Source organism: Acinetobacter towneri, assembly GCF_017498585.1.
Lineage (GTDB): Bacteria > Pseudomonadota > Gammaproteobacteria > Pseudomonadales > Moraxellaceae > Acinetobacter > Acinetobacter towneri.
Map to the genome: position 1 here is coordinate 57672 of NZ_CP071767.1, position 56594 is coordinate 114265.

The 56594-nt window shown below is 45.1% G+C and carries 52 protein-coding genes, 14 pseudogenes and 1 other annotated feature (2 of these 67 cut by a window edge); of the genes and pseudogenes, 36 read left to right on the forward strand and 30 right to left on the reverse strand.

Annotated elements, in window-relative coordinates:
- A protein-coding gene (locus J4G44_RS12760) for an IS3 family transposase (protein ID WP_119285041.1) occupies window positions 1–436 on the reverse strand; the annotation gives its coding sequence in 2 pieces (ribosomal slippage) (window positions 1–178 and window positions 178–436; 1167 coding nt in all); it reaches 730 nt to the left of the window's first position.
- 192 nt (window positions 437–628) lie between these two features.
- Between J4G44_RS12760 and J4G44_RS12765 the strand changes: the two are divergent.
- The 3 genes and pseudogenes from J4G44_RS12765 to J4G44_RS12775 all read left to right on the forward strand — a co-directional run.
- Window positions 629–982, forward strand: a pseudogene (locus J4G44_RS12765) (transposase zinc-binding domain-containing protein); the annotation flags it as partial.
- 61 nt (window positions 983–1043) lie between these two features.
- Window positions 1044–1748, forward strand: coding sequence for an IS6-like element IS26 family transposase (locus J4G44_RS12770; RefSeq protein WP_001067855.1), 705 nt, complete (start codon window positions 1044–1046; stop codon window positions 1746–1748).
- A gap of 93 nt (window positions 1749–1841) precedes the next feature.
- Window positions 1842–2189, forward strand: coding sequence for a LysR substrate-binding domain-containing protein (locus J4G44_RS12775; RefSeq protein ID WP_001016278.1), 348 nt, complete (start codon window positions 1842–1844; stop codon window positions 2187–2189).
- A gap of 136 nt (window positions 2190–2325) precedes the next feature.
- Here the strand turns inward: J4G44_RS12775 and aph(3')-Ia are convergent, their stop codons facing one another.
- Entirely contained in the window at window positions 2326–3141 is an 816-nt protein-coding gene (gene aph(3')-Ia / locus J4G44_RS12780; protein WP_000018323.1) for an aminoglycoside O-phosphotransferase APH(3')-Ia, read from the reverse strand.
- A 129-nt stretch (window positions 3142–3270) separates the two neighbouring features.
- On the opposite strand from aph(3')-Ia, the gene J4G44_RS12785 reads away from it, so the two are divergent.
- From J4G44_RS12785 to J4G44_RS12810, 6 genes and pseudogenes are all read left to right on the forward strand, one after another.
- Window positions 3271–3975 (forward strand): IS6-like element IS26 family transposase, encoded by a 705-nt coding sequence (locus J4G44_RS12785; protein WP_001067855.1) that lies wholly within the window; start codon window positions 3271–3273, stop codon window positions 3973–3975.
- Between the two features lie 72 nt (window positions 3976–4047).
- Complete coding sequence (locus J4G44_RS12790; protein WP_205779272.1) at window positions 4048–4641, forward strand: tyrosine-type recombinase/integrase; 594 nt, start codon at window positions 4048–4050, stop codon at window positions 4639–4641.
- 189 nt (window positions 4642–4830) lie between these two features.
- Window positions 4831–5997 carry a tetracycline-inactivating monooxygenase Tet(X3) gene (locus J4G44_RS12795; RefSeq protein ID WP_024160783.1) on the forward strand — a complete coding sequence of 389 codons (1167 nt, stop codon included), beginning with the start codon at window positions 4831–4833 and terminating at the stop codon, window positions 5995–5997.
- 148 nt (window positions 5998–6145) lie between these two features.
- Entirely contained in the window at window positions 6146–6883 is a 738-nt protein-coding gene (locus J4G44_RS12800; RefSeq protein WP_001366550.1) for a recombinase family protein, read from the forward strand.
- Window positions 6880–7104, forward strand: a complete 225-nt coding sequence (locus J4G44_RS12805) for a hypothetical protein (protein ID WP_179989180.1) — start codon at window positions 6880–6882, stop codon at window positions 7102–7104. Before J4G44_RS12800 ends, J4G44_RS12805 begins: the two co-directional genes overlap by 4 nt.
- A 210-nt stretch (window positions 7105–7314) precedes the next feature.
- Window positions 7315–8806: pseudogene (locus J4G44_RS12810) on the forward strand (IS91-like element ISCR2 family transposase).
- A gap of 235 nt (window positions 8807–9041) precedes the next feature.
- Here J4G44_RS12810 and glmM (J4G44_RS12815) read toward each other — a convergent pair.
- Together glmM (J4G44_RS12815) and sul2 (J4G44_RS12820) are read right to left on the reverse strand one after the other, a co-directional pair.
- Window positions 9042–9284 (reverse strand): annotated as a pseudogene (gene glmM, locus J4G44_RS12815) (phosphoglucosamine mutase); the annotation flags it as partial.
- Between the two features lie 86 nt (window positions 9285–9370).
- A complete protein-coding gene (gene sul2, locus J4G44_RS12820) occupies window positions 9371–10186 on the reverse strand; it encodes a sulfonamide-resistant dihydropteroate synthase Sul2 (RefSeq protein ID WP_001043260.1) in 816 nt (271 codons plus the stop codon).
- 418 nt (window positions 10187–10604) lie between these two features.
- Between sul2 (J4G44_RS12820) and J4G44_RS12825 the strand changes: the two genes are divergently transcribed.
- Complete coding sequence (locus J4G44_RS12825; protein ID WP_138773302.1) at window positions 10605–12107, forward strand: transposase; 1503 nt, start codon at window positions 10605–10607, stop codon at window positions 12105–12107.
- Window positions 12108–12277: 170 nt separating this feature from the next.
- Here the strand turns inward: J4G44_RS12825 and J4G44_RS12830 are convergent, their stop codons facing one another.
- The 3 genes from J4G44_RS12830 to J4G44_RS12840 all read right to left on the reverse strand — a co-directional run bounded on the left by J4G44_RS12830 (window position 12278) and on the right by J4G44_RS12840 (window position 15005).
- Window positions 12278–12598, reverse strand: coding sequence for a hypothetical protein (locus tag J4G44_RS12830; RefSeq protein ID WP_179990683.1), 321 nt, complete (start codon window positions 12596–12598; stop codon window positions 12278–12280).
- A gap of 16 nt (window positions 12599–12614) precedes the next feature.
- Window positions 12615–13484: a 23S ribosomal RNA methyltransferase Erm gene (erm, locus tag J4G44_RS12835; RefSeq protein WP_107318659.1), complete on the reverse strand. Its 870-nt coding sequence runs from the start codon at window positions 13482–13484 to the stop codon at window positions 12615–12617.
- Between the two features lie 276 nt (window positions 13485–13760).
- Window positions 13761–15005 carry a hypothetical protein gene (locus J4G44_RS12840; RefSeq protein ID WP_179990686.1) on the reverse strand — a complete coding sequence of 415 codons (1245 nt, stop codon included), beginning with the start codon at window positions 15003–15005 and terminating at the stop codon, window positions 13761–13763.
- A gap of 122 nt (window positions 15006–15127) precedes the next feature.
- On the opposite strand from J4G44_RS12840, the pseudogene J4G44_RS12845 reads away from it, so the two are divergent.
- From J4G44_RS12845 to J4G44_RS12850, 3 genes and pseudogenes are all read left to right on the forward strand, one after another.
- A pseudogene (locus J4G44_RS12845) lies at window positions 15128–15667 on the forward strand (class I SAM-dependent methyltransferase); the annotation flags it as partial.
- A gap of 30 nt (window positions 15668–15697) precedes the next feature.
- Window positions 15698–16177 carry a BCCT family transporter gene (locus J4G44_RS13660; RefSeq protein ID WP_338242671.1) on the forward strand — a complete coding sequence of 160 codons (480 nt, stop codon included), beginning with the start codon at window positions 15698–15700 and terminating at the stop codon, window positions 16175–16177.
- Window positions 16080–17495: a transposase gene (locus tag J4G44_RS12850; RefSeq protein ID WP_420830725.1), complete on the forward strand. Its 1416-nt coding sequence runs from the start codon at window positions 16080–16082 to the stop codon at window positions 17493–17495. The genes J4G44_RS13660 and J4G44_RS12850 overlap by 98 nt, the downstream gene beginning before the upstream one ends.
- A gap of 231 nt (window positions 17496–17726) precedes the next feature.
- On the opposite strand, the pseudogene J4G44_RS12855 reads toward J4G44_RS12850, so the two are convergent.
- From J4G44_RS12855 to J4G44_RS12865, 3 genes and pseudogenes are all read right to left on the reverse strand, one after another.
- A pseudogene (locus J4G44_RS12855) lies at window positions 17727–18164 on the reverse strand (toprim domain-containing protein); the annotation flags it as partial.
- 3 nt (window positions 18165–18167) lie between these two features.
- On the reverse strand, window positions 18168–18677 hold the full coding sequence (gene dfrA20, locus J4G44_RS12860; protein ID WP_179990692.1) for a trimethoprim-resistant dihydrofolate reductase DfrA20: 510 nt from the start codon (window positions 18675–18677) through the stop codon (window positions 18168–18170).
- 27 nt (window positions 18678–18704) lie between these two features.
- Window positions 18705–19382 (reverse strand): annotated as a pseudogene (locus J4G44_RS12865) (thymidylate synthase); the annotation flags it as partial.
- Between J4G44_RS12865 and J4G44_RS12870 the strand changes: the two are divergent.
- Window positions 19379–19720 (forward strand): annotated as a pseudogene (locus tag J4G44_RS12870) (GNAT family N-acetyltransferase); the annotation flags it as partial. The pseudogenes J4G44_RS12865 and J4G44_RS12870 overlap by 4 nt on opposite strands.
- On the opposite strand, the gene J4G44_RS12875 reads toward J4G44_RS12870, so the two are convergent.
- The 3 genes and pseudogenes from J4G44_RS12875 to J4G44_RS13590 all read right to left on the reverse strand — a co-directional run.
- Entirely contained in the window at window positions 19689–20681 is a 993-nt protein-coding gene (locus J4G44_RS12875; RefSeq protein ID WP_179990694.1) for a TniB family NTP-binding protein, read from the reverse strand. The pseudogene J4G44_RS12870 and the gene J4G44_RS12875 sit on opposite strands and share 32 nt — an antisense overlap.
- Before the next feature lie 2 nt (window positions 20682–20683).
- The gene (locus J4G44_RS12880; protein ID WP_000179844.1) at window positions 20684–22363 is read right to left on the reverse strand and encodes a Mu transposase C-terminal domain-containing protein; all 1680 of its coding nucleotides are present in this window, start codon (window positions 22361–22363) and stop codon (window positions 20684–20686) included.
- A gap of 74 nt (window positions 22364–22437) precedes the next feature.
- Window positions 22438–22503, reverse strand: a pseudogene (locus J4G44_RS13590) (hypothetical protein); the annotation flags it as partial.
- Here J4G44_RS13590 and J4G44_RS12885 point away from each other — a divergent pair.
- The 4 genes from J4G44_RS12885 (at window position 22499) to mph (ending at window position 26152) form a co-directional block, all read left to right on the forward strand.
- Window positions 22499–22666: a hypothetical protein gene (locus tag J4G44_RS12885; RefSeq protein ID WP_436231637.1), complete on the forward strand. Its 168-nt coding sequence runs from the start codon at window positions 22499–22501 to the stop codon at window positions 22664–22666. The pseudogene J4G44_RS13590 and the gene J4G44_RS12885 sit on opposite strands and share 5 nt — an antisense overlap.
- Window positions 22663–22887 (forward strand): hypothetical protein, encoded by a 225-nt coding sequence (locus J4G44_RS12890; RefSeq protein WP_000743213.1) that lies wholly within the window; start codon window positions 22663–22665, stop codon window positions 22885–22887. The genes J4G44_RS12885 and J4G44_RS12890 overlap by 4 nt, the downstream gene beginning before the upstream one ends.
- Window positions 22888–23097: 210 nt before the next feature.
- Window positions 23098–24591 (forward strand): IS91-like element ISCR2 family transposase, encoded by a 1494-nt coding sequence (locus J4G44_RS12895; protein WP_001120888.1) that lies wholly within the window; start codon window positions 23098–23100, stop codon window positions 24589–24591.
- Window positions 24592–25264: 673 nt separating this feature from the next.
- On the forward strand, window positions 25265–26152 hold the full coding sequence (gene mph, locus J4G44_RS12900) for an Mph(E)/Mph(G) family macrolide 2'-phosphotransferase (protein ID WP_071830579.1): 888 nt from the start codon (window positions 25265–25267) through the stop codon (window positions 26150–26152).
- Between the two features lie 73 nt (window positions 26153–26225).
- Here the strand turns inward: mph and J4G44_RS12905 are convergent, their stop codons facing one another.
- The 3 genes and pseudogenes from J4G44_RS12905 to sul2 (J4G44_RS12915) form a co-directional block, all read right to left on the reverse strand.
- Window positions 26226–26690 carry an ATP-binding protein gene (locus tag J4G44_RS12905; RefSeq protein WP_071830580.1) on the reverse strand — a complete coding sequence of 155 codons (465 nt, stop codon included), beginning with the start codon at window positions 26688–26690 and terminating at the stop codon, window positions 26226–26228.
- Between the two features lie 67 nt (window positions 26691–26757).
- Window positions 26758–27000: pseudogene (glmM, locus tag J4G44_RS12910) on the reverse strand (phosphoglucosamine mutase); the annotation flags it as partial.
- 86 nt (window positions 27001–27086) lie between these two features.
- Window positions 27087–27902, reverse strand: coding sequence for a sulfonamide-resistant dihydropteroate synthase Sul2 (sul2, locus tag J4G44_RS12915; RefSeq protein ID WP_001043260.1), 816 nt, complete (start codon window positions 27900–27902; stop codon window positions 27087–27089).
- 89 nt (window positions 27903–27991) lie between these two features.
- On the opposite strand from sul2 (J4G44_RS12915), the pseudogene J4G44_RS12920 reads away from it, so the two are divergent.
- Window positions 27992–28219 (forward strand): annotated as a pseudogene (locus J4G44_RS12920) (IS4-like element ISAba33 family transposase); the annotation flags it as partial.
- 197 nt (window positions 28220–28416) lie between these two features.
- Here J4G44_RS12920 and J4G44_RS12925 read toward each other — a convergent pair.
- The 5 genes and pseudogenes from J4G44_RS12925 to J4G44_RS12945 form a co-directional block, all read right to left on the reverse strand.
- On the reverse strand, window positions 28417–29373 hold the full coding sequence (locus tag J4G44_RS12925) for a LysR family transcriptional regulator (protein ID WP_023434863.1): 957 nt from the start codon (window positions 29371–29373) through the stop codon (window positions 28417–28419).
- A 54-nt stretch (window positions 29374–29427) separates the two neighbouring features.
- Window positions 29428–30642, reverse strand: coding sequence for a chloramphenicol/florfenicol efflux MFS transporter FloR (gene floR, locus J4G44_RS12930; RefSeq protein ID WP_000214122.1), 1215 nt, complete (start codon window positions 30640–30642; stop codon window positions 29428–29430).
- Between the two features lie 151 nt (window positions 30643–30793).
- Window positions 30794–31766 (reverse strand): annotated as a pseudogene (locus J4G44_RS12935) (IS3 family transposase).
- Window positions 31361–31477, reverse strand: a sequence feature (AL1L pseudoknot). (Overlaps the previous pseudogene by 117 nt.)
- A 182-nt stretch (window positions 31767–31948) precedes the next feature.
- Window positions 31949–32515 (reverse strand): recombinase family protein, encoded by a 567-nt coding sequence (locus J4G44_RS12940; RefSeq protein WP_006581699.1) that lies wholly within the window; start codon window positions 32513–32515, stop codon window positions 31949–31951.
- Between the two features lie 466 nt (window positions 32516–32981).
- Window positions 32982–34307 carry an ISNCY family transposase gene (locus J4G44_RS12945; RefSeq protein ID WP_179989167.1) on the reverse strand — a complete coding sequence of 442 codons (1326 nt, stop codon included), beginning with the start codon at window positions 34305–34307 and terminating at the stop codon, window positions 32982–32984.
- A gap of 168 nt (window positions 34308–34475) precedes the next feature.
- On the opposite strand from J4G44_RS12945, the gene J4G44_RS12950 reads away from it, so the two are divergent.
- The gene (locus J4G44_RS12950; protein WP_004969299.1) at window positions 34476–35558 is read left to right on the forward strand and encodes a hypothetical protein; all 1083 of its coding nucleotides are present in this window, start codon (window positions 34476–34478) and stop codon (window positions 35556–35558) included.
- Between the two features lie 93 nt (window positions 35559–35651).
- Here the strand turns inward: J4G44_RS12950 and J4G44_RS13620 are convergent, their stop codons facing one another.
- Complete coding sequence (locus J4G44_RS13620; protein WP_004969301.1) at window positions 35652–35777, reverse strand: hypothetical protein; 126 nt, start codon at window positions 35775–35777, stop codon at window positions 35652–35654.
- Window positions 35778–35993: 216 nt separating this feature from the next.
- On the opposite strand from J4G44_RS13620, the gene J4G44_RS12955 reads away from it, so the two are divergent.
- Together J4G44_RS12955 and J4G44_RS12960 are read left to right on the forward strand one after the other, a co-directional pair.
- Complete coding sequence (locus tag J4G44_RS12955) at window positions 35994–36290, forward strand: type II toxin-antitoxin system RelE/ParE family toxin (RefSeq protein ID WP_004647749.1); 297 nt, start codon at window positions 35994–35996, stop codon at window positions 36288–36290.
- Between the two features lies 1 nt (window position 36291).
- The gene (locus J4G44_RS12960) at window positions 36292–36582 is read left to right on the forward strand and encodes an addiction module antidote protein (RefSeq protein ID WP_004969304.1); all 291 of its coding nucleotides are present in this window, start codon (window positions 36292–36294) and stop codon (window positions 36580–36582) included.
- Window positions 36583–36692: 110 nt separating this feature from the next.
- Here the strand turns inward: J4G44_RS12960 and J4G44_RS12965 are convergent, their stop codons facing one another.
- Together J4G44_RS12965 and J4G44_RS12970 are read right to left on the reverse strand one after the other, a co-directional pair.
- Complete coding sequence (locus tag J4G44_RS12965) at window positions 36693–38147, reverse strand: SulP family inorganic anion transporter (RefSeq protein ID WP_026438532.1); 1455 nt, start codon at window positions 38145–38147, stop codon at window positions 36693–36695.
- Window positions 38148–38396: 249 nt separating this feature from the next.
- On the reverse strand, window positions 38397–38606 hold the full coding sequence (locus tag J4G44_RS12970; RefSeq protein ID WP_004976362.1) for a hypothetical protein: 210 nt from the start codon (window positions 38604–38606) through the stop codon (window positions 38397–38399).
- A 249-nt stretch (window positions 38607–38855) separates the two neighbouring features.
- On the opposite strand from J4G44_RS12970, the gene J4G44_RS12975 reads away from it, so the two are divergent.
- The 3 genes from J4G44_RS12975 (at window position 38856) to J4G44_RS12985 (ending at window position 40389) form a co-directional block, all read left to right on the forward strand.
- Window positions 38856–39158, forward strand: coding sequence for a type II toxin-antitoxin system RelE/ParE family toxin (locus tag J4G44_RS12975; RefSeq protein WP_154320144.1), 303 nt, complete (start codon window positions 38856–38858; stop codon window positions 39156–39158).
- Window positions 39159–39440 (forward strand): addiction module antidote protein, encoded by a 282-nt coding sequence (locus J4G44_RS12980; RefSeq protein ID WP_000985610.1) that lies wholly within the window; start codon window positions 39159–39161, stop codon window positions 39438–39440.
- 130 nt (window positions 39441–39570) lie between these two features.
- Complete coding sequence (locus tag J4G44_RS12985; protein WP_179989168.1) at window positions 39571–40389, forward strand: AraC family transcriptional regulator; 819 nt, start codon at window positions 39571–39573, stop codon at window positions 40387–40389.
- A gap of 27 nt (window positions 40390–40416) precedes the next feature.
- Here the strand turns inward: J4G44_RS12985 and J4G44_RS12990 are convergent, their stop codons facing one another.
- Window positions 40417–41013 carry a LysE family translocator gene (locus J4G44_RS12990; RefSeq protein ID WP_074163998.1) on the reverse strand — a complete coding sequence of 199 codons (597 nt, stop codon included), beginning with the start codon at window positions 41011–41013 and terminating at the stop codon, window positions 40417–40419.
- A 426-nt stretch (window positions 41014–41439) separates the two neighbouring features.
- Here J4G44_RS12990 and J4G44_RS12995 point away from each other — a divergent pair, with 426 nt between their 5' ends.
- The 3 genes from J4G44_RS12995 (at window position 41440) to aadT (ending at window position 47332) form a co-directional block, all read left to right on the forward strand.
- Window positions 41440–42603: an efflux RND transporter periplasmic adaptor subunit gene (locus J4G44_RS12995; RefSeq protein ID WP_032073150.1), complete on the forward strand. Its 1164-nt coding sequence runs from the start codon at window positions 41440–41442 to the stop codon at window positions 42601–42603.
- Window positions 42603–45704, forward strand: coding sequence for a multidrug efflux RND transporter permease subunit (locus J4G44_RS13000; RefSeq protein ID WP_032073149.1), 3102 nt, complete (start codon window positions 42603–42605; stop codon window positions 45702–45704). Before J4G44_RS12995 ends, J4G44_RS13000 begins: the two co-directional genes overlap by 1 nt.
- Window positions 45705–45817: 113 nt before the next feature.
- On the forward strand, window positions 45818–47332 hold the full coding sequence (gene aadT / locus J4G44_RS13005; protein ID WP_032073148.1) for a multidrug efflux MFS transporter AadT: 1515 nt from the start codon (window positions 45818–45820) through the stop codon (window positions 47330–47332).
- Between the two features lie 103 nt (window positions 47333–47435).
- On the opposite strand, the gene adeS is transcribed toward aadT, so the two are convergent.
- Window positions 47436–48542 carry a two-component sensor histidine kinase AdeS gene (gene adeS, locus J4G44_RS13010; protein WP_032073131.1) on the reverse strand — a complete coding sequence of 369 codons (1107 nt, stop codon included), beginning with the start codon at window positions 48540–48542 and terminating at the stop codon, window positions 47436–47438.
- On the reverse strand, window positions 48532–49260 hold the full coding sequence (gene adeR / locus J4G44_RS13015) for an efflux system response regulator transcription factor AdeR (protein ID WP_032073130.1): 729 nt from the start codon (window positions 49258–49260) through the stop codon (window positions 48532–48534). Before adeR ends, adeS begins: the two co-directional genes overlap by 11 nt.
- Before the next feature lie 297 nt (window positions 49261–49557).
- Between adeR and J4G44_RS13020 the strand changes: the two genes are divergently transcribed.
- The gene (locus J4G44_RS13020; RefSeq protein WP_096902756.1) at window positions 49558–50883 is read left to right on the forward strand and encodes an ISNCY family transposase; all 1326 of its coding nucleotides are present in this window, start codon (window positions 49558–49560) and stop codon (window positions 50881–50883) included.
- A gap of 134 nt (window positions 50884–51017) precedes the next feature.
- Here the strand turns inward: J4G44_RS13020 and J4G44_RS13025 are convergent.
- A pseudogene (locus J4G44_RS13025) lies at window positions 51018–51386 on the reverse strand (IS1-like element ISAba3 family transposase); the annotation flags it as partial.
- An 80-nt stretch (window positions 51387–51466) separates the two neighbouring features.
- Here J4G44_RS13025 and J4G44_RS13030 point away from each other — a divergent pair.
- From J4G44_RS13030 to J4G44_RS13045, 5 genes and pseudogenes are all read left to right on the forward strand, one after another.
- Window positions 51467–52309 carry a carbapenem-hydrolyzing class D beta-lactamase OXA-58 gene (locus J4G44_RS13030; protein WP_002002480.1) on the forward strand — a complete coding sequence of 281 codons (843 nt, stop codon included), beginning with the start codon at window positions 51467–51469 and terminating at the stop codon, window positions 52307–52309.
- Window positions 52310–52399: 90 nt separating this feature from the next.
- Window positions 52400–53106: pseudogene (locus J4G44_RS13035) on the forward strand (IS1 family transposase).
- Window positions 53107–53279: 173 nt separating this feature from the next.
- Window positions 53280–53747, forward strand: coding sequence for an AraC family ligand binding domain-containing protein (locus J4G44_RS13040; RefSeq protein ID WP_373683202.1), 468 nt, complete (start codon window positions 53280–53282; stop codon window positions 53745–53747).
- Window positions 53728–53829 (forward strand): annotated as a pseudogene (locus J4G44_RS13665) (BrnT family toxin); the annotation flags it as partial. The gene J4G44_RS13040 and the pseudogene J4G44_RS13665, both read left to right, overlap by 20 nt.
- Entirely contained in the window at window positions 53816–54130 is a 315-nt protein-coding gene (locus J4G44_RS13045) for a BrnA antitoxin family protein (protein ID WP_004728120.1), read from the forward strand. The pseudogene J4G44_RS13665 and the gene J4G44_RS13045, both read left to right, overlap by 14 nt.
- Before the next feature lie 88 nt (window positions 54131–54218).
- Here J4G44_RS13045 and J4G44_RS13050 read toward each other — a convergent pair whose 3' ends face one another.
- Window positions 54219–54749 (reverse strand): hypothetical protein, encoded by a 531-nt coding sequence (locus J4G44_RS13050; RefSeq protein ID WP_000172759.1) that lies wholly within the window; start codon window positions 54747–54749, stop codon window positions 54219–54221.
- Between the two features lie 148 nt (window positions 54750–54897).
- Between J4G44_RS13050 and J4G44_RS13055 the strand changes: the two genes are divergently transcribed.
- Both J4G44_RS13055 and J4G44_RS13060 read left to right on the forward strand, forming a co-directional pair.
- Entirely contained in the window at window positions 54898–55200 is a 303-nt protein-coding gene (locus J4G44_RS13055) for a type II toxin-antitoxin system RelE/ParE family toxin (RefSeq protein WP_000286964.1), read from the forward strand.
- A complete protein-coding gene (locus tag J4G44_RS13060; protein WP_000985609.1) occupies window positions 55201–55482 on the forward strand; it encodes an addiction module antidote protein in 282 nt (93 codons plus the stop codon). It begins immediately after the preceding gene.
- A 90-nt stretch (window positions 55483–55572) separates the two neighbouring features.
- Here J4G44_RS13060 and J4G44_RS13065 read toward each other — a convergent pair whose 3' ends face one another.
- Window positions 55573–56594, reverse strand: partial view of an ISNCY family transposase gene (locus tag J4G44_RS13065; RefSeq protein ID WP_096902756.1) — the 3' portion only. Its footprint extends 304 nt past the window's final position; the window shows 1022 of its 1326 coding nt (coding positions 305–1326); its start codon lies off the right edge, out of view — the gene reads right to left on this strand; it ends in the stop codon at window positions 55573–55575.

Genomic DNA, 56594 nt, shown 5'->3' on the forward strand with positions numbered 1-56594 from the left:
TGCTGATTTCGCTGAATTGATCTTTTACTCATGCCTCGCTTTAGCCAATCATAAAAGCGAGAAACGGATACACGAAGTAATCGAGCCATTAAAATAATCGGAAATAAGTGGCTTTGCGATTTCATATAGGCGTACCTCACTGACTTTCTTTGGCAAAGTACGCTGCTGCCTTTTTTAAAAATTCACGTTCCATTTCAGCTGTTTTGAGCTGTTGTTTAAGCTTCTTATTTTCTTCGAGTAAGGCGTTTAGATCGGGCGAATACTGTTTTGTGCCTGCTAAAGTTCCAGCCTTTGCTTTGTTATTCCAGTTCGAAAGGGTTTGCATTGAAATGCCAAGTTGTCTAGCGGATTCCGATACATTACCTTGGTTCTCTTCAATGGCTTTTATGGCTTCAGCTTTAAATTCTGCGGTGTAAGTCTTCTGTTTCTTGCTCATGGTAAACTCCTAATGAGTATGTATAGTTTACCAAGTTAAACCCTCCTGTTTTTTAAGCACACATCAATAGAGTGGGAGTGACGGGCACTGGCTGGCAATGTCTAGCAACGGCAGGCATTTCGGCTGAGGGTAAAAGAACTTTCCGCTAAGCGATAGACTGTATGTAAACACAGTATTGCAAGGACGCGGAACATGCCTCATGTGGCGGCCAGGACGGCCAGCCGGGATCGGGATACTGGTCGTTACCAGAGCCACCGACCCGAGCAAACCCTTCTCTATCAGATCGTTGACGAGTATTACCCGGCATTCGCTGCGCTTATGGCAGAGCAGGGAAAGGAATTGCCGGGCTATGTGCAACGGGAATTTGAAGAATTTCTCCAATGCGGGCGGCTGGAGCATGGCTTTCTACGGGTTCGCTGCGAGTCTTGCCACGCCGAGCACCTGGTCGCTTTCAGCTGTAAGCGTCGCGGTTTCTGCCCGAGCTGTGGGGCGCGGCGGATGGCCGAAAGTGCCGCCTTGCTGGTTGATGAAGTACTGCCTGAACGGCACTGTTGCAAATAGTCGGTGGTGATAAACTTATCATCCCCTTTTGCTGATGGAGCTGCACATGAACCCATTCAAAGGCCGGCATTTTCAGCGTGACATCATTCTGTGGGCCGTACGCTGGTACTGCAAATACGGCATCAGTTACCGTGAGCTGCAGGAGATGCTGGCTGAACGCGGAGTGAATGTCGATCACTCCACGATTTACCGCTGGGTTCAGCGTTATGCGCCTGAAATGGAAAAACGGCTGCGCTGGTACTGGCGTAACCCTTCCGATCTTTGCCCGTGGCACATGGATGAAACCTACGTGAAGGTCAATGGCCGCTGGGCGTATCTGTACCGGGCCGTCGACAGCCGGGGCCGCACTGTCGATTTTTATCTCTCCTCCCGTCGTAACAGCAAAGCTGCATACCGGTTTCTGGGTAAAATCCTCAACAACGTGAAGAAGTGGCAGATCCCGCGATTCATCAACACGGATAAAGCGCCCGCCTATGGTCGCGCGCTTGCTCTGCTCAAACGCGAAGGCCGGTGCCCGTCTGACGTTGAACACCGACAGATTAAGTACCGGAACAACGTGATTGAATGCGATCATGGCAAACTGAAACGGATAATCGGCGCCACGCTGGGATTTAAATCCATGAAGACGGCTTACGCCACCATCAAAGGTATTGAGGTGATGCGTGCACTACGCAAAGGCCAGGCCTCAGCATTTTATTATGGTGATCCCCTGGGCGAAATGCGCCTGGTAAGCAGAGTTTTTGAAATGTAAGGCCTTTGAATAAGACAAAAGGCTGCCTCATCGCTAACTTTGCAACAGTGCCATTTTAAGCGTTATGCTAAGCCCAGGAAGCCGCAGGATCTTTTGAACCACAACTGCATTAACGTCCGCTATTCTGATACGAGTGGATTGTACGCCTGGGAATTCGAGAAAGATGCTCAGAAATTCAGTCTGAAAGTCAAAGGGCAATATATTGCGAACAGCACGATTCATCAGCTCGATGCAGCATTAGACGGGCTGGGGATTGCCTATATTCCCGAGTATGTTGCAGATGGATATATCAAAAGCGGCAAGCTGATTGCTGTTCTGACCGAGTGGTGTCCATATTTTGACGGCTACCATATTTATTATCCTCACCGCCGACAGGATTCTCCTGCGTTTATGGCTTTTCTGCAAGTTTTGCGTGACAGGTACAATAATGGAATAAGATAAATTTATGAGTAAAGGATTATGTCCACGATAAGCACCTGGGTCGATTCCTGGGAGGCGGCCATGAGGGTAGGGAAGCGCCGTCCCGTCAAGTCAGCGTAATGCTCTGCCAGTGTTACAACCAATTAACCAATTCTGATTAGAAAAACTCATCGAGCATCAAATGAAACTGCAATTTATTCATATCAGGATTATCAATACCATATTTTTGAAAAAGCCGTTTCTGTAATGAAGGAGAAAACTCACCGAGGCAGTTCCATAGGATGGCAAGATCCTGGTATCGGTCTGCGATTCCGACTCGTCCAACATCAATACAACCTATTAATTTCCCCTCGTCAAAAATAAGGTTATCAAGTGAGAAATCACCATGAGTGACGACTGAATCCGGTGAGAATGGCAAAAGCTTATGCATTTCTTTCCAGACTTGTTCAACAGGCCAGCCATTACGCTCGTCATCAAAATCACTCGCATCAACCAAACCGTTATTCATTCGTGATTGCGCCTGAGCGAGACGAAATGCGCGATCGCTGTTAAAAGGACAATTACAAACAGGAATCGAATGCAACCGGCGCAGGAACGCTGCCAGCGCATCAACAATATTTTCACCTGAATCAGGATATTCTTCTAATACCTGGAATGCTGTTTTCCCGGGGATCGCAGTGGTGAGTAACCATGCATCATCAGGAGTACGGATAAAATGCTTGATGGTCGGAAGAGGCATAAATGCCGTCAGCCAGTTTAGTCTGACCATCTCATCTGTAACATCATTGGCAACGCTACCTTTGCCATGTTTCAGAAACAACTCTGGCGCATCGGGCTTCCCATACAATCGATAGATTGTCGCACCTGATTGCCCGACATTATCGCGAGCCCATCTATACCCATATAAATCAGCATCCAGGTTGGAATTTAATCGCGGCCTCGAGCAAGACGTTTCCCGTTGAATATGGCTCATAACACCCCTTGTATTACTGTTTATGTAAGCAGACAGTTTTATTGTTCATGATGATATATTTTTATCGGCACTGTTGCAAATAGTCGGTGGTGATAAACTTATCATCCCCTTTTGCTGATGGAGCTGCACATGAACCCATTCAAAGGCCGGCATTTTCAGCGTGACATCATTCTGTGGGCCGTACGCTGGTACTGCAAATACGGCATCAGTTACCGTGAGCTGCAGGAGATGCTGGCTGAACGCGGAGTGAATGTCGATCACTCCACGATTTACCGCTGGGTTCAGCGTTATGCGCCTGAAATGGAAAAACGGCTGCGCTGGTACTGGCGTAACCCTTCCGATCTTTGCCCGTGGCACATGGATGAAACCTACGTGAAGGTCAATGGCCGCTGGGCGTATCTGTACCGGGCCGTCGACAGCCGGGGCCGCACTGTCGATTTTTATCTCTCCTCCCGTCGTAACAGCAAAGCTGCATACCGGTTTCTGGGTAAAATCCTCAACAACGTGAAGAAGTGGCAGATCCCGCGATTCATCAACACGGATAAAGCGCCCGCCTATGGTCGCGCGCTTGCTCTGCTCAAACGCGAAGGCCGGTGCCCGTCTGACGTTGAACACCGACAGATTAAGTACCGGAACAACGTGATTGAATGCGATCATGGCAAACTGAAACGGATAATCGGCGCCACGCTGGGATTTAAATCCATGAAGACGGCTTACGCCACCATCAAAGGTATTGAGGTGATGCGTGCACTACGCAAAGGCCAGGCCTCAGCATTTTATTATGGTGATCCCCTGGGCGAAATGCGCCTGGTAAGCAGAGTTTTTGAAATGTAAGGCCTTTGAATAAGACAAAAGGCTGCCTCATCGCTAACTTTGCAACAGTGCCAGTTTTATTACGAACGTGTTTTGGGTGGACAACGGAAAACATATTTCATCGAAAGACCAAAAAAAGAAAAAACACTTCCTGTTGTGATGAGTGAAGAAGAAACCATTCGGGTACTACGCGCTATTGAAAACGTGAAACACAAGGCTATTCTGATGACTATTTATTCGGCAGGTTTGCGCATTTCTGAATGTATAAACCTGAAAATAAAAGACATTGACTCCAAGCGCATGCAAATTCGTATAGAACAGTCAAAAGGAAAAAGAGATCGTTATACCATTTTATCTGAGAAAACATTAATTATTTTAAGAACATACTTTATGGAATATAAACCAAAAGATTATTTATTTGAAGGTCAAAAAGGTGGCGCATACTCAAGCCGAAGTATTCAAAACATTTTTAAAGCAGCTGTTTTAAAAGCAAAGATTCAAAAGGAAGTTACTGTACATACCTTACGACATAGCTTTGCAACGCATTTGCTTGAGAATGGTACGAGTTTACGTTATATTCAATCGTTGTTAGGTCATTCAAGCAGTAAAACAACTGAGGTTTATACACATATTACCACCAAGGGAATGGAACAATTAAAAAGTCCGATGGATTTGTTAGATATATAGAAAGGATTTGTATATTTGAGCAAAACTTAACAAAAAGCACTATGAATATAAATCCTTTTGAGAGAGTAGAAACGAACGGTAAACGGTTGAAAACGGATTTGTCACTGATAATGAAAGGTTTAGCAAAATAAGATATAGTGGATATATACGCCATTTGGCGTATAGCCACTTGTTATGTGCCATTTTTGAATGACAATGCGAATAGATACGGACAAACAAATGAATTTACTTAGTGATAAGAACGTTGCAATAATTGGTGGTGGACCCGTTGGACTGACTATGGCAAAATTATTACAGCAAAACGGCATAGACGTTTCAGTTTACGAAAGAGACAACGACCGAGAGGCAAGAATTTTTGGTGGAACCCTTGACCTACACAAAGGTTCAGGTCAGGAAGCAATGAAAAAAGCGGGATTGTTACAAACTTATTATGACTTAGCCTTACCAATGGGTGTAAATATTGCTGATGAAAAAGGCAATATTTTATCCACAAAAAATGTAAAGCCCGAAAATCGATTTGACAATCCTGAAATAAACAGAAATGACTTAAGGGCTATCTTGTTGAATAGTTTAGAAAACGACACGGTTATTTGGGATAGAAAACTTGTTATGCTTGAACCTGGTAAGAAGAAGTGGACACTAACTTTTGAGAATAAACCGAGTGAAACAGCAGATTTGGTTATTCTTGCCAATGGTGGAATGTCGAAAATAAGGAGCTTTGTTACCGACACGCAAGTTGAAGAAACCGGTACTTTCAACATCCAAGCTGATATTCTTCAACCGGAAATAAACTGTCCCGGATTTTTTCAGCTATGCAACGGCAACCGATTAATGGCGGGACATCAGGGCATTTTATTGTTTGCCAATCCCAATAATAATGGTGCATTGTATTTAGGAATTAGTTTTAAAACGCCCGATGAATGGAAAAATAAAATTCCCTTAGATTTTCAGGACAGAAACAGCGTTGCCGATTTTTTATTGAAAAGATTTTCCAAATGGAGTGAAGTTTACAAACAATTAATACGTTCGGTATCAACATTTCAATGCTTGCCCACAAGGAAATTTCCTTTGAACAATGATTGGAAAAGTAACCGTCCATTACCCATAACAATGATTGGCGATGCTGCTCATTTGATGTCGCCTTTTGCAGGACAGGGTGTAAATACGGGATTATTGGATGCTTTGATATTGTCTGAAAACCTTACAAACGGAGAATTTACAAGTATTGAAAATGCCATCGAAAACTACGAACAACAAATGTTTGTTTATGCAAAAGATACGCAGGACGAATCGACAGAAAACGAAACCGAAATGTTTAGTCCCAATTTTTCGTTTCAAAAATTATTGAATCTATAAACAGTAAGAAAAAACGGCTACTAACAAGCAGTTTTGCAATAGTGGGGCAGAAGTGCAAAATTGAACTTGTGTGCTTCTATCAACTTTTGTACATTAGCTGCCAGTTTAAGATGGGTGCATTTGAGTATGCCCAAAGGAGCCCGCAAGTATGCGCAGGACGAAGCCAGTAGCCGCGCCGATGGTGGCGCGGGTCTATCTGCGCGTCAGCACCGACGCGCAGGACTTGGAACGCCAAGAGGCGATCACTACGGCCGCGAAGGCCGCCGGCTACTACGTCGCCGGCATCTACCGTGAGAAGGCATCCGGCGCACGCGCCGACCGGCCTGAGCTGCTGCGCATGATCGGCGACCTACAGCCCGGCGAGGTGGTCATTGCCGAGAAGATCGACCGCATCAGCCGCCTACCTTTGCCCGAGGCCGAGCGCCTGGTGGCCTCGATACAGGCCAAAGGCGCACGCCTGGCCGTCCCTGGCGTGGTCGATCTATCCGACCTGGCGGCCGAGGCCCAGGGCGTCGCCAAGATCGTGCTGGAAGCCGTGCAGATCATGCTTTTTCGCCTGGCCTTGCAGATGGCCCGCGACGACTACGAGGACAGGCGCGAACGCCAGCGCCAAGGCATTGAGTTGGCCCGCCAGGCCGGGCGGTACAAGGGCCGCCGTGCTGATCCGAAGCGCCGCGCCCAAGTTGTCGCGCTGCGCAAGTCCGGCTACAGCATCAACAAGACCGCCGAGCTGGCCGGGTACAGTGCGGCCCAGGTGAAACGGATATGGGCCGAGGTCAGCCAGGCCGAAGCGAAGCAGCACGGCGCGTTCGTGGAGGACGCATTGACGGAAGCCGATGCCCTGGCCGCTGTCGGCCAGGATGAGCGCCAGGAGGAAAGGGCATGAAGAAGCCGAACCAAGACGACGAGCCGTTTTTCATCACCGAGGAGATTGCGTCCGAAATGATCGCCGGCGGCTATGAGTTCGAGCTGCCGCCCATTCCTTGCACCATCCGCCTACGCGACGTGCTGGAGCGCATGACCGATGCTGAGCTAGCATTGCAGCCGGGCGAGATCGCCGACCAGGAGCGTGAACGCTGCCGGCGCAAGCCGTGTTCAACCTCATGATCTGGTCATGGTATTTTTCATGGCACTGAGCCTGATAGTTCTTGCAAATTGTTGTCACTAAAGGGTTTTGTGTGCTTGTTTACAATCGAGTGGGAGTGACGGGCACTGGCTGGCAATGTCTAGCAACGGCAGGCATTTCGGCTGAGGGTAAAAGAACTTTCCGCTAAGCGATAGACTGTATGTAAACACAGTATTGCAAGGACGCGGAACATGCCTCATGTGGCGGCCAGGACGGCCAGCCGGGATCGGGATACTGGTCGTTACCAGAGCCACCGACCCGAGCAAACCCTTCTCTATCAGATCGTTGACGAGTATTACCCGGCATTCGCTGCGCTTATGGCAGAGCAGGGAAAGGAATTGCCGGGCTATGTGCAACGGGAATTTGAAGAATTTCTCCAATGCGGGCGGCTGGAGCATGGCTTTCTACGGGTTCGCTGCGAGTCTTGCCACGCCGAGCACCTGGTCGCTTTCAGCTGTAAGCGTCGCGGTTTCTGCCCGAGCTGTGGGGCGCGGCGGATGGCCGAAAGTGCCGCCTTGCTGGTTGATGAAGTACTGCCTGAACAACCCATGCGTCAGTGGGTGTTGAGCTTCCCGTTTCAGCTGCGTTTCCTGTTTGCCAGCCGGCCCGAGATCATGGGGTGGGTGCTGGGCATCGTTTACCGCGTCATTGCCACGCACCTGGTCAAGAAAGCGGGCCATACCCACCAAGTGGCCAAGACGGGCGCGGTCACCCTGATCCAGCGTTTTGGATCGGCGCTCAATCTGAATGTTCACTTCCACATGCTGTTTCTCGACGGTGTGTATGTCGAGCAATCCCACGGCTCAGCGCGTTTCCGCTGGGTCAAGGCGCCGACCAGCCCAGAGCTCACCCAGCTGACGCACACCATCGCCCACCGGGTGGGTCGCTATCTGGAACGGCAAGGCCTGCTGGAACGGGATGTCGAAAACAGCTATCTGGCCTCGGATGCGGTGGATGACGACCCGATGACACCTGCTGGGGCACTCGATCACTTACCGTATCGCTGTCGGTTCACAGGCGGGGCGAAAGGTGTTCACTTTGCAAACTCTGCCGACCAGTGGTGATCCGTTCGGTGACGGGATTGGCAAGGTAGCCGGGTCCAGCCTGCACGCCGGCGTGGCGGCCAGGGCCGATGAACGCAAGAAGCTCGAACGGCTGTGCCGGTACATCAGCCGCCCGGCGGTATCCGAGAAGCGGCTGTCGTTAACACGAGGCGGCAACGTGCGCTACCAGCTCAAGACGCCGTACCGGGACGGCACCACGCACGTCATTTTCGAACCATTGGATTTCATTGCAAGGCTGGCCGCCCTGGTACCGAAGCCCAGAGTCAACCTAACCCGCTTCCACGGGGTGTTCGCACCCAACAGTCGGCACCGGGCGTTGGTCACGCCGGCAAAACGGGGCAGGGGCAACAAGGTCAGGGTGGCTGATGAACCGGCAACACCAGCACAACGGCGAGCGTCGATGACATGGGCGCAACGGCTCAAGCGTGTTTTCAATATCGACATCGAGACCTGCAGCGGCTGCGGCGGCGCCATGAAAGTCATCGCCTGCATTGAAGACCCTATAGTGATCAAGCAGATCCTTGATCACCTGAAGCACAAAGCCGAAACCAGCGGGACCAGGGCGTTACCCGAAAGCCGGGCGCCACCGGCTGAGCTGCTCCTGGGTCTGTTTGACTGACGAGCCTGAAGGCCAACGATACCAATCAAAATGCTGCGTTCACAGCGCCGCGGCAGGGATCCGCCGTGCTGGTTGTCGGAAAAGGAGCCGCTAGTGGGAAAGAGGAGGGTAAATTTTCAGCGTTGCTGGCTCCCCGTCAGCCGGATTGGGTTGCATCGCAGGGGTGTCGAAAGAGTCAACTGCGGTCCAAAGCTGTTGGACTTGGGTGAAAAGGGCGTTTATTCTTCCTATACGTTGTCGGCAGCGGGCCAAAAAGGAATACGTCCATGCCCATCGAGGTGAAACCGGCTGTGAGCGCGGGTTCAAGCATATAGCCCGACAGGCGCGTATCCTTGCCGATCACGACACGATGGCGGTGGTCACCGCGACGAAAGACACGGCCAGCCGCCATGCCGACGCGCAAGGCGGTTTCCGCCGTCATCGCGCCTTCGTTGGCTTTGCCACGAATACCGTCTGTGCCGAAATATTTGCGCACCATAAGGTCGATTATCCTGTCGTCGGGTCGCCCTCAAAGGGGACATGCCTGCTGAACCGCGAATATAGAGAAATATCCCGAATGTGCAGTTAACGAATTCTTGCGGTTTCTTTCAGCGCCGCCAATACCGCCAGCCCGTCGCGCAAGGGGCGCGGCTCGTGTGTGCGGATGAAGTCAGCTCCACCTGCGGCGGCGGCAAGCTCTGCAGCGAGTGTCGCGGCCCCGACATCCCCCGGACCACGGCCTGTGAGCGCGCGCAGAAAGGATTTGCGCGAAACAGACAGAAGCACCGGCAAATCGAAGCGCAGCCGCAATTCATCGAACCGCGCCAGCACCGAGAGCGAGGTTTCGGGAGCAGCCCCCAGAAAAAACCCCATGCCGGGATCAAGGACAAGGCGGTTGCGTTTGATACCGGCACCCGTCAGCGCCGCGATGCGCGCGTCAAAGAACGCCGCAATGTGATCCATGATGTCGCCAGCGGGTGCCTCGCGCCGATCTGCCTGCCCGTCTTGCACCGAATGCATAACGACGAGTTTGGCAGATGATTTCGCCAATTGCGGATAGAACGCAGCGTCTGGAAAACCGCGAATATCATTGAGATAGGCCACACCACGCGACAAGGCATAGGCTTGCGTCGCGGGTTGATAACTGTCGAGCGAGACGGGAATGCCATCTGCCTTGAGCGCGTCCAGCACCGGCGCGATACGCGCGATTTCTGTGTCGGACGAAACAGGCGCGGCGTCGGGATTGCTGGATGCCGGACCGAGGTCGATCACATCTGCCCCCTCGGCCATCAGCTTACGCGCCTGCGCAATGGCTGCGTCTGGCGCCAGATACCGGCCTCCATCGGAGAAACTGTCCGAGGTTATGTTGACGATGCCGAAAATGATGAGCGATTTATTCATGGGGGCTTCTATAATAATAATAATCGAGCATGAGTCTCATACGGATGCTCGGGTCGAAAGGGAATCCCCAGGCGAGTAACCTGTTTGCGGTGATCCATTAGCTGCAGGAGCAGAAGAGCATACATCTGGAAGCAAAGCCAGGAAAGCGGCCTATGGAGCTGTGCGGCAGCGCTCAGTAGGCAATTTTTCAAAATATTGTTAAGCCTTTTCTGAGCATGGTATTTTTCATGGTATTACCAATTAGCAGGAAAATAAGCCATTGAATATAAAAGATAAAAATGTCTTGTTTACAATAGAGTGGGAGTGACTGGCACTCACAGGCAATGTCTGGCACTGGCTGGCATCACAGCTGAGACTTCAATATCTCGCAGCTGAGCGATAAACTGTATAAAAACACAGTATCGCAAGGATGCGGATCATGCCCCAAGTGGCGGCCAGGATGGCCAGCCGGGACGAGAACACTGGTCGTTACCAGCGTCACCGGCCCGAGCAAACCCTGCTCTATCGGATCGTCGAAGAATACTACCCGACGTTCGCTGCCCATTTGGCGGCGCAGGGCAGGGAACTGCCCGGCTATGTGCAACGCGAGTTTGACGACTACCTCAAATGCGGCCGTCTCGAACACGGCTTTCTGCGGGTGCGTTGTGAGTCGTGTCACGCTGAGCACCTGGTTGCGTTCAGCTGCAAACGTCGGGGCTTCTGTCCTAGTTGTGGCGCACGGCGTATGGCCGAAAGCGCCGCGCTACTGGTCGATGAGGTTCTGCCCGTACAGCCCATGCGCCAATGGGTACTCAGCTTTCCCTTTCAATTGCGCTTTCTGTTCGCCAGCCGGCCGGAGGTCATGGGCCGGGTGTTGGGCATCGTTTACCGCGTCATCGCCACGCATCTGGTCAAGAAAGCGGGCTATACCCACCAAGCGGCCAAGACCGGTGCCGTCACCCTGATCCAGCGCTTCGGCAGTGCACTGAACCTCAACATTCACTTTCACATGCTGTTCCTCGATGGCGTGTACGTTGAGCGTCCCAATGGAACAGCCCGGTTCCTCTGGGTCAGGGCGCCGACCAGCGCCGAACTCACCCAACTGGCGCACACCATCGCCCATCGGGTCGGCCGCTATTTGGAGCGGCAAGGCCTACTGGAGCGGGATGCTGAAAACAGTTACCTGGCCTTGGATGCGGTGGATGAAGATGCGATGACTCCACTGCTGGGGCATTCCATCACGTATCGCATCGCCGTGGGGCCACAGGCAGGGCGCAAGGTGTTCACCCTGCAGACACTGCCCGCCTGCGACCCGGAAGATCAGTTTGGTGACATGCCCGGTAAGGTTGCCGGTTTCTCGCTACATGCCGGCGTAGCGGCCAAGGCCCATGAGCGCAGCAAACTCGAACGGCTGTGCCACTACATCAGCCGCCCGGCGGTGTCTGAGAAACGGCTGTCGCTCACGAAGAATGGCAACGTGCGCTACCAGCTTAAGACGCCGTACCGGGACGGCACCACGCATGTGATCTTTGAGCCGCTGGACTTCATCGCAAGACTGTCGGCGTTGGTGCCGAAGCCACGTGTGAACCTTACCCGGTTTCATGGGGTGTTTGCGCCCAACAGCAAGCACCGCGCCCTGGTTACACCTGCCATGAGGGGCAAGGGGAGCAAAAAGGTCAAGGTATCGGATGAGCCGCCAACACCCGCTGGGCGGCGAGCGTCGATGAAATGGGCACAGCGGCTCAAGCGTGTATTCCAAATCGACATCGAGACTTGCAGCGAATGCGGCGGTGCCATGAAGGTGATTGCCTGTATTGAAGATCCGGTAGTGATCAAGCAGATCCTCGACCATCTGAAGCAAAAAGCCGAAACCAACGAGTCCAGCCCGTTGCCCGAGAGCCGGGCACCACCGGCTGGCCTGTCGCCGGGTCTGTTTACCTGACCCGTCCCAAACGATTCCGATCACGATGCTGCGGTAATTCAGCCGCGGCAGGGATGCGTTATGCCGGCGGCTTGGGTTGGCCCCGGCTGTCGGGAAAAACGGGTGAATTTTCGGCGGGATCGATGGCTACACGGGCCGGATTCAGAATCACCCACTGGCAAAGCAGGCCGTCATTCGCGGTCTACAGTGGCTGGACTTGGAGAAAAACGGCGTTTATTCTTCCTATACTCTTTTATATCTGATAATTGCAGATTAAATTCAGATAATAAAACATTTACAATATTTTTGAATTGAGTTTCAGAATAAAAAGCTTTATTATGATGTTTTATTCTGGATAAACGCTCTAGTTCCCAATATCTTAATAATGACAATTTACCACCATCATATTCCCAAAGTGAAATATTTTGGTCGTGCCTTTTTGTATCTGTTTTATAAAAATTGGCATACTTGTTTATCTCTACATATGCAAATAAGTAGTAACCTTTTTCCAATTAAGTACCCTTTTATTTAATATCTTTGAGTTCTGCTTCTGTGGACTTTTTCTAATTTTGATTGTTCTTTTAAAAGTTTTTGATAAGAACCTTCTACGAGTTTTTTCTTGTCTTGGCATACAAACTGCTTATATGTATCGAACATTTTAATCCATTGAATATATGTCCAATCGGAAAAATTTAGTTCACTATCTAAATTGATAATTTTTTTCAAACGTTTTTGCTGTTCATAAGAAAAAATATTTTTTGTTTTTTGTTTAAAATTTAATCCTGGGGCAGTATACATATATGATAAAAAATCCCAATATTCTAACATTGTTGCTTTTTTTATATCACAATATTCTTTTTTATGGAAATGCACAAGAACTATAGACACGTTGGGTTTTGGTTTAAAATCTGAAGGCAAAAACTCATAAGCCAGTTTTATATCATATAACGGTTTGAACATAAGTGATTTTAATGTGTCTTTATAATATGGAGTGCCTGCGTATTTTAACATTGCTTCGTACTGCATTATAATATACATATCTTGTGGCGGGTTGATTGCTGTTAGTAATCTTGTTAAGATTTCTCCCGTCATATTAAACGGTATATTAGAAAAAACTTTATAATTGCCATCAGGAAGTTTTATGTTCATAAAATCTTGATTGATAAGTGTTAGTTTTTCACTATTCAAGTTTTGCTTTAAAAATTGATACAAAGAGGTGTCTAATTCAATTGCAATTACACTTTTACTTACTCTTAATAAATGTTCGGTTATTATGCCTTTTCCCGGACCTATTTCATATACAATGTCAGTATTATTTATATTGCTATTTTCAACAAGGCTACTAACTAATTTTTTATCGTGTAAGAAATTTTGTGAATCCCTAATATTTCTTTCCATAAATTCCCTTTAATTGCATAATCTTTAATAGTTTATATAATTAATTATAAGATGAAACGTACAGTTTGTCAACTATTGCCATTTAAATTGGACATATAGCAAGCATACAAAATAATGGTGTTTTTACATATAAAAAACTACTAATACTGGTTACAAATCTTAAACCAAATAAAAATTTGCATAAAAAAAGATGTGATGATTATTAAATTCTTCACAACTTTTATATGTTAATATTTAACCAAAACATTAGATTTTAATATGTTTAGTATTTTACTCTCATACTGGCACCGTGAAGTCTACGTCAATTCCCCAAACATTTAGAGTAAGTGCAAAAAAGCCATTTTTAAAATTTGTTTCGGACAAGTAAAAAGTTTTAGGCTCATCAATTCCCCAATAATATATATCTATATATTCTGCATAAAGAAATTTTTGAGATTCTTCATCGTATTTTATGCCTTCGACACCATATCCCTCTTGAAACCTATAATCGCCTAGTATATTGACAAATTCATGTGATAGATAAGGTATTGCATAGTTTTCATCATTGTTATCGTAGACAGCAATTAAGAGTTGGAATTCATAAGTATCATCATTAGAGTCGATTGCATTAATCGTTATCCATTGTAAACCGACACTTGTGTTGTCATATACAAAATCCTCACCTATTAAAACGGTAATAAACTCATTTGAAATTTCATTAAAATCGTAGAGATCGTAAATTAGTACCTCAAAATCTAATTTTAGACCCGAAAAATCCAAATCCATTGGCACAATTAGTAATGGATTTCTGTTGATTGAACCATATGAGGCATAGCTAACACCATAGTCAATTATGTCAGAATAATCAGTTATGTCAGAAAGATCCATATCGGCTATATTAATTATAACTTGTGAATCATGTATTACATCCCCATCTTTAGCAACTAAAAAGGTTTTTGAGGTGAAATAATCTTTTTCATCAACAGTATATTTGATAACTATAAAGCCGTATCCTTCTGTGTCAATGTCATAAGAAACAACCATATCTTTTGTAACTTGAACATTAGAATGTTTGTGGTGATTTATATAATAAATTCCTAGATATAAACTTAGTTTCATGTCGCTTAAGACTTCTTCTAAAGTGGAGCCTAATTTAACGGATTCAGAGTCTATATCAATTTCAATTTTATTATTAAATGCCAAGTTTTTTGAAAAATCATCGCTTGATATTTCATCTAAAATGGTTTTAATTTTTATTTCAAACTCATAACCTTCAATCTCAATTCTTGTATTATGAATGCCTTCATCCAATATTGTTTCTTGATCTTCATCAATTATGTCCTCAAAGCGAACAGTGTTAAAATATCCATTATCGTAAACTAGCACTATATCAGAAAAAAGCATACCTGCATTATATTCATTGATCTCTTCGTCTTCGATTGCGGTATAAAAAATTAGACCATAATTTCCATTAACATCTTTAGTTGGAGAGAGGTTTATAACTGCTAAAACCTCAAATTCCTCGTCATCTGCAACAAACAAGTCTTCGCGTATTAATGCTGCGTATTCGTTAAAGGCAAAAATAACATCTTCCGATATTTGGGTAAATAGAACAGCTTCCCAATTAGAAAAATAAGCATAAAAATCTTGAGTGCCTTTATTTATTACAAGCCGAATTTTCTAAATTACCTAAAGGAGGTAAGGTTCTTTGCTTAGCCGAAGGTGAAGGTCGCAATGCTGTGTTTTTAGCCAAGCAAGGTTATGACGTTACAGCGGTTGACCAGTCTAGCGTCGGCTTAGAAAAAGCACACAAATTGGCGGCTGAACAGGGTGTAAAAATCACCACAGTGGTAGCCAACTTAAATGAGTATGATTTAGGCGTAGACGCTTGGGATGGCATCGTTTCAATTTTCGCTCATGTGCCTCTTGAGTTACGGTTGAAATTGCATAAGCAGGCAGTGGCTGCATTAAAAGAAAATGGCGTCTTTATGCTAGAAGCCTATACAGCTGCTCATATTGACATGGATGGAGTGGGTGGTCCTCCTGCCTCGCAAATAGATATGTTTATGTCGCTTGAAGGGTTGCAGCAAGAACTAAACGGTTTGGATTTTATAATAGGTGCTGAAGTAGAGCGTGAAATCTCTGAAGGAAACTATCACCAGGGTAAAGGAGCAGTCGTTCAAGTGGTTGCCTGTAAGAAATAGTTAGTTAAATAGTAAGTTCTAAGGAAAGTAATGAGTACGTTTAAGCAATGGGTAAACCGTCTTTTAGGAGACGTAGGAACCGTTTTTTACCTATCAATACTCTTTATTGGTTTGTTTTTAATTGCCACAGTCAGTAACCCTGATGGCGTTCAAGAGTTAGCGCAAAAAGCACTGGATGCGACCGCTGATGACTTTGGCTGGTTGTACTTATTAGTGACCAGTGGCTTTGTCATTTTTACACTCTGGTTGGGGTTGTCACGCTTTGGCAGTATTCGCCTCGGGCCTGATGACGAGGCACCCGAGTTTAGCTATGGCTATCGCAAGGATGCGGATCATGCCCCAAGTGGCGGCCAGGATGGCCAGCCGGGACGAGAACACTGGTCGTTACCAGCGTCACCGGCCCGAGCAAACCCTGCTCTATCGGATCGTCGAAGAATACTACCAGACGTTCGCTGCCCATTTGGCGGCGCAGGGCAGGGAACTGCCCGGCTATGTGCAACGCGAGTTTGATGACTACCTCAAATGCGGCCGTCTCGAACACGGCTTTCTGCGGGTGCGTTGTGAGTCGTGTCACGCTGAGCACCTGGTTGCGTTCAGCTGCAAACGTCGGGGCTTCTGTCCTAGTTGTGGCGCACGGCGTATGGCCGAAAGCGCCGCCTTGCTGGTTGATGAAGTACTGCCTGAACAACCCATGCGTCAGTGGGTGTTGAGCTTCCCGTTTCAGCTGCGTTTCCTGTTTGCCAGCCGGCCCGAGATCATGGGGTGGGTGCTGGGCATCGTTTACCGCGTCATTGCCACGCACCTGGTCAAGAAAGCGGGCCATACCCACCAAGTGGCCAAGACGGGCGCGGTCACCCTGATCCAGCGTTTTGGATCGGCGCTCAATCTGAATGTTCACTTCCACATGCTGTTTCTCGACGGTGTGTATGTCGAGCAATCCCACGGCTCAGCGCGTTTCCGCTGGGTCAAGGCGCCGACCAGCCCAGAGCTCACCCAGCTGACGCACACCATCGCCCACCGGGTGGGTCGCTATCTGGAACGGCAAGGCCTGCTGGAACGGGATGTCGAAAACAGCTATCTGGCCTCGGATGCGGTGGATGACGACCCGATGACACCCCTGCTGGGGCACTCGATCACTTACCGTATCGCTGTCGGTTCACAGGCGGGGCGAAAGGTGTTCACTTTGCAAACTCTGCCGACCAGTGGTGATCCGTTCGGTGACGGGATTGGCAAGGTAGCTGGGTTCAGCCTGCACGCCGGCGTGGCGGCCAGGGCCGATGAACGCAAGAAGCTCGAACGGCTGTGCCGGTACATCAGCCGCCCGGCGGTATCCGAGAAGCGGCTGTCGTTAACACGAGGCGGCAACGTGCGCTACCAGCTCAAGACGCCGTACCGGGACGGCACCACGCACGTCATTTTCGAACCATTGGATTTCATTGCAAGGCTGGCCGCCCTGGTACCGAAGCCCAGAGTCAACCTAACCCGCTTCCACGGGGTGTTCGCACCCAACAGTCGGCACCGGGCGTTGGTCACGCCGGCAAAACGGGGCAGGGGCAACAAGGTCAGGGTGGCTGATGAACCGGCAACACCAGCACAACGGCGAGCGTCGATGACATGGGCGCAACGGCTCAAGCGTGTTTTCAATATCGACATCGAGACCTGCAGCGGCTGCGGCGGCGCCATGAAAGTCATCGCCTGCATTGAAGACCCTATAGTGATCAAGCAGATCCTTGATCACCTGAAGCACAAAGCCGAAACCAGCGGGACCAGGGCGTTACCCGAAAGCCGGGCGCCACCGGCTGAGCTGCTCCTGGGTCTGTTTGACTGACGAGCCTGAAGGCCAACGATACCAATCAAAATGCTGCGTTCACAGCGCCGCGGCAGGGATCCGCCGTGCTGGTTGTCGGAAAAGGAGCCGCTAGTGGGAAAGAGGAGGGTAAATTTTCAGCGTTGCTGGCTCCCCGTCAGCCGGATTGGGTTGCATCGCAGGGGTGTCGAAAGAGTCAACTGCGGTCCAAAGCTGTTGGACTTGGGTGAAAAGGGCGTTTATTCTTCCTATACGTAGGTTTGCAAATCCTTCTTTAATTGCTTCTTCCGTTAAGGAACTAATCCACAATCTTTTGATAGGTGCTTTCGTTCCTGACTTTAAGAATACCCATCGCTGGATAACCTCTCCTTCTTGTCCAGCATCCCCGCAGTTGATAATTTCTTCGGCGTTTACAAGAAGTTGTTTGACAATTTTAAATTGCTTTTTAATTCCTTCATCATCTATGACCTTAATTCCAAATCGAGAAGGAATCATGGGCAATTTTCTTAAATCCCAATATTTCCATTCCGGTAAATAATCGTTTGGTTCTTTAAGCGTGCACAAATGCCCGAAAGTCCAGGTTACTTGATATCCATTACCTTCGTAATACCCATCTTTACGAGTATTAGCACCGATAATGGCAGCGATATCCTTGGCAACACTTGGTTTCTCAGCAATGCAAACTTTCATGAATTAACGCGTAAATTTCTTTATATTAAATGAATAAAGATGTTTTTCATCTTTATCTTGTTCTAAAATATCTTCTTCTTCCCATTCTACCCAATTTACAAAAGGGAAAAAGGTGTCAGCTTCTTCAAATGTGTTATGTACTTGTGTGACATACATTTCATTTAAAAGTCCTGTTTCTAAGGCCAGTTGGTAGATTTGAGCACCACCAATAATGAAGCATGTTAAGTCTTTTCCTTCAAGATGTTGTGCGACTTCTTTTAAATCATAAATCACTGTTGCACCTTCTGCACTATAGTTTTTATCTCGTGTTAAAACGAAGTTTAAACGATTTGGAAGCGGTCTGTACTTCTGAGGAATAGATTCCCAATTTTTTCTTCCCATTACAACAGCGTGACCCGTTGTCGTTTCCTTAAAAAATTGCATATCTCTTGGTAAGTGCCAAAGCAAATCATTGTTAGCACCCATTTCTCGGTGTTTCCCAATTGCAACAATTAAGCTATATTTAATACCCATTTCTGTTTCCTTATATTTTAAAGCTAATTAAATTGCAACAGCTGCTTTAATGTGTGGATGTGGATCGTATCCAACTAATTCAAAATCTTCAAATTTAAAAGAGAAAATATCTTTAACATCTGGATTTATTTTCATTGTTGGAAGTGGACGTAATTCTCTAGATAATTGAAGCTTAGCTTGGTCAAAATGGTTGGAATACAAATGCGTATCTCCAAAAGTATGAACGAAGTCTCCAGCCTCCAATCCACAAACTTGCGCTAGCATCATTGTAAACAATGCGTAGCTTGAGATGTTAAAAGGAACACCCAAGAAAACGTCTGCTGAACGTTGGTAGAGTTGACAACTTAATTTTCCATTTGCAACATAGAACTGGAACATGTTGTGACAAGGAGGTAAAGCCATTTTATGAATGTCTGCTACGTTCCACGCACTTACGATATGTCTTCTCGATTCCGGATTGTTTTTCAAACCATCTATCAAGATTTTAATCTGATCAATAGTTCCACCTTTACCGTCGGGCCAAGAACGCCATTGATGACCATAAACAGGTCCAATATTACCATCTTCGTCCGCCCATTCGTCCCAGATTGAAACTTTATTGTCTTTTAAATATTTAATATTGGTATCACCACTAATAAACCATAGAAGTTCATGAATAATCGAACGAAGGTGTAATTTCTTTGTTGTAATTACCGGAAAACCTTTACTCCGAGCTCCTAGTCGCGAGTTGCAGCGACGGCATCGTCGGCTGTTGCACCTTGTCGGCCGAGGATCCCGAGTTCTGGCCCGACGCCCTCAAGGGGGAGGCCGCATATCTGCACAAGCTCGCGGTGCGACGGACACATGCGGGCCGGGGTGTCAGCTCCGCGCTGATCGAGGCTTGCCGCCATGCCGCGCGAACGCAGGGGTGCGCCAAGCTGCGGCTCGACTGCCACCCGAACCTGCGTGGCCTATACGAGCGGCTCGGATTCACCCACGTCGACACTTTCAATCCCGGCTGGGATCCAACCTTCATCGCAGAACGCCTAGAACTCGAAATCTAACGTCCGTTCGGGCATCGAGGTCCATGTCGGGGTGGGACGGGCCCGTGGCTTCAAGATCACTTGCAGTCCGACCGCGATGTCTTGGTTGCGCGAGAGGTTGTCGACAGGCCATGCTGAGTGTGCGATGGTTGATCGCTTCCTCGCCGCTCTCCACGGCGACGATGGCCGCCGCCATCAGCAAGTGCGCCAGTTCCCCTATGGTGCCCTCGCTGCGTGTGAGCAGGTAGCGAGCCATGTCCAGCGTGGCAATTGGGGAAGGCCGGCGCAGCGGGAGCGAAGCGGCGAAGCTGGCCAGCAGTGAGCAGCAATCGTCGTTGGCCTCCCATACCGGCAGCATCATCGGCTCGAAGCGATTTTCCAACTGGTCATCGGAGCGGATGGCTAGGTAGGCGTCGCGCGTGCCTACCCCAACCAACGGGATGCGCAGTTCGTTGCCGAGGAAGCGCAGCAGGTTGAGGAATTCCCGGCGGTTGACGCTGTTGCCGGCCAGCACGTTGTGCAGCTCGTCGATCACCAGCATGCGCACGCCGACCTTGCGCAGCAGTGCCAGAGCCAGTTGCTCCATTTCCGGCAACCGTGGGCGTGGGCGCAGCGGCGCGCCCATCGCGGCGAGCAGCGCGACGTAGAAGCGGATCACGGACGGCTCGGACGGCATCTGCACGACCAACACCGGGATGTGCTCCTGGTCGGCGTCGGAGCTGGCCGGGTGGGTGCGGCGGAACTTCTCGACGTTCATCGACTTGCCATTGTTGGTCGGGCCAACCAGCAGCAGGTTGGGCATGCGTTGCTTGTTTGGCCACGCATAAAGGGCTTCCAGCCGGTTCAGCGCCTCGACTGCGCGCGGATAGCCGATCCAGCGGTCGGCGCGAAGGCGCTGGATGCGCTCGTCCGCCGGAAGACGGGCCAAGCCCTGGGCCGCCGGCAGCAGGTGGGACAGGTCGATGATGGGATATTCGTCCACGGCTACCACTCCTCAATCTGGTCGAACGGTTTGGCGGGTGGCAAGTTGTCTGCCTGCGGGTCGGCAATATCCGTATCCGGCGGAACGGGCTTGTCCGGCCGAGCTGATGTCTTGAGGTGCTGGCGGCGATCCGCGTCACGCCGCGCCTTGCGTGTGGCCTTCTGCGCGCTGGTCACAATCTCACGCATCTGGCCGATCATGCGGAACAGCGCCGACTCATCCACCTGTTCGCGCCCTTGCTGCCGCAGTTTCGCCAGCGCCTGCCGTTGTTCCCAGAGGGTGACAGCCGGATGCGACAAGGTACGGTAGGGAATTTCCAGGTAATGCTGTCCCTCCGGTTCCAGGACCCAGATACGGCTGATGTCGCGCGGATCGCGCCGGATCAGAAAGGACGGCCAGCGTTCACGCCGCGCAATCCACGGCTTGAGCGCATCGGCGTAGTAGTGGATGTGGTCGATGACAAAGCCGGTGCGGGTCAGCGTGCGCCGGAGGATCGGCAGAAAATCGACCAGGAACGAAGTAGCGCGTGTGACGACGGCCGGTACGCCGACACGCGCCACGGCCTCGGCCCAGCGCGCGGCCGGCGGTTGGAGCAGGCCGTTGTGCACCGAACCGTGGTAGGTGCCGACCGCCAATGTGAGCCAGCGCTCTAGCTCGCGCAGCGTCAGGGCGGCCTTGTTTTCGGAATCGTAGTCGCCGCGCTGGTCAGGGTTGGAGAAGGTCGTTCCCGGCAGTTCGTCGTGAATCATCTGCATCGCCGTGCCGATGATCCGTTCCACGATGCCGCCATAGTGCGGCTGTCCCAGCGGGCGATAGTCCAGCCGGATGCCATGCTGCTCGCAACCCCGGCGCAGGGCCTCGCTCTTGAACTCGGCCGCGTTGTCTAGGTAGAGCAGCAAGGGCTTGCCGCTCATCTGCCAATCCATTTCCACGTTCAGTCCTTCCAGCCAAGGGCGCTTGTCGCAGGCGACATGCACGAGGCACAGGCCAACCGAAACGGCAGACGGCGCTTCCAGCGTGACGACCATGCCGAGCACGCAGCGGGTGAACACGTCGATGGCGAGGGTCAGGTACGGGCGGCCAATAGGTTGCCGGTCGCGGTCATCGACCACGATCAGGTCGATGACCGTATGGTCTATCTGCACCTGCTCCAGCGGCGCGGTCACGGCAGGAGGCTCGCCGCCCACACCTTGTAGGTCACGAGCGGCATCCTGGCCTTCCCGCCGGCGGATGACCTTGCGCGGGTCAAGGCTAGCGATCCGTAAGGCCACGGTATTGCGCGCCGGCACTCGCAGTTTTTGAGCCTTGCACACCTGAGTGACTTCGCGGTGAAAGGCCGCTAGGCTGCGCTTCTGCTTGGTCAGGAACCGCTTTTGCAGTAGCTCGTGGATGACGCGCTCGACCGGTTCCGGCAAGCGCCCCTTACCTTTACCTCCACCGGACTGGCCGGGCACCAGATCCGTCACGAGGCCGCTGCCTTGCCGGGCACGCCGGATCAGAACGTATACCTGGCGCCGAGACAAGCCCAGCGCCTGAGCCGCCATATCGGCCGCTTCGTGCCCGACCGTCTCCGACTGCGCCAACGGACTGATGATCTCCGCACGACGGCGCGCACGCTCCCAAGCCTCATCAGGCAGAGTGGCCACGCCTTGTTCTGGAATCCGTGGGGTGTCCGTCGCCATGCTCACCTCGCTTTGGTGCACACGAGTATTGAGCATAGTCGAGATTGGTGCAGATCACTTCTGATATTGAACTGTCAGGAGCTGGCTGCACAACAGCCATTACGCCCAATCAACTGGTGCAGTCGTCTTCTGAAAATGACAGCCGAGCTGGCCGGGTACAGTGCGGCCCAGGTGAAACGGATATGGGCCGAGGTCAGCCAGGCCGAAGCGAAGCAGCACGGCGCGTTCGTGGAGGACGCATTGACGGAAGCCGATGCCCTGGCCGCTGTCGGCCAGGATGAGCGCCAGGAGGAAAGGGCATGAAGAAGCCGAACCAAGACGACGAGCCGTTTTTCATCACCGAGGAGATTGCGGCCGAAATGATCGCCGGCGGCTATGAGTTCGAGCTGCCGCCCATTCCTTGCACCATCCGCCTACGCGACGTGCTGGAGCGCATGACCGATGCTGAGCTAGCATTGCAGCCGGGCGAGATCGCCGACCAGGAGCGTGAACGCTGCCGGCGCAAGCCGTGTTCAACCTCATGATCTGGTCATGGTATTTTTCATGGCACTGAGCCTGATAGTTCTTGCAAATTGTTGTCACTAAAGGGTTTTGTGTGCTTGTTTACAATCGAGTGGGAGTGACGGGCACTGGCTGGCAATGTCTAGCAACGGCAGGCATTTCGGCTGAGGGTAAAAGAACTTTCCGCTAAGCGATAGACTGTATGTAAACACAGTATTGCAAGGACGCGGAACATGCCTCATGTGGCGGCCAGGACGGCCAGCCGGGATCGGGATACTGGTCGTTACCAGAGCCACCGACCCGAGCAAACCCTTCTCTATCAGATCGTTGACGAGTATTACCCGGCATTCGCTGCGCTTATGGCAGAGCAGGGAAAGGAATTGCCGGGCTATGTGCAACGGGAATTTGAAGAATTTCTCCAATGCGGGCGGCTGGAGCATGGCTTTCTACGGGTTCGCTGCGAGTCTTGCCACGCCGAGCACCTGGTCGCTTTCAGCTGTAAGCGTCGCGGTTTCTGCCCGAGCTGTGGGGCGCGGCGGATGGCCGAAAGTGCCGCCTTGCTGGTTGATGAAGTACTGCCTGAACAACCCATGCGTCAGTGGGTGTTGAGCTTCCCGTTTCAGCTGCGTTTCCTGTTTGCCAGCCGGCCCGAGATCATGGGGTGGGTGCTGGGCATCGTTTACCGCGTCATTGCCACGCACCTGGTCAAGAAAGCGGGCCATACCCACCAAGTGGCCAAGACGGGCGCGGTCACCCTGATCCAGCGTTTTGGATCGGCGCTCAATCTGAATGTTCACTTCCACATGCTGTTTCTCGACGGTGTGTATGTCGAGCAATCCCACGGCTCAGCGCGTTTCCGCTGGGTCAAGGCGCCGACCAGCCCAGAGCTCACCCAGCTGACGCACACCATCGCCCACCGGGTGGGTCGCTATCTGGAACGGCAAGGCCTGCTGGAACGGGATGTCGAAAACAGCTATCTGGCCTCGGATGCGGTGGATGACGACCCGATGACACCCCTGCTGGGGCACTCGATCACTTACCGTATCGCTGTCGGTTCACAGGCGGGGCGAAAGGTGTTCACTTTGCAAACTCTGCCGACCAGTGGTGATCCGTTCGGTGACGGGATTGGCAAGGTAGCCGGGTCCAGCCTGCACGCCGGCGTGGCGGCCAGGGCCGATGAACGCAAGAAGCTCGAACGGCTGTGCCGGTACATCAGCCGCCCGGCGGTATCCGAGAAGCGGCTGTCGTTAACACGAGGCGGCAACGTGCGCTACCAGCTCAAGACGCCGTACCGGGACGGCACCACGCACGTCATTTTCGAACCATTGGATTTCATTGCAAGGCTGGCCGCCCTGGTACCGAAGCCCAGAGTCAACCTAACCCGCTTCCACGGGGTGTTCGCACCCAACAGTCGGCACCGGGCGTTGGTCACGCCGGCAAAACGGGGCAGGGGCAACAAGGTCAGGGTGGCTGATGAACCGGCAACACCAGCACAACGGCGAGCGTCGATGACATGGGCGCAACGGCTCAAGCGTGTTTTCAATATCGACATCGAGACCTGCAGCGGCTGCGGCGGCGCCATGAAAGTCATCGCCTGCATTGAAGACCCTATAGTGATCAAGCAGATCCTTGATCACCTGAAGCACAAAGCCGAAACCAGCGGGACCAGGGCGTTACCCGAAAGCCGGGCGCCACCGGCTGAGCTGCTCCTGGGTCTGTTTGACTGACGAGCCTGAAGGCCAACGATACCAATCAAAATGCTGCGTTCACAGCGCCGCGGCAGGGATCCGCCGTGCTGGTTGTCGGAAAAGGAGCCGCTAGTGGGAAAGAGGAGGGTAAATTTTCAGCGTTGCTGGCTCCCCGTCAGCCGGATTGGGTTGCATCGCAGGGGTGTCGAAAGAGTCAACTGCGGTCCAAAGCTGTTGGACTTGGGTGAAAAGGGCGTTTATTCTTCCTATACGTGAACCGCATCCTACGGAATGAGTAACCCTTGCCCTATTGTGAGTAGAACGTCGTATAATTCAAACGAAAGCAGTTAATAGGTATGAAATATCACAGCACAAAAGAGCGACAGGACATGTTTAGATGATGTTATTATAAAATAATAACATCATGGATGAATAAAAAATAATTTTCTATCTTTACAACTATGTTATACTTCTATGATAAGGCTATGATGGCAAAGCCTTGGTTTTCCTAATCAAATAGTCGCCGAGATGGCTTCAATGCGACAGTAGGTCTACTGTCTCACAATTAATTCATGTATCAGATTTTTGTTCCCTGATGGGAAGTGTTATCCATACGAAAAGAATATGGGTAAAGTGTTACACCTGTATATGACATTCAGAATGTCCTGTCGGGGGAACTGGTACCAATTTAATAAAAGAAAACAGTATAGAAATGACAATCGAAGATATGCAAACATTAGCCCTAGAGCATGGGCTGAGAATTTCGGAAGAGATGAGCGTCAATGAGATGGGCATCGACTTTAGAGTTGCCTTTGTAAAGGAAGTAAACGGTGAGAACTGGGTACTCCGTATACCTCGAAGAAGCGATATGCTTGAACAAATCGAAAATGAAAGTAGAATATTGGATTTAGCCAAAAGAAACCTGTCGATCAATGTCCCTGATTGGAAAATTGTATCGGAGCGCCTAATAGCCTACCCTTTACTGGAGGATGCGCCTGCTCTGACATTCGATGCGATAACACATGAGGTTTCTTGGAACATAGATCGCGATAGCATAGCTTATGTGGAGTCTCTGGCAAAATCATTGGCCGAATTACATCGTATTACAGCTGACGATGTGAGAAAGAGCAACTTGAAAATAATGACTCCAAGTGAATTGAGGACCGAAATAGCTGACCGTATCCACTTGGTGAAATCTGAGATAGGTATCAGCGAGCCGTTGGAAAACAGATACCGTAGATGGTTGGACAATGACCCTTTGTGGCCTGAATTCACTTGTTTCATCCATGGCGATCTCTATGCAGGGCATGTCTTAACCTCGAAGGAAGGTAAGACCTCTGGTATCATAGATTGGTCTACTGCGCATATGGGTGATCCTGCACTGGACTTTTCTGGTCACGTATCGGTTTTTGGAGAGGATAGCCTGAAGAGTTTGATAACGGAGTATGCTAAACAAGGCGGAACGATATGGGATAGGCTCTACGAACAATCTATAGAGAGGGCTGCTGCAGCTCCATTAGCATATGGCGCTTTTGCGGTAGAGTGCAACGACGATAATCATATCAATGCCGCCAGAGCAGCCTTAGGTATTGTTCAATAAAATGATGTGAGGATACTTTTTTAAATGCTAAAATAGGAGTTCGATTGGTGCCACTTAAGAGTATCATTGATTTCTATTTTAGCCAGTATCCTCCACTTTTAGGAGCTCCTCGAAACTCGATTTTATGATCATCTCTTAAGATTTTGAGCCACCGCTCTACTATCTTGACAGGAACTAATAGCTCGTTTACTAAAAATGGTGCACGCTTTCCTGGATTAGTTCTTATCTGATTAAATAGTAGATTTACTCCCTCACTTACTCCCTCATTAGATTCGAAAAGTAGCTTTGATGAGACAATAACTCGAAAACCGTGCTGGAAATTTTCAAAGACAGGGGGACGCAGACCATAGGATGCGAAGCCTTCTTGGATTCGTTTGATGCCTGACCCATATTTTTCAATAAAATGCGCTTCTTTGAACGTGGCAGATATCCTTTTATTGCGCGCCCATGGCGAGTAATCTTCACGAAGAAGCTGATCAATCGTTAAGTTATCAGCTAAACCACCTGGATTGAAAAACTCTATGGAATTGTAATACACCCTGATTATGGAATCGGCAAATTAATTTGGACTTGGGTGAAAAGGGCGTTTATTCTTCCTATTACGTTGTCGGCAGCGGGCCAAAAAGGAATACGTCCATGCCCATCGAGGTGAAACCGGCTGTGAGCGCGGGTTCAAGCATATAGCCCGACAGGCGCGTATCCTTGCCGATCACGACACGATGGCGGTGGTCACCGCGACGAAAGACACGGCCAGCCGCCATGCCGACGCGCAAGGCGGTTTCCGCCGTCATCGCGCCTTCGTTGGCTTTGCCACGAATACCGTCTGTGCCGAAATATTTGCGCACCATAAGGTCGATTATCCTGTCGTCGGGTCGCCCTCAAAGGGGACATGCCTGCTGAACCGCGAATATAGAGAAATATCCCGAATGTGCAGTTAACGAATTCTTGCGGTTTCTTTCAGCGCCGCCAATACCGCCAGCCCGTCGCGCAAGGGGCGCGGCTCGTGTGTGCGGATGAAGTCAGCTCCACCTGCGGCGGCGGCAAGCTCTGCAGCGAGTGTCGCGGCCCCGACATCCCCCGGACCACGGCCTGTGAGCGCGCGCAGAAAGGATTTGCGCGAAACAGACAGAAGCACCGGCAAATCGAAGCGCAGCCGCAATTCATCGAACCGCGCCAGCACCGAGAGCGAGGTTTCGGGAGCAGCCCCCAGAAAAAACCCCATGCCGGGATCAAGGACAAGGCGGTTGCGTTTGATACCGGCACCCGTCAGCGCCGCGATGCGCGCGTCAAAGAACGCCGCAATGTGATCCATGATGTCGCCAGCGGGTGCCTCGCGCCGATCTGCCTGCCCGTCTTGCACCGAATGCATAACGACGAGTTTGGCAGATGATTTCGCCAATTGCGGATAGAACGCAGCGTCTGGAAAACCGCGAATATCATTGAGATAGGCCACACCACGCGACAAGGCATAGGCTTGCGTCGCGGGTTGATAACTGTCGAGCGAGACGGGAATGCCATCTGCCTTGAGCGCGTCCAGCACCGGCGCGATACGCGCGATTTCTGTGTCGGACGAAACAGGCGCGGCGTCGGGATTGCTGGATGCCGGACCGAGGTCGATCACATCTGCCCCCTCGGCCATCAGCTTACGCGCCTGCGCAATGGCTGCGTCTGGCGCCAGATACCGGCCTCCATCGGAGAAACTGTCCGAGGTTATGTTGACGATGCCGAAAATGATGAGCGATTTATTCATGGGGGCTTCTATAATAATCTCTGTACACGACAAAAATAGATAACTCATTGAAATAATGTCACAATAATTGTTTTCTAACGACGAATACTATGACACATCTCAATGAGTTATATCTTATCTTAAACAAATCTCTAAAATGGAACAAGTCACATTTAAAGTGCTTTGCGCTCATCATGCTTGTGATTATTTTAAAGCAAACATGTAATCTTTCTTCTGCATCTAAAGCCTTGCCCATCAAGTGTTTACCACAATCATTTTATCGACGTATGCAGCGCTTCTTTGCAGGTCAGTATTTTGATTATCGTCAAATTTCTCAGTGTCATCACCAGAACGATGGTGATGACTACGGCGATCTGACCCCAAAGGATTCGGCCTCCGCGCAATGCAGGCTCCAGTCGGCAAAAGAGACGGAGCCGATCAGAGAGTAGGCAAAATCGGGACGGGCAACAGGAAAGAGGATGCCGGAGGGCTGCCGGATACTATCGGCGGCAAATAGGATGGATCGCCTGTGCCGTTATCGTGCCGGTCGAGTGCCATCCAGGAAACGATTGGGCGAATCGCCGTCACGCTTCATTTTGCCTGCGAGGTTGAGTAGATTTTTCAGTGCGGAGTTGCGATTGAACGGCGACCAGACGGCTGTAAAGGCAACCGGCTCCGGTTCATCGAGGAAGGGCAGGAAGACGATGCCGGTCGTCGGCAACAATGACGTTGCCTCGCCGACGATAGTGATGCCGAAGCCTTGTCCGACCATAGATAGCAGCGTGTCGCGCCCCACATCAAAGCGCCGGATCGACGGTGCGGGCCAACGCCCGGCAAGGCGCAGCACGATATGGTCATGGACCTGCGGGCCGGTGCCACCATAGCGAACAATGAAAGTCTCGCCGACCAGATCGGACCAAGTGATTGCGGACTGCCCGGCGAGGCGATGCCCATCCGATAGCACGGCCACCAGCGGTTCGGTCCAGATCGGTCGGGTATGGCAGTCGGGCATCTCGGGCTTGCCCGCGACGAACACCACGTCGAGCTGGTCAGCACGAAGCTGCATCACCGCATCGCGGGCTGTGCCTTCGGTGATCTCAACCTCAATGCCCGTATGTTCTTCCCGATAATGACGGATCAGCTCCGTGAGAAAGCTGCGTGGGATTAAGGCATGGATGCCGATGCGAAGCCGGCCGTATTCTCCTTGAGCTGTCATGCCTGCGGTCTTCACTGCGTGATCGAGTTGATCGACACCCGCCGTGACACGCTCCATGAAGTGCCTGCCTGCGTCTGTTAGCCGAACGCCCCGCGCATGGCGCTCAAATAGCAGGACACCAAGGTTATCCTCCAGCGCTTTCACACGCGCGCTGACGCTCGACTGGCTGATACCAAGTGCCTTGGCCGCATGCCGAAAATTCAGATGCTCGGCGACGGCGATGAACTGAACAAGGGAAATGAGCGGTATCCTGCCAGACAGGATACCGACATTCACGAGGTTTCGATGGTTAGTGCGCCGCATCGGAGCGGGCCTGCTACCAGTCGTCGGTTAGACGACTGGCGACTTCTCGGTGGCAGCCCCACGGAGCCGAAGGAGCACCAGCCCCAACGAAACCAGTACCGCCATCGCCGTGGCGTAACAGATCACGGGCCACGCTGTGTCACCGTTTAAAAGTGCCACCGCCAATGTCCCGACAATGCTGACTATCAGGCTTTGAACGCAGAAGTAGAACGCGACCGCTGATCCCGCGATGTCGTCGAACTCTGCCAAAGCGCCGTTCGCGGTAACGGACACCGTGAAGACAATACCGACCGCGACAACCCACATCGGTAGGATGAAGGTGAGGAATGACGGCGAGCCGTAAAGTTCGCCGATCCCCAACAGGACCGCTCCGCAAACAAGCAACGCCATCCCACGCGCCACGCATCCTGCGATGCCCCATCTGGCGACAAAGGACTTCGCGAAACGGGTTGTCACGATCATTACAAGCGCGACAGTGGCGAAGGCAAAGCTGAATCCGATCTCGGAATATTCCGCTTGGCCTATGAGCACACGGGGAGCCGTCGAGAAGAAGACGAAGTAGGTGCCCATACCGGCGCTAAAGCCGACAGTGTAAACCCAAAAAGCCGGACTCGCGAAGATCGGCAAGACAGATCGGCGCGTCTTGACTTGATCCAGAGGGCGGGTTTCGTGCCACCTGAAACCCGCATTTAGGAGTGCGAGCATCGCCAGTATAGCCAAAGTAATGAATATCGCCTGCCATCCCAAGAACTCGCCGATCAATACTCCGGCGATAGGGCCGAGCGCAGGCACGAACGCCAGCATCGAACTGAAAAGGCCGTAGATGACGACACCCTCAGGACGGTTGGCATAAACGTCGCGAACCGTCGCGAACGTCGCCACCAGCATGGCCGACGCGCCCACTGCTTGAAGTAGACGGAAAGCGACAAAGGCCGGTGCAGTTGAAGACCAAGCTGCTCCCAGAGACGCAATGACGAAAGCCGTTGCGCCCGCAAGTAGAATTGGCCGTCGCCCGATTCTGTCTGAGAGCGGACCAAAAATCACCTGGCCCACGCCGAGCATCACCATATAGAGGCTCAACGTGAGTTGGATCATAGCGGGCGTCGTGTTCAGGATGCCGGGCATCGCTGGAACGACAGGGAGATAAATATCCATCGCCAGTGAAGCGAGGATGTCGAAAGGAGCCATCAGCAGCAGTGCTGCCGGCAGCGTATAGGCCCACGCGGGGCGTGTGGTGGTCATGACGAATCAACCCTCGATTAAGGAATACCGGGCGACGTCTGCTCGTCAGCAATCAGATGAGACTAGCCTTACAGAGCGCCGCAACAACAATACTGGTTGTTGCGGCTTACTTGTCTGCTGACTTGGAATTTCCCATCTGATTACTCCACGCTTACGAATATGAATTGCTACATTTTATCCGATTATCTTTTGCTTTGCAATGCGGCATGGGCGCACTCAGCGTTCCAGCCCCCTCTGCCGCCCTAAATGCTTGCTCCAATGCATCGAGCACCATATCTGTATTCATCCGTGTCGATACTTTCCATCCAACAATTGCTCGTGAGAACACATCAATAATAAATGCAGTATAAACCCAGCCTGAATTTGTTTGAATATACGTAAAGTCACTCACCCACAGTTGGTCAGGATGATCAGCAGTAAAATTACGTTTTACCAAGTCATCCGCTCGTTTTTGATCATCTCGGCTACGGGTGGTTTGTTTGTTCTTACCACGCCAAACACCTTTTATACCTAGCTTTTGCATTAATCGAGCAACAGTACAGCGCGCAATAATATAGCCTTCACGTTTCAGTTTTTGCCAGACTTTACGTACACCATACCGACCTGAACTTTCCTTCCAAATTCGTTTAATCTCCTCAGCATGATGCAAGTCATGTAAATCTCGCTTTGCTCGATGTTCTGGATTTTCACAGAGATCTAGAGTCCGGTAATAGGTTGAAGGTGCGATCGGTAAAATTCTACAAATCGCCTCGACTCCGTACAGCTCTTTATTATTATGGATAAAATCCACCATTATTTGTGTGGGCGGTCGAGCTCCGCCTGGGCGAAAAAAGCGGCTGCTTTACGTAGAATTTCATTGGCGCGTTGCAGTTCTTTATTTTCGCGTTCGAGTTGTTTGATACGTTCTTGGTCTGAAAGCTGCTGTACTTTAACTGGATTTTGTTTATCTAAATATTTTTGATACCAAACACGTAGTGTTTCAGGAGTACAACCCTTGCGCAGTATACTGCTCAGGGAGCAATAGCGGTGATCGCAGCCCAATTCGATGGATAATCTTTCTCGGATTCAATCAATAATTGAACCGCTCTTTCTCTGATTTCAGGGGTATATTTTACTTTTTTCATCGGGACATTCTCTCAGAAAGCTTGGTCTCCGACAAACCCGGTACGGTTCAAAAATCTTCCATTGATTTATTTATATCTGTTAAACCAGTCGCATTATGAAATGTAATATAAGTAGAAATTTCAGTATAAATGGTCATGATCTTTTCTAAATTTGAATATCTAAGCGTCTTCATTAATCAACCTTATTGATTATTAGTTTCTTCTTTTAAAGCTCTTTGTACTGTTGCTATCCCTACTTTAAACTTTTCTGCAACACCTCTAAATGTTGAATTTTCTTCAGCCATTGCTTTTCGTATTTCAACATAGTCAACCTTCCGCTTTCTTCCCTTATATAAGCCCTTCGCTTTGGCTTTTGCAATTCCTTCCTTTTGACGCTCACGGATCATGGAGCGTTCAAACTCTGCAAATGCAGCAAGCATCTGAAACATGAGTTTATTTATTGCCGATTGTGCTACATCATGACTGAAGGTCAAATTCTCTTTATGAAAAATAATGGTTATACCACGATCATTCAGACTATTCACAATTTCGTTCAGATCATTTGTATTACGTGCCAGACGATCAATACTATGAACATGCACCGTATCACCTTCACGCAGATAGTCGAGCATTGCATTTAACTGAGGACGTTCACGGCTACCACCGCTTGCCTTTTCAGTAAAGGTCTTATCCAGGCTGATTCCATCTAATTGACGTTCAGTATTTTGTTCAGTTGAACTGACTCGAATATATCCGACCTGATTAGGCATTCTGTACCGTTAGAGTTTAGATAATTAAATACATATTGTACCGAAATTAAATATTAAGTCTATAAATACGGTTTTTGAGTTGCTTTTTAAGACTTTATTTTGTTCCGTTAGGCTATACTCTATAGTTACATAATTCGTGATTTAAAGAGACCTAGAAAAAGAGAAATGGTATTTATTTGAGCTAATCAAAGTTGAGAAACTTTAGAATTCTTGCGTTAGTCAAATTTTAAGCAGCCAAAAGCTATATTTTATGAGGTTTTAGCCAATTCAAAAATTAGATAAACTATACTTTCGCAAGAGGTCTTTTGATTAAATAATAAGCGTGGAACGTGAAAAATCATAAAAAAAGCCCACCTTGGGGAAGATGGGCTATCAACTAGAAACTACAGCATTGATTTCTATAGAGAATTATAACGCTGTTATTCCTAAGTAGTAATGTCCTACCTTAAAACCAAATAGAAATGTCCTATACAGACATTTCCAAGTCAAGCACAGGATTCAGATTTCGTTCTTTGATTACTGTCTTCTGTGCACGTCTGCTTGGCATAGATTGAGAACGATTACGTTTGTTTTGCTGTTCCAATTCTTCATGCTGTTGTTGAATATGATTGAGAACTGCACCTAAACGTTTATTCTCAACAATCTCTCGCTGGTTAAGCTGACTTAATTTATCGAAGATGCTGTAATTGATTTTTCTTCCCTGATATTCAATCGCGACTGTACCATCCGGGTATTCCAGGAACTCAAGATACTTACTAATCAATCTTTGGTTTTCTTCCGTGTTTTCCAGGAGATATACGCATTTATCATAAGTAATCGTCAGGCTATTCGTGACTCTGCGGGGTTCACGCCAGGTAAAAATATCATCTAATTCTTCGGCTGTTTCAGTGACAGTCCGGTGTAGATCCTTGGGATTAAAGGCCATCTTGGCAAACTTCTGATTGAATTGCTCAATGAAGCAGGGTAGCCAGGCATTCGCTTGTTCAATCGAACAGATGCCTTCCAGGCGCATTTCTTTGATCAGACGGTCCTGAAGCGTTCTATTGGCTCGTTCTACACGGCCTTTGGCCTGTGGTGAATTAGCGAAGATAATATCGATATTCAGGGTGCTGAGTACGCGCCCAAATTGCGTAATCTTGGTGTCTTTCTTGCTGCTTTGATTCACCCTGAAGACTGAATGTTTATCGCTGTAGAAGGCTAAAGGCTTACCATGCTGCTCAACATACAAACGTGTTGAAATCATATAGTCAAAGGCTGATTCTGACTCACAGAAGCGTAAGTGCTGCAATTTTCCTGTGGCGTCATCGATAAACACCAATAGACAGCATTTAGGGGCTCTTCCTTCAAACCAGTCATGATGTGAGCCATCAATTTGGATCAGTTCACCATAACAGTCCCGGTTATAACGAGGCTGATATGGGCGTTTCAGGCGTTTGGAGCGAGGAATCCATAAATCGGCTGCAATCATCCAGGAACGCAGGGTTTCCACTGAAATATCGAATCCATGAATGGTAGTCAGCTTTTCATGCGCTAAAGTGGGTCCGAAACCATGGAATTGCTCAGCAACCATATTGAGGCACTTGAGCCTGAGTTCTTCAGGAAGCCTGGAATTGCTGGTTTGACCACGACCGGCATGGGCTAATGCAGCTGGGCCTTGAGCTTTGTATTTTTGCAGTAAACGCCTGATCTGACGTTCTGAAATATGAAGTAGCTGAGCAGCCTGGGATTGAGTTATGCGTTGATCGCAGATTTCCTGCACGACCGACAATCGTTTAAGTTCTTTATCCGACATAGACACCAACATATCAAACCGTCCGCTTCGATAATCGCAAAAGCGCATATTCTAAAAGCGGACATTTTTACTTTGGAGAAACCGGACATTTCTATTTTGGAGTTACAAACGCATTTCGTATAAGGTGTATTATGTTAATTTTAGATTTTTTAAAAAATTAGGGCATCCATGAATCCTTTAGAATTCTACTGTTTAATATTGAAAAATATGGATAAAAACCTGGCTAAGAAACTAGGTAAAATTGAGAAAAAATATACTAATGTTCCATTTAAAAATGATGAAATAGCTAAAGTTAAAATTAAATCCGAATTTGCTTCAGAAATGGGGTTTTTCGTACTTAATTCAGCAACTTCTTTAGCTGTAGATGAAGAAAACTATAATTTTGCATACTGCTTAAAAATCTTAGAACTATATCCAATTAAGAATAACGATTTTTTTTATTGGAATGAGCATATAAAGCTATTTTCAGAATTAGAAAAAAATAATTTTTTATATGAAGATGTCTGCAAACTACATGATTTTCTGGTAAATAACTTTAGCTTTAACGGTGATTTAAAGAATATTATTAGTCATGAGATGCTTAGAAATTCTGGCGTCAATATACTGCTAATTTTAATTCACTTAGATCATTTAATTTCTAAGAAGTGGGGATTCCAATCAATCTCACTAAACCAAGCATTAAAGTTTAAGTTTAAAAATAAACGACCATACTTCCCATCAAAAACTTTTACAGATTTTCTTTTATTTATCTTAAAGATAAATGCAAAGTTTGAAGCAACAAAAGGACATAAAGTCGAGATTCTGAAGACTATTCCTCCAACTAATGGTTTTGAGCAATGGTTAGATCCTTCTCTCGAAGATGAACAAATTAAAGAATTTATACAACTAATTAAAAAAGTTAGAGAAAACAGAAGACTATGCTACTTGAATGAAGTCTATGAGTTCCTAGGTCTACCTTATGGTGAGTTTAAAAATGATGAAATTTATGAACAAGTCTCAGAAGAGAATTATTTATTCCTGAAAAATGAACTTCCAGAAGATAAGTGGTTTGAAAGTATTAATGCCATAGCTGGCCTATGGTTAATATATTTTTGGCAAGACTTTTATTATAAACATTTTCAAAAAACAGCCAGCGTTTCTACGTTAGCTACATCAGAAGATTTTATCGTGATATGGGAAGCCTTCCTGAAGAAATATCCTTCAGAAGGCCAATATCTTTGGCCTTCTGAATTGATATTACAAGATAAATAAATTTTTATTTACGAGGTGGATTATTGTCTCGGCCACCACCTGATGGATTTCCAGTAGTACTAGGCCAACCTGCTGTGCTCATAGTTTTCATCCTTATTTAGATTTCGTAGGTTTATGATTAGGATTCAATTGTCGGCTACGGTTGTCCTGATTCTGCGCATGTTGAATATTATTAGGATTTTTTACTGTAGCACGTTGATCATTCGCTGTTTGTGTCATTGCTTTCTCCTTAAAATGTTTGAACATCTGACAAGGAAAGTATGGCTTCAAAAAAATATGCATCTTGCCTGAAAAACAGTAAAAAAGTTTAAATTTTAACCAAAAAAATTATGTATTTAACATAATGGTGTTATACGAAATTAATGGATGTTCGTATAAATTACTTGCATATTGTATTCGATCGAATACAATATAGTGAGAAGATAAGGAATCCTCATGATTGAAATTAAACGTCTTCCAGAATTTGATGAATGGTTGGATGGCATTAAAGACAATATGACCCGTATCCGCCTGAATCGTCGATTAGATAAGGTTCAACGTGGAAACTGGGGAGACATTAAACCTCTCCAAGATGGCGTTTGGGAAATGAGAGAATTCTTCGGTTCTGGATGGAGGATGTATTACATCCAACATGGTGACGTTGTGATTGTAATGCTTGGTGGTGGAGATAAATCAACTCAACAACAAGACATCGATCGGGCAGTCAAACTATCGAAAACATTGGAGGATTAAAATGGTTAAAGTCGCTGATTTACCAAGTTTTGATATGGCTGAGTCGCTCAAAACTGAAGAAGACATTGTGATGTATCTCAATATGGTTCTTGAAGAAAATGATCCAGCTGAATTAGCCCATGCACTTGGTGTTATTGCTAAAGCTCGTGGCATGACTCAAATCGCTAAAGAAGCAGGGATTGGGCGTGAAGCACTCTACAAAGCCCTACGTCAGGATTCAGCACCACGTTTTGATACGATTAATCGTGTAGTAAATGCTTTAGGCTTAAAACTCACAGTACAACACGCTTAAAACTTTAAAAATATAGTAAAAATGGGAGCTAAAGGCTCCCATTTTTAGATTCGTATAAGGTGTATTATGTTAATTTTAGAAATTCTATATAAATATAGAATTTTTAAAACTTAAATTCTGGCATGTGTCCCATACTTATCAATCATGATCGAACTGGCTTCATTTAGACCACGTACTGTGACATTCGCACCATTCTTTTGAAATTTATTTACAACAGAATCAAGCATGGCGACTGATGTTACATCCCAAATGTGAGAATGGGTCAAATCAATAATCACCTCCTTTACATCCTCTTTAAAGTCAAAACCTTGCATGAATTTTTCAGAAGAACTAAAGAAGATCTGACCTCTCAACTCATATAAACGGGCCATTCCTTCAAAAGATGCTGTCACCTGGATATCATTTTCAAGTTTATTCGCCAGGAACAAGGCTGAAAGTAATACGCCTGTTAACACACCCAAAGCCAGGTTATGCGTAGCAACAACTACAATCACCGTCGCAATCATGACGATATTACTACTCTTAGGATTATCTTTTAACTGAGTGACAGAACTCCATTCAAAGGTACTGATAGAGACCATTATCATTACCGCTACCAATGCAGCCATTGGAATCACTTTGAGCCAGTCGCTGATAAATACAACCAGAATAAGAAGAAAAATGCCCGCAGAGAATGTTGATAAGCGTGTAAGGCCACCTGATTTTACGTTAATCATAGATTGACCAATCATTGCACAACCGGCCATGCCACCCATAAAGCCAGAAGCAATATTCGCAATCCCTTGTCCCTTACATTCCTGATATTTATCACTTGGCGTATCAGTCATTTCATCCACGATAGTTGCTGTCATCATCGATTCAAGTAAACCTACAGCCGCCAGTGCGACTGAATAAGGCAAAATAATCATCAATGTTTCAATATTCAAAGGAATATCTGGAATCAAGAACATTGGAAGTGTGTCAGGTAAAGACCCCATATCGCCCACGGTCCGTACATCAATTCCTAAAGCGATTGCCAATAATGTGATTGCAATGATGCAGACTAGTGGAGAAGGGAGTAATTTTCCTAATTTGGGAACCAGAGGGAATAGATAAATAATTGCTAAACCTAAAGCAACAAAAGCATATACATGCCAGGTCACATTAATCAGTTCAGGCAATTGAGCCATGAAAATTAAGATCGCTAACGCATTTACGAATCCAATAACCACAGATTTAGATACAAACCGCATTAACTTGGCGAGCTTTAAATAGCCTGCCAATATTTGAATCACGCCTGTCAAAATTGTTGCTGCCAGCAGATATTCAAGCCCATGCTCTTTGACCAATGTGACCATAAGCAGCGCCATTGCACCAGTGGCTGCTGAAATCATGGCAGGACGACCACCTACGAAAGAAATCACGACGGCAATACAGAAGGATGCGTATAGACCAACTTTAGGATCTACACCTGCAATAATTGAAAATGCGATGGCTTCAGGGATGAGTGCAAGACCGACGACTAATCCGGCAAGTACATCCCCACGGATGTTAGAGAACCACTGTTCTCGGACATTAGATAACATAAACATAGCCTGTTTTTTAATTTTTCAGATAGGCTAGTGATGTGATATATACAACACACAAACGACTACACCACATCACTAGACAGTGATGAGTTATTTACAGATTTAAGACGATAAATAAACTTAAGGTGGCGTAAGTGTCATAAGATGAAAGAACGTTTTAGAGTAAAAAAATCAGGACAAGGGTAACAGCTAGGTACTTTTTTATAAAGCCTGGATGTTATATCCAAGCTTTGTTTAATCGGTATTTTATGAAGCTTTTGGCTCCCCAAGTAATTGACCTATTTCCAAACGTGTATAGCCACGTTCTTTAAAAATCAAAACAATAGCCTGTTTATAATCTTCAGAAGTAGAAGTCTTATACTTAGTTATCAGTTGATTTTCAGAATTCAGCTCAAGATCATTTTTGATGGTCAATACTTCGCTAGAGATCTTGTTAAAGATATTTAGGTTAAACATACAGGCACTCGTCATCCGTATTATAGCGGCCCGACTATAACGAATACCTGTCTTAGCTACGCTAGACACCCTTGGCCGCAAGGATTACAAATTAAGAAAAATTCCGCAAGTTTTTGTCTATTGAAAGAATAAATAATCTCCCAACTGCTATCTATTTAACATAATGGTGGTTATACGAAATTCTGTTGTAGCCCCATACATTCAAGTTTATTTCTTGCATGAATGTATCCTATAGGATACATTACTCTTATGTACTCAATATATACCACTGAAGTCTTTGATGACTGGTTTACTAAGTTAAAAGACCTGCAGGCAAAAAGACGTATACAAGTCCGAATTGATCGGGTTGAAGATGGAAACTTTGGAGATACTGAACCAGTAGGTGAAGGTGTTTCTGAATTACGTTTCTTCTTTGGACCTGGCTACAGGATCTATTACTGTAAGCAAGGGCAAAGGGTCGTTATTCTTTTAGCAGGCGGAGACAAGTCTACGCAAAGTAAAGATATAAAACTTGCCCTACAATTAGCACAAGATTTAGAGGAGGAGCTGTAAATGGCTATCAAACTTCGCAAATGGGACAGTGCTGAACATCTTAAAACAGAAGAAGATATGCAAGCTTACCTACAAGCCTGTATCGATGAATCTAATGGTGATGCGGCATTCATTGCAAAAGCTTTAGGTAATATTGCTAAAGCTAAAGGAATGGCTCAATTATCAAGAGACACTGGTTTAGGTCGAGAAAGTCTTTATAAAGCACTTTCTGGCGATGTAAATCCAAGCTTTGATACTGTTATTAAAGTCGTAAAAGCACTGAATTTACGCTTAGCAATTTAAAAAAAACTAGTAAAAAAGGGAGCTTTAAGCTCCATTTTTCATTTCAACTTCGTATAACGTGTATTATGTTAATTTTAGGAAAAGTGAAAAATAATCTACAATAGAATCTACGAAAAATTGGCCATCAATTATGCCTGATTTCTCCAGTGGAAATAATTGGATTGTGAGATCCCCCACTCAAAATCATAAATTAGAAAGAATTGAAGCATTTCTTTCCAATTATGCTTATAAACCTCACCGACATGATACTTATGCTATTGGCAGGACTCTTTCCGGAGTTCAAAACTTTCATTACAAAGGTACATTGCAACATAGCTTGCCAGGCATGACTATGGTTCTACACCCGGATGAAAAGCATGATGGTGAATCAGGAACATTAGATGGCTATCGCTATAGAATGATTTACATCGAACCAGCGATGATCCAAACCATTTTAAAGGGTAAACCTTTGCCTTTTATCAGACATGGCTTAAGTAATGATATTCGCCTGTTTAGGGCAATGGATAGCTTTCTAAATAATATAAATAATTATATGGATACCCTAGAAGAGGAAGATGCTCTATTTGATTTGGCAACTACACAGTGTGAAATTTCAGATACTTCATCTAACCAAAACAAAAAATTTGACTACAAGGCAGCAGAGAGAGCGCGTGAGTGTATTTTGGCGTATCCACATGAAAACTTAAGTTTGTCAGATTTAGAGAAACATGCTGATCGTGACCGCTGGAGCCTTTCTCGTGATTTCCGATTATTATTTGGAACTAGCCCACACCGTTATATGATCATGCGTCGCTTAGAAACAGTTAAGTTCTACCTTGCTCAAGGGGAGTCTATTGTTAATGCTGCTTTAAATGCAGGCTTTTTTGATCAGAGTCATATGACCAGACATTTTATAAAAACATTTGGTTTAACTCCCACTCAATGGAAAATGATAAATATTAAAAGATAGCCGTTCGATTTGAACGGCTAATTTGTCCTACAGCAGATTTATTCCATTAAGAAAATCTTTGAACATAAAAAGCCCTGATAAAATCAAGAGTATACCCATCAGCTTATTTAGCCGATTAAACCAGATAGGATTAGCAATTTTGTTGCCTAATACTTTTCCAACCAGAGCATAGGTGAATGGTGCGCCAACAGCACCAAGTGAAATCAGTAAAGAAACTATCAAGATCATGATTCCTGTGATTTTGGCTGCAGGGTACATAATTGTCGTAACAGGTAGAATGACGAGAATGGCTTTTGGATTTAATAACTGAATAAATAAGCCATTTAAGAATGTTAGATGGCTTTCTTGCTGTTGAGTTGTTTCTACATTCGCCCTAATCATTTTTATAGCCAAGTAGAATGTATAAATTGCACCCGCTAAAGCAATATAATGAATCAATCCATGTGGAATAACAGCTTCACCTATATAGCCAAACAATACGAATAAGATCAACATGGCGAAACCAATGCCTAGGTAAAATCCTATAGTCTTTTTTAATTGACCTGTAAGGCCAGAATTTAGCCCCATAAAATTTACAGGGCCTGGGCTATACATAACGCTTAATGTATAAAGAAATATTTCCACAGAGTTCACTCAATTAGATAGCAATAAACATCAAAGAGAGAACGGTATCGAGTTATAGGCCTTAAAGATTGTACGTTTGTGCTGAACTAATTAAAAATTTCTATTTAACTTATGTTCACCTAAAGTTCACTTCATAAGTGTATAAAGAAACTATGTATTGTATTTTCAATTGCTTATATAAATATTAGTCTTGGTTTAGAATTTTAAAGTTCATGAACTATGAGAAAAAACTAAGATACGATCAAAATTGTAGAACAACAAAATTATTTATACTAATTTACAAGCCACGCTGTTTAAGCGTGTCATTAAAAAATAAATCTTTTAATCTCTCCACACAATCTCCACACAATCTCCACACAACATCAGCAATTCATAAACACTGCTATTTCAAAATAGTAGTATCTAAAACCCCCCCTCTGAAAAAGCATGTCAACACATTATCATTTAATAGGTTCAATACTTATTACAACTGTACTTTTAATCGGCTGTACACAAGCCAAAGATGCTGAACAGTCCCCAACAGAAATGCCACCAGCGGTTGTCAGTACCATCACGGTATTACCGCATTCCATGAATTTAATTGAAAATCTTCCAGGCCGTGTTGTCGCTTACCGTATTGCTGAAATTCGCCCGCAAGTAGGTGGAATTGTTGATAAAGTACTTTTTAAGCAAGGCTCTTATGTGCAAGCAGGTCAACCGCTTTTTAAATTGAATTCTGAAATATTTCAGGCAGATGTAAAAAGCAATCAAGCCACTTTAAACCGTGCACAAGCTGAGGTGACACGTTTGCAGGTGCTGTTAAAACGCTACACTGAATTAGTAAAAGTAAATGCGGTTAGTCAGCAGGAATACAACAATACCGAAGCAGATTATCAAAAAGCAAAAGCCGATGTGGCGCAAATGCAAGCCATGTTAAGCAGACAACAACTTAATCTTAAATATGCGACTGTTACAGCCCCTATCTCGGGAACGATTGGTGAAATCTTAGTGACTGAGGGTGCATTAGTTGGTCAAGGTGATACTAATGCAATGGCCGTAATACAACAGATTAATAAAGTCTATGTTGATGTAAAGCAATCAATTAGTGATTATGAAAAACTACAGGAAGCTTTACAGCAAGGTGACGTGTCAAATACCAAACATACGGTTGAAATCCTAAATAGTCAGGGTAAACCTTATAACGTTACAGGTGAAATCCTATTTTCGGATACTAAAGTTGATCCTGATACGGGTGATGTCACAATCCGTATTTTAGCCAATAATGAAAATCAAAAACTTTTGCCAGGCATGTATGTTCGAGTCAATATGAGCCGAGCTCAAGTTGAAAATGCGCTCCTAGTTCCAGAACAAGCGATTCAACATGATATTAGTGGTAAAGCCAATGTTACGATTGTTAATCAAAAAGGTTTAGCGCAAAGCAAGCCTGTTCAGCTTGGTCAACGTTATCAAAATAACTATGTGATCAAACAAGGGTTACAAGCAGGTGAGAAAGTCATTGTTGAAGGGGCTGATCGTATACAGCCTGAGCAAAAATTAAAAATTAAGCAGTGGCAACCTACAAATATTAAGGAAAATGGAGGACAGCAATAATGTCCCAATTTTTCATTAGGCGTCCTATTTTTGCATGGGTGATTGCTTTATTTATTATTCTGTTGGGTGTACTAAGCATCCCCAAGTTACCTATTGCACGATTCCCAAGTGTTGCGCCACCACAGATTAGTATTACGGCAATCTATCCAGGTGCTACGCCAAAAACATTGAATGATAGTGTTGTGACCTTGATTGAGCGGGAAATGTCAGGTGTCAAAAACTTACTTTATTACAGTTCAAGTTCAGATAGTTCTGGAACAGCAACAATCACCGCAACATTTAAACCAGGTACAGATGTAGAACTTGCACAAATTGATGTGCAAAACAAAATTAAAGCCATTGAGTCACGCTTACCTCAAACAGTGCGACAACAAGGGCTGATGGTCGATGCTGCGTCGTCTGGTTTTTTAATGATGGTGGGCTTAAGTTCACCGAATGGCAAATATAGTGAAATTGATGTCAGTGACTATATGACTCGCTATGTGATTGAAGAATTAAAGCGGGTTGACGGTGTTGGTAAAGTCCAAAATTTTGGTGCTGAAAAAGCCATGCGGATTTGGGTCGATCCAGATCGTTTGGTTTCTTATGGATTGAGTATTCAAGATGTGAATACAGCCATCCAAAACCAAAACTTGCCGATATCACCAGGTCGTATTGGTGATGTTCCTGCTTTGACGGGGCAACAAATTACTATTCCTTTAACTGCTCAAGGTCAATTAGAAACTGTAGAGCAATTCAAGAAAATTAGTTTACGTGCTCAACAAAATGGCGCCAATGTTCGACTGTCGGATGTCGCTCGTGTCGAAATCGGGGCACAGATGTATAACTTTGCGATTTTAGAAAATGGCAAAGCCTCTACAGCTGTGGCGATACAAATGAGTCCTGGTGCCAACGCTGTCAAGACTGCAGAAGGTGTTAAAGCGAAAATTGAACAGTTAGGTTCAGCACTGCCTGATGGTATGAAATTCTCTATACCTTACGACACTGCACCTTTTGTAAAAATCTCGATTGAAAAAGTAATCATGACATTGCTTGAAGCTATGGCATTAGTTTTTATTGTCATGTTTATCTTTTTACACAATGTTCGATACACCTTAATTCCGGCGATTGTTGCACCGATTGCATTGCTTGGCACATTCTCAGTCATGCTGCTTGCTGGTTTTTCGATTAATGTGCTGACCATGTTCGGTATGGTGCTTGCGATCGGGATTATTGTCGATGATGCGATTGTGGTCATTGAGAATGTTGAACGCATTATGGCGACAGAAGGCTTATCTCCAGTTGAAGCCACATCTAAAGCCATGAAGGAAATTACCAATCCGATTATTGGCATCACCTTAGTGTTAGCCGCTGTATTCTTGCCGATGGCATTGGCGTCAGGCTCAGTGGGGATTATCTATCGTCAGTTCACCATTACCATGTCGGTTTCAATTTTATTCTCAGCTTTCCTTGCACTGACATTAACCCCTGCGTTATGTGCAACGATGTTAAAACCGATTGATCAAGACCATCAGAAAAAGGGTGTTTTTGCATCGTTTGATCGCAGTTTTGAGAAGCTGAACAATCGCTATGAACGCAGTTTATTTAAAGTAATTAAACATAAAACCCTCGCAATGTTATGTTTCTTAGGCATTGTCATTGTGCTGATTTTTAGTTTTAAACACGTTCCGACTGCGTTTATGCCAGAAGAAGATCAGGGGTGGTTTATGACTTCGATTCAACTTCCTGCGGATGCAACTCAAGAACGTACCCGTAAAGTCGTTGCTGAGTTTCAAAATTATTTAGACCAAGAAACGGGGATTAAAGACAATATGGCGGTCTTAGGTTTTGGTTTTAGTGGATCTGGTCAGAATACAGCGATGTATTTTACCAATCTATTGCCATTCGAAGAGCGTACTATTACGGCACAAGAAGTCGTGAATAATGCCAATATAGCGATGGCTGAAAGTTCAGAAGGTCAAACCATGTCTGTGTTACCACCAGCAATTGATGAATTGGGTAACTCATCTGGTTTTTCACTGAGATTATTAGATCGTGGCAATATTGGCATGCCTGCTTTAAGAGAAGCACAAGATCAGCTTTTAGCATTAGCAGCACAAAGTAAAATCGTGGCGGAGGTCTATCCTGAAGGTTTGCCAGATGGCAGTTCTGTACAGCTTAAAATTGATAGAGATAAATTGCAGGCATTAGGTGTTAATTTCAGTGATGTGACCGATATTATTTCAACCTCAATGGGTTCGATGTATATCAATGATTTTCCAAATCATGACCGTATGCAGCAAGTCATTGTGCAACTTGATGCCAAATCACGCATGAGTATTGAAGATATTCTTCAGATTAAGGTGAACAGTCAAAGCGGTAAATTGGTTTCAATGTCTGAAATAATTACTCCAATTTGGCAACATTCCCCACAACAATACAATCGTTACAACGGTCGTCCATCATTGAGTATTTCTGGCAGTCCAGCAGCAGGTATATCTTCAGGACAAGCCATGACTGAGATGGAAAATTTGATTGAACAACTTCCGAAAGGTGTGGGTTATGAGTGGACTGGGATTTCTCTAGAAGAAAAACAGTCGGAATCACAAACCTTGTTTTTATTACTGTTGTCGATGTTAGTCGTTTTCCTTGTCTTGGCAGCGCTTTATGAAAGCTGGTCAATTCCATTCTCTGTGATGCTAGTTGTCCCTCTAGGGTTGATTGGCGCCTTTTTAGCAGTAATGTTACGTGGTATGCCAAATGATATTTTCTTTAAGGTCGGCATGATCACGATTATTGGTCTATCTGCAAAGAATGCTATTTTGATTGTTGAGTTTGCAAAAGCACTAAGAGAAGAAGGAATGGGTTTAGTGGAGGCAACCGTTGCAGCCGCTAAATTGCGCTTACGTCCAATCCTAATGACATCTTTGGCATTTACCTGTGGCGTTATTCCTTTAGTCATTGCCAGTGGCGCTAGTTCTGAAACTCAAAAAGCGATTGGTACAGGCGTCTTTGGCGGCATGATCAGCGCAACAATTCTAGCTGTTATTTTTGTACCGATTTTCTTTATTGTCGTCATGAGCATGGTTGAGAAATTCTCGAAACGTAAAGCGGCACATTAAGCATCAAAACTGAGAATAAAAGCTGTGGGTTAACGAGTTTAGCCCACAACAAATCTTTCATTTACATCTTTATTTCAGAATTGATTTAATAAACCATCAATATAGGTTTAATCATGAAAGCTACCAATCTTGATCCGAAACGCTGGTGGATATTGCTCGCTGTCGTGCTTGCATTTCTGCCGATTGTGATTGATATGACTGTACTGCATGTTGCGGTTCCCTCATTAACCCAATCGCTGAGTGCCACAAGTAACCAAGTCTTATGGATTATTGATATTTATCCATTACTTATGGCTGGACTTTTAGTTCCGATGGGAACTTTGGCTGATCGTGTCGGCAATCGTAAGATTCTGCTGATTGGCTTGGTTATATTTGGAATTGCCTCAGTCCTTGCGGCATTTTCCCAAACGGCTTCTATGCTGATTGCCGCACGTGCTTTATTAGCATTAGGCGGTGCCATGATTATGCCCTGTGTATTGGGTATTATTCGCAGAACCTTCGAAGACAGTCGCGAACGTGCCATTGCGCTGGGTATTTGGGGCACAATCGGATCAGCCGGTGCCGCCATTGGACCGCTCATTGGTGGGGGATTGTTAGAATATTTCTGGTGGGGTTCAGTTTTCCTGATTAACGTCCCAATCATGCTGGTTGTCGCACCAATGTGCTATTTCTTATTGTCCCGAAAAGAAGCTATAACCCCTGGACATTGGGCATTTGGTCAAGCGCTATTGCTGATTGTCGGTTTGATTTCGTTTGTATATGCACTAAAAGCAGGCTTAGGCGGTAAACAGTCGTTGTTGATTGTCTTGCCTTTGGTCGTTTTATCTATCGGCTTATTAACCATATTTGTACGCAAACAGCTGAATTCTCCTCAGCCGATGCTAGATCTTTCGCTATTTTCACGTCCTGCTATTTTAGCCGGCATTATTATGGCAATGGTTGCTGCAGGCGCTTTGGCAGGGGTTGAGTTAACTTTGGCAATGGAGCTGCAATATGTCATTCGTTTAACACCGCTGCAAGCCGGTCTTTTTATGGTTCCGATTATGGTTGCGGCCGCTATTGGCGGGCCTATTGCTGGTTTTTTATCCAATAAATTTGGACTCCGTCTGGTTGCGACCATGTCATTAATATTGGCAGCAATTGCGTTGGTCAGTTTGAGTTATTCAGATTTTCATCATCCGGGAATCATCGTTCCCTTTATTTTAGCTTCGATTGGATTAACACTGAGTATTGGTTTAACAGCTTCATCCATTGCGATCATGGGCTCAGTACCTGCAGAAAAGGGCGGTGCGGCAGGTTCACTTGAAAGTACAGGTTATGAACTGGGTACAGGACTAGGTATTACTTTATTTGGTGTTTTCATGGCCTATATATTTGGCAGTCATCTTCAAGTGCCGTCAGATTTAACTGCTGTTTTAGCAGAAAAAGCCAGACTTTCGATTGGTGATACCTATTTAGTGGCGAGCCAGTTACCCGTTGAACAAGGTACAGCATTGATTAACGCAGGTAAAATTGCCTTCAGTTCAGCTCATGTTAATTTATTATTAACAGCAGGGATTATCATCGGGATACTCTCCATTGTGGTATTTTTTATGCTAGCTAAATATCGAGATGAGAATTCATTGTGATGAAATTTATTTGAGGATCATCAAACAGAATGGTTAAGTTCAGACATCAATTTATCTTAAATTTATGGTTTAAATTAAGCCGTATTAATCTGAACTTAACACATTATAAATGAGTTGATGTCTTACGATTTAGTTGAATAGTAAAACAGCTGCCACCTAAGTTTTTGGATTTAGAATAATAAATATGACCTTGGTGTGCTTCAATAATTGCATCAATCACTGCCAAGCCTAATCCAGTACCGCCATCTAGACATGATCTAGAGTCTTCCAGTCGATAGAAGGGTTTGAACAGGTGTTTAAGATGCGATTCATCAATACCAGGACCTTCATCTTCAAACGTCAATACCCAATGTTCTGCTGTGGTTACAGATGTAATATTTATTTTTCCAGCATTCGAATATCTTAGAAAGTTAGAGAACAATGCAATAAAGACCTGTTCCATCCTTCTTATATCAACGCAAACCAATTTATCCGTCAAATTTAAAACAATAGTTAAACCTTTAACATGAAACCGTTCATTAAACATCTGCAGACATTTTTCAATACTATTTTTTAAATTGGTCTTTTCTAGTTCTAATCGTAATTGTTTATTTTCAATAAGTGTCAGTGTCCGTAAATCTTCCACAAGGTAAGATAAGCCTTCGACTTGGTTCAATAAGCTTAGGTGTAAAGCTTTATCGGCAATAAATATACCATCGACAATACCTTGCAAGCGACCTTGTAATATTGTCACAGGTGTTCGTAATTCATGTGCAATTGCAGCATTCCAAACAGTTGAATTCTTAACTGATACTTCAAGTTGGTTTGCCATTTCATTGAAGTTCTCAATAAGAGACTTGATTTCATGTGGAATATCATGATGTGGCTGTTTAATTCTGAGTGCTAAATTGCCTTGTTGAATTTGTTGAATAACATCTGCTAAATCACTAATTGGCTGTGTATAGCGTTTTCCATATTTAAAGGCGAGGATAGTAGAAAGAAAAAAGCCTGTTAATAGCACTAAAAACAGCCAGATAAAGTCAACGGAGGTAACTGAAAATTCATTTGAATTAATAACTTGTGTATTTAGAAAACCTATTTTTATCGCCCAGCTATAAACAAAATAGCCAATCATGAAAGATAACAGCGTAATGCCTAAATTGAATAGGCTCATCATGATAATAAACTGGAAGTTAATTCCAACAGAATTTTTAAAAAAGTTAAATTTCATGATTTTGATCTAAGCGATACCCCACGCCACGGACATTGATTAATAAGCCATTTACATCATTTTCTTCAAGTTTTTTGCGTAATTTGCTGATATGGCTATCTACAGTGCGATCTAAAGCATCACTTTCAGGCATACAGTTTTGGATCAATTCATTACGTGTAAAGACTTTATTCGGTGTTTTTGCCATCAAAAACAGTATCTTATACTCAGTTAACGTAAGGTTGAGCAACTGATTTCTTTGACCATTTGAAATGTAAACTTGATGATGATCTGGATTAATTTCAATATTTCTATAACGAATAATATTAGTTATTTCCATATTTTGGCTTGTACTTCGTCTAAGTACGGCTTGTATTCGTGCAATCACTTCGTTTGGGTTAAATGGCTTAATAATAAAGTCATCAGCACCCATTTTTAGCCCCATGATCTTATTCACTTGATCATCTAAGGCAGTCAGCATAATGACAGGTAAATGACTTGTTTGACGGATGATTTGTAGAATTTCCCAGCCATTTAGTTTGGGTAATTTAATATCAAGGAGAATCAGGTCGATAGAGTTGGCTTTTAGGCACTCTAAAGCTTGTTGTCCATCCAATGCACGGATGACCTGCATGTTTTCATTTTTTATGTATTTTTCAAGAATGTCACCAATATCATAATCATCTTCTACAACGAGAATGACGCTGTTTTCGAAGCTGTGCTGTAGATTTGGATACATATATTTTATCTTAGATGAAGTAGCTATGCATTTTAACATTTAATTGTGTAATGGAGATGATTAGACGAGCAGTCATTTATATTTGTAATTGAGGGGTGACATATAATAAAATTCGTTGCATATCAGTATTAATGAACAAAATGTCAATTATCATTCATTTAACATAATGGCTGTTATACGAAACGAGAGTTGTAACTCCAAAATAGAAATGTCCGGTTTCTCCAAAGTAAAAATGTCCGCTTTTAGAATATGCGCTGTTGCAATTTTCTTAGCGGACGGTTTGATATGTTGGTGTCTATGTCGGATAAAGAACTTAAACGATTGTCGGTCTTGCAAGAAATCTGTGATCAACGCATAACCCAGCCCCAGGCTGCTCAGCTACTTCATATTTCAGAACGTCAGATCAGACGTTTATTGCAAAAATACAAAACTCAAGGTCCAACTGCATTAGCCCATGCTGCACGTGGCCAAATCAGCAATTCCAGGCTTCCTGAAGAGCTCAGACTCAAGTGCCTCAATCTGGTCGCTGAACAATTCCATGGTTTCGGACCCACTTTAGCGCATGAAAAGCTCACCACCGTTCATGGCTTTGATATTTCAGTTGAAACACTGCGTTCCTGGATGATTGCAGCAGATCTGTGGATTCCTCGCGCCAAGCGCCTGAAACGCCCGTATCAGCCTCGTTACAACCGGGATTGCTTTGGTGAACTGATCCAAATTGATGGCTCACACCATGACTGGTTTGAAGGACGCGCTGCTAAGTGCTGTTTGCTGGTGTTTATCGATGATGCGACAGGAAAATTGCAGCATTTACGCTTCTGTGAATCAGAATCAACCTTTGACTATATGATTTCAACACGTTTATATGTCGAACAGCACGGTAAGCCTTTAGCGTTTTACAGCGACAAACATTCAGTCTTTAGAGTGAATCAAAGCAGCAAGAAAGACACCAAGATTACCCAGTTTGGACGTGTACTCAGCACCCTCAATATCGATATCATCTTCGCCAATTCACCACAGGCCAAAGGCCGTGTAGAACGGGCGAATAGAACGCTTCAGGACCGTCTGATCAAAGAAATGCGCTTGGAAGGCATCTGTTCGATTGAGCAAGCTAATGCCTGGCTACCCTGCTTCATTGAGCAGTTCAATCAGAAGTTCGCCAAGATGGCTTTTAATCCTAAGAATCTACATCGGCCTATCACTGAAACAGCCGAAGAATTAGATGATATTTTTACTTGGCGTGAACCCCGCAGAGTCACCAATAGCCTGACGATTACTTATGATAAATGCGTATATCTCCTGGAAAACACCGAAGAAAATCAAAGGTTGATCGGTAAGTATCTTGAGTTCCTGGAATACCCGGATGGTACTGTAGCCCTCATGCATGATGGCCGAAAGATCAATTACAGCCTCTTCGATAAATTAAGTCAGCTGAATCAGCGAGAGATTGTTGAGAATAAACGGTTGAGTGCTGTTCTGAATCATATCCAACAACAGCATGAAGAACTGGAACAGCAAAACAAACGTAATCGTTCTCAAAAGATGCCAAGCAGACGTGCACAGAAAACAGCGATTGAACAACGAAATCTAAATCCTGTGCTTGACTTGGAAATGTCCATATAGGACATTTCTATTTGGTTATTAGGTAGGACATTTCTACTTGGGAATAACAGAGAGTGTTAGAACCCATTTAAAGTGTCTATATTCTCACCAATAAAAATGTCCGGTTTCTCCGAGGTAAAATATGACTTTTGAACAAAAATAAGCCATTGTTTATTCTTTTTATTTCCAACAAAATTCCAGAACTCATCTACTTCGAGAGATTCATAATGACTTTGCTGAGGCTGAATTTCATAGGTTGATTCAGTTAAAGTACGTAAAACTTTACCGATACTGATGCGCTCAACTTCAGCAATATCTCGTATACCGCTGCCTCTGACCATCAACTGTAATATTTTACGAGTAATACCTGACTTACATCCTAGATAGCTCAGTGCATGATCACCAATAAACTGACGTTTACAGTCTTTGCACTGATAGTTTTGTTTCCCATCTACTTTGATACCATTTTTCTTTATACTATCACTGAGGCAGGTTGGACATTTGATTGCTAGAGTTATTTGCATTTCTCTATTTTATCAAAATCCAATCGGCTTTTTCTTCAGCATACTTTTTGAAACACTACCAAATTTTAAAGTTGTATATCATGAAATTATTAAAAATATTGAGTTTAGTTTGCTTAAGCATAAGTATTGGGGCTTGTGCTGAGCATAGTATGAGTCGAGCAAAAACAAGTACAATTCCACAAGTGAATAACTCAATCATCGATCAGAATGTTCAAGCGCTTTTTAATGAAATCTCAGCTGATGCTGTGTTTGTCACATATGATGGTCAAAATATTAAAAAATATGGCACGCATTTAGACCGAGCAAAAACAGCTTATATTCCTGCATCTACATTTAAAATTGCCAATGCACTAATTGGTTTAGAAAATCATAAAGCAACATCTACAGAAATATTTAAGTGGGATGGAAAGCCACGTTTTTTTAAAGCATGGGACAAAGATTTTACTTTGGGCGAAGCCATGCAAGCCTCTACAGTGCCTGTATATCAAGAATTGGCACGTCGTATTGGTCCAAGCTTAATGCAAAGTGAATTGCAACGTATTGGTTATGGCAATATGCAAATAGGCACGGAAGTTGATCAATTTTGGTTGAAAGGGCCTTTGACAATTACACCTATACAAGAAGTAAAGTTTGTGTATGATTTAGCCCAAGGGCAATTGCCTTTTAAACCTGAAGTTCAGCAACAAGTGAAAGAGATGTTGTATGTAGAGCGCAGAGGGGAGAATCGTCTATATGCTAAAAGTGGCTGGGGAATGGCTGTAGACCCGCAAGTGGGTTGGTATGTGGGTTTTGTTGAAAAGGCAGATGGGCAAGTGGTGGCATTTGCTTTAAATATGCAAATGAAAGCTGGTGATGATATTGCTCTACGTAAACAATTGTCTTTAGATGTGCTAGATAAGTTGGGTGTTTTTCATTATTTATAAGAATTAGAAGTTTGAGGTTAATCTATTTTTGGTAGTGTTTCAAAAAGTATGCTGAAGAAAAAGCCGATTGGATTTTGATAAAATAGAGAAATGCAAATAACTCTAGCAATCAAATGTCCAACCTGCCTCAGTGATAGTATAAAGAAAAATGGTATCAAAGTAGATGGGAAACAAAACTATCAGTGCAAAGACTGTAAACGTCAGTTTATTGGTGATCATGCACTGAGCTATCTAGGATGTAAGTCAGGTATTACTCGTAAAATATTACAGTTGATGGTCAGAGGCAGCGGTATACGAGATATTGCTGAAGTTGAGCGCATCAGTATCGGTAAAGTTTTACGTACTTTAACTGAATCAACCTATGAAATTCAGCCTCAGCAAAGTCATTATGAATCTCTCGAAGTAGATGAGTTCTGGAATTTTGTTGGAAATAAAAAGAATAAACAATGGCTTATTTACGCCTATCATCGAGAAACAGGTGAAATTGTTGCTTATGTTTGGGGTAAACGAGATTTAGCTACAGTCTAACAATTGAAGACAAAGCTTAAACAATTAGATATTCACTACACCCGAATTGCAAGTGATCATTGGGACAGTTTCATCACTGCTTTTAAAAATGGTAAGCAAAGTATTGGTAAATTTTTTACTGTAGGTATTGAAGGCAATAATTGCAAAATAAGGCATAGAATTAGGCGTAGCTTCAGAAGAAGCTGTAATTTTTCAAAAAAGCTTGAAAACCATTTTAAAGCTTTTGATTTAGCCTTCTTTTCTTTTACATCAATAATGGCTTCATTTAAAGGCAGCATACTTTTTGAAGCACCACCAAAATTTTATGTTAAGTAGAGACTAAAAATGCCCTTGATTAAGGGCTTACAAGGGCATTTTGTATAAGGTGTATTATGTTAATTTTAGAATTTCTTCATTAGATAATTTTTGATAAGCTAAATCCATTAGGACTAATTAAGTAAATATGAGCAATTGGGTCAATGTCACACAGGATAAGTCTACAGGTATAGAACTAATTCATGCCCACTTCAAAGGCTTTGCATACGATCCTCATCTACACTCAAGTTATCTTATAGGGGTAACAGAGTTAGGACATCAACAATTCAATTGTAGAAAAAAAATTATTGATAGCTATCAAGGTCAAACTTTCATGCTTGAACCTGAAGAAGTTCATGATGGTAATGCACCAGATCCTCTCGGCTTCACTTATAAAATGATGCATTTAGATCCAGCATGGTTAAAAAAAAGCTATGAAGGAATATTTAATGAGCCTATCGAACTTGCTATCGAATCAACCCTACGTTCTGATCCTCAACTTTCACATTTGATACTTTCAACCTACAATATATTGAATAACAATGAATCTCAATTGATGAAAGATACGTATTTAGATCTTTTATTAGAAAACTTAGGTGGCTCACACCATTTTTGATGAAGATGACTGTGAAATCATACGAATCATTAGTGCAAGGCAAGTGACTAAAGCGGAGCGAAACAAATATGAGCATGGTTAGATACTCACGCAAAGAGCTGAATGAGAAATTTGGTGAGAAGCAAGATGCTGAAATTCAACGCTTGCTTGCTAAAGGCACGGTTCCTGATGATCAGCTAGATCTATCAGATATTCCTGAAATTACCGATTGGAGCAGTGCTGTACGCCAAAATCAATTTTACCGCCCAGTGAAGCAACAAACTTCAATTCGGTTAGATGCTGATGTACTTGCTTGGTTCAAAGCACAAGGCAAAGGTTATCAAACACGAATGAATGAAATTTTACGGGATGCTATGCTGAAAGAATTAAAAAATCATCAATAAAAATGGGAGCTTAAGCTCCCATTTTTGACTTCGCATAACGCCCATTATGTTAATTTTAGTTTTCCTTAATACGACAAAAATATCTACTTCATTTCACGAGAATTTCTTTTGCTAAAAGTTCTTCTTTCGTTACACCGAAATATCTTATTTCTAATTTAGGCCTGCCTAACATCTTTAAAAGATTGTTTTCATCATTTATATTTTTTATAGCTTTGCTTACACAATCAATTACGTCATTAGTTTTAGAAATAGCTTCTTTTTCAGATACTTGATCGCTTACTTTTCGAGATATTAAGTCATCAAAATATATCCTATATTCTTCACAAACTAGATAAAAATAAGGGTCTAATCTATCTAAATCATATTCAGATTCAAAGGGTTTACGATCTAATAAATCTTTTTCAGGATAAATAATCAATTGTCCTGCATCGAACCAAAACTCCACAGAAAAATTATCAAACTCAATTCCATTTAAATCATTACTAAAATTTTGAAAATACTGTAATAAAAGATTTTCTATATCCTCTAAAAACTCTTTATTCTTAATATCAAATATTAAAGATTCATTAGAAATAGCTTTGATACAATCTTCTTGAATATCTAACCCCTTTAAAGTCATTTTTACTCCATTTAAATTTTTAGGTTTTGGTGCATTAAGAATTTTGATTAACTTAACATAATGGCGGTTATACGAAATTCACCGTTTCGAGCCCCAAATATCAAGTTTATTTCTTGCATAAATGTATCCTATAGGATACATTCTACTTATGTACTCAATATATACCACTGAAGTCTTTGATGACTGGTTCACCAAGTTAAAAGACCAGCAGGCAAAAAGACGCATACAAGTCCGAATTGATCGGGTTGAAGATGGAAACTTTGGAGATACTGAGCCGGTCGGTGAAGGTGTTTCTGAATTACGTTTCTTCTTTGGGCCAGGCTATAGGATTTATTACTGCAAGCAAGGGCAAAGGGTTGTTATTCTTTTAGCAGGCGGAGATAAGTCTACGCAAAGTAAAGATATAAAACTTGCCCTGCAATTGGCACAAGATTTAGAGGAGGAGCTATAAATGGCTATTAAACTTCGCAAATGGGACAGTGCTGAGCATCTTAAAACAGAGGATGATATGCAGGCTTACTTACAAGCATGTATTGAAGAATCTAATGGCGATGCCGCATTCATTGCAAAGGCTTTAGGTAACATTGCAAAAGCTAAAGGAATGGCTCAATTATCACGAGATACAGGCTTAGGCCGAGAAAGTCTTTATAAAGCACTTTCTGGTGATGTTAACCCTAGTTTTGATACTGTGATTAAAGTTGTAAAAGCACTGAATTTACGCTTAGCAATTTAAAAAAAGTTATTAAAAAATGGAGCTTTAGGCTCCATTTTTTATGTTATTCCCAAGTAGAAATGTCCTACCTAATAACCAAATAGAAATGTCCTATATGGACATTTCCAAGTCAAGCACAGGATTTAGATTTCGTTGTTCAATCGCTGTTTTCTGTGCACGTCTGCTTGGCATCTTTTGAGAACGATTACGTTTGTTTTGCTGTTCCAGTTCTTCATGCTGTTGTTGGATATGATTCAGAACAGCACTCAACCGTTTATTCTCAACAATCTCTCGCTGATTCAGCTGACTTAATTTATCGAAGAGGCTGTAATTGATCTTTCGGCCATCATGCATGAGGGCTACAGTACCATCCGGGTATTCCAGGAACTCAAGATACTTACCGATCAACCTTTGATTTTCTTCGGTGTTTTCCAGGAGATATACGCATTTATCATAAGTAATCGTCAGGCTATTGGTGACTCTGCGGGGTTCACGCCAAGTAAAAATATCATCTAATTCTTCGGCTGTTTCAGTGATAGGCCGATGTAGATTCTTAGGATTAAAAGCCATCTTGGCGAACTTCTGATTGAACTGCTCAATGAAGCAGGGTAGCCAGGCATTAGCTTGCTCAATCGAACAGATGCCTTCCAAGCGCATTTCTTTGATCAGACGGTCCTGAAGCGTTCTATTCGCCCGTTCTACACGGCCTTTGGCCTGTGGTGAATTGGCGAAGATGATATCGATATTGAGGGTGCTGAGTACACGTCCAAACTGGGTAATCTTGGTGTCTTTCTTGCTGCTTTGATTCACTCTAAAGACTGAATGTTTGTCGCTGTAAAACGCTAAAGGCTTACCGTGCTGTTCGACATATAAACGTGTTGAAATCATATAGTCAAAGGTTGATTCTGATTCACAGAAGCGTAAATGCTGCAATTTTCCTGTCGCATCATCGATAAACACCAGCAAACAGCACTTAGCAGCGCGTCCTTCAAACCAGTCATGGTGTGAGCCATCAATTTGGATCAGTTCACCAAAGCAATCCCGGTTGTAACGAGGCTGATACGGGCGTTTCAGGCGCTTGGCGCGAGGAATCCACAGATCTGCTGCAATCATCCAGGAACGCAGTGTTTCAA

What these genes read in the sequence shown, in the direction of transcription:
- J4G44_RS12940 (WP_006581699.1), bottom strand. Translation starts at nt 32,515, where the DNA reads ATGCCTAATCAGGTCGGATATATTCGAGTCAGTTCAACTGAACAAAAT.
- J4G44_RS12825 (WP_138773302.1), top strand. Translation starts at nt 10,605, where the DNA reads ATGCCCCAAGTGGCGGCCAGGATGGCCAGCCGGGACGAGAACACTGGT.
- J4G44_RS12785 (WP_001067855.1), top strand. Translation starts at nt 3,271, where the DNA reads ATGAACCCATTCAAAGGCCGGCATTTTCAGCGTGACATCATTCTGTGG.
- sul2 (WP_001043260.1), bottom strand. Translation starts at nt 27,902, where the DNA reads ATGAATAAATCGCTCATCATTTTCGGCATCGTCAACATAACCTCGGAC.
- dfrA20 (WP_179990692.1), bottom strand. Translation starts at nt 18,677, where the DNA reads ATGGGTATTAAATATAGCTTAATTGTTGCAATTGGGAAACACCGAGAA.
- J4G44_RS12970 (WP_004976362.1), bottom strand. Translation starts at nt 38,606, where the DNA reads ATGTTTAACCTAAATATCTTTAACAAGATCTCTAGCGAAGTATTGACC.
- adeR (WP_032073130.1), bottom strand. Translation starts at nt 49,260, where the DNA reads ATGTATCCAAATCTACAGCACAGCTTCGAAAACAGCGTCATTCTCGTT.
- J4G44_RS13660 (WP_338242671.1), top strand. Translation starts at nt 15,698, where the DNA reads ATGAGTACGTTTAAGCAATGGGTAAACCGTCTTTTAGGAGACGTAGGA.
- J4G44_RS12950 (WP_004969299.1), top strand. Translation starts at nt 34,476, where the DNA reads ATGAATCCTTTAGAATTCTACTGTTTAATATTGAAAAATATGGATAAA.
- J4G44_RS13050 (WP_000172759.1), bottom strand. Translation starts at nt 54,749, where the DNA reads ATGACTTTAAAGGGGTTAGATATTCAAGAAGATTGTATCAAAGCTATT.
- J4G44_RS12885 (WP_436231637.1), top strand. Translation starts at nt 22,499, where the DNA reads ATGACAGCCGAGCTGGCCGGGTACAGTGCGGCCCAGGTGAAACGGATA.
- J4G44_RS12945 (WP_179989167.1), bottom strand. Translation starts at nt 34,307, where the DNA reads ATGTCGGATAAAGAACTTAAACGATTGTCGGTCGTGCAGGAAATCTGC.
- J4G44_RS12895 (WP_001120888.1), top strand. Translation starts at nt 23,098, where the DNA reads ATGCCTCATGTGGCGGCCAGGACGGCCAGCCGGGATCGGGATACTGGT.
- J4G44_RS13620 (WP_004969301.1), bottom strand. Translation starts at nt 35,777, where the DNA reads ATGACACAAACAGCGAATGATCAACGTGCTACAGTAAAAAATCCTAAT.
- J4G44_RS12985 (WP_179989168.1), top strand. Translation starts at nt 39,571, where the DNA reads ATGCCTGATTTCTCCAGTGGAAATAATTGGATTGTGAGATCCCCCACT.
- J4G44_RS12890 (WP_000743213.1), top strand. Translation starts at nt 22,663, where the DNA reads ATGAAGAAGCCGAACCAAGACGACGAGCCGTTTTTCATCACCGAGGAG.
- J4G44_RS12800 (WP_001366550.1), top strand. Translation starts at nt 6,146, where the DNA reads ATGCGCAGGACGAAGCCAGTAGCCGCGCCGATGGTGGCGCGGGTCTAT.
- J4G44_RS12975 (WP_154320144.1), top strand. Translation starts at nt 38,856, where the DNA reads ATGTACTCAATATATACCACTGAAGTCTTTGATGACTGGTTTACTAAG.
- J4G44_RS13060 (WP_000985609.1), top strand. Translation starts at nt 55,201, where the DNA reads ATGGCTATTAAACTTCGCAAATGGGACAGTGCTGAGCATCTTAAAACA.
- sul2 (WP_001043260.1), bottom strand. Translation starts at nt 10,186, where the DNA reads ATGAATAAATCGCTCATCATTTTCGGCATCGTCAACATAACCTCGGAC.
- J4G44_RS12995 (WP_032073150.1), top strand. Translation starts at nt 41,440, where the DNA reads ATGTCAACACATTATCATTTAATAGGTTCAATACTTATTACAACTGTA.
- J4G44_RS12805 (WP_179989180.1), top strand. Translation starts at nt 6,880, where the DNA reads ATGAAGAAGCCGAACCAAGACGACGAGCCGTTTTTCATCACCGAGGAG.
- adeS (WP_032073131.1), bottom strand. Translation starts at nt 48,542, where the DNA reads ATGAAATTTAACTTTTTTAAAAATTCTGTTGGAATTAACTTCCAGTTT.
- J4G44_RS12965 (WP_026438532.1), bottom strand. Translation starts at nt 38,147, where the DNA reads ATGTTATCTAATGTCCGAGAACAGTGGTTCTCTAACATCCGTGGGGAT.
- J4G44_RS13020 (WP_096902756.1), top strand. Translation starts at nt 49,558, where the DNA reads ATGTCGGATAAAGAACTTAAACGATTGTCGGTCTTGCAAGAAATCTGT.
- J4G44_RS13040 (WP_373683202.1), top strand. Translation starts at nt 53,280, where the DNA reads ATGAGCAATTGGGTCAATGTCACACAGGATAAGTCTACAGGTATAGAA.
- J4G44_RS12960 (WP_004969304.1), top strand. Translation starts at nt 36,292, where the DNA reads ATGGTTAAAGTCGCTGATTTACCAAGTTTTGATATGGCTGAGTCGCTC.
- floR (WP_000214122.1), bottom strand. Translation starts at nt 30,642, where the DNA reads ATGACCACCACACGCCCCGCGTGGGCCTATACGCTGCCGGCAGCACTG.
- J4G44_RS12980 (WP_000985610.1), top strand. Translation starts at nt 39,159, where the DNA reads ATGGCTATCAAACTTCGCAAATGGGACAGTGCTGAACATCTTAAAACA.
- J4G44_RS12795 (WP_024160783.1), top strand. Translation starts at nt 4,831, where the DNA reads ATGACAATGCGAATAGATACGGACAAACAAATGAATTTACTTAGTGAT.
- J4G44_RS13045 (WP_004728120.1), top strand. Translation starts at nt 53,816, where the DNA reads ATGAGCATGGTTAGATACTCACGCAAAGAGCTGAATGAGAAATTTGGT.
- J4G44_RS13030 (WP_002002480.1), top strand. Translation starts at nt 51,467, where the DNA reads ATGAAATTATTAAAAATATTGAGTTTAGTTTGCTTAAGCATAAGTATT.
- J4G44_RS13055 (WP_000286964.1), top strand. Translation starts at nt 54,898, where the DNA reads ATGTACTCAATATATACCACTGAAGTCTTTGATGACTGGTTCACCAAG.
- J4G44_RS13000 (WP_032073149.1), top strand. Translation starts at nt 42,603, where the DNA reads ATGTCCCAATTTTTCATTAGGCGTCCTATTTTTGCATGGGTGATTGCT.
- J4G44_RS12955 (WP_004647749.1), top strand. Translation starts at nt 35,994, where the DNA reads ATGATTGAAATTAAACGTCTTCCAGAATTTGATGAATGGTTGGATGGC.
- J4G44_RS12880 (WP_000179844.1), bottom strand. Translation starts at nt 22,363, where the DNA reads ATGGCGACGGACACCCCACGGATTCCAGAACAAGGCGTGGCCACTCTG.
- erm (WP_107318659.1), bottom strand. Translation starts at nt 13,484, where the DNA reads ATGGAAAGAAATATTAGGGATTCACAAAATTTCTTACACGATAAAAAA.
- mph (WP_071830579.1), top strand. Translation starts at nt 25,265, where the DNA reads ATGACAATCGAAGATATGCAAACATTAGCCCTAGAGCATGGGCTGAGA.
- aadT (WP_032073148.1), top strand. Translation starts at nt 45,818, where the DNA reads ATGAAAGCTACCAATCTTGATCCGAAACGCTGGTGGATATTGCTCGCT.
- J4G44_RS12770 (WP_001067855.1), top strand. Translation starts at nt 1,044, where the DNA reads ATGAACCCATTCAAAGGCCGGCATTTTCAGCGTGACATCATTCTGTGG.